General features: G+C 50.1%; 47 protein-coding genes (1 of these 47 only partly in view). 27 read left to right on the forward strand and 20 right to left on the reverse strand.

Annotation, left to right across the window (positions count from 1 at the left end; all coding sequences use genetic code 11):
• The 4 genes from QNJ26_14225 to QNJ26_14240 form a co-directional block, all read right to left on the reverse strand.
• A protein-coding gene (locus tag QNJ26_14225) for a dihydrofolate reductase (protein MDJ0986694.1) crosses the window boundary here: on the reverse strand, positions 1–493 show its 5' portion. Its footprint begins 23 nt before the window's first position; 493 of the gene's 516 nt are visible here — the first part of the coding sequence; its start codon is at positions 491–493; the stop codon falls past the left edge of the window.
• A 267-nt stretch (positions 494–760) separates the two neighbouring features.
• Positions 761–1,507, reverse strand: a complete 747-nt coding sequence (locus QNJ26_14230; GenBank protein MDJ0986695.1) for an SDR family oxidoreductase — start codon at positions 1,505–1,507, stop codon at positions 761–763.
• Between the two features lie 12 nt (positions 1,508–1,519).
• On the reverse strand, positions 1,520–1,990 hold the full coding sequence (locus QNJ26_14235; protein MDJ0986696.1) for a GNAT family N-acetyltransferase: 471 nt from the start codon (positions 1,988–1,990) through the stop codon (positions 1,520–1,522).
• A 50-nt stretch (positions 1,991–2,040) separates the two neighbouring features.
• Positions 2,041–3,195, reverse strand: a complete 1,155-nt coding sequence (locus QNJ26_14240; protein MDJ0986697.1) for an iron-containing alcohol dehydrogenase — start codon at positions 3,193–3,195, stop codon at positions 2,041–2,043.
• Between the two features lie 290 nt (positions 3,196–3,485).
• Between QNJ26_14240 and QNJ26_14245 the strand changes: the two genes are divergently transcribed.
• The 13 genes from QNJ26_14245 to gspE all read left to right on the forward strand — a co-directional run bounded on the left by QNJ26_14245 (position 3,486) and on the right by gspE (position 17,697).
• Positions 3,486–4,418 (forward strand): cation diffusion facilitator family transporter, encoded by a 933-nt coding sequence (locus QNJ26_14245; protein MDJ0986698.1) that lies wholly within the window; start codon positions 3,486–3,488, stop codon positions 4,416–4,418.
• A 232-nt stretch (positions 4,419–4,650) separates the two neighbouring features.
• Positions 4,651–5,877: a type II secretion system inner membrane protein GspF gene (gene gspF / locus QNJ26_14250; protein MDJ0986699.1), complete on the forward strand. Its 1,227-nt coding sequence runs from the start codon at positions 4,651–4,653 to the stop codon at positions 5,875–5,877.
• A gap of 43 nt (positions 5,878–5,920) precedes the next feature.
• Complete coding sequence (gene gspG, locus QNJ26_14255) at positions 5,921–6,370, forward strand: type II secretion system major pseudopilin GspG (GenBank protein MDJ0986700.1); 450 nt, start codon at positions 5,921–5,923, stop codon at positions 6,368–6,370.
• Positions 6,371–6,577: 207 nt separating this feature from the next.
• Positions 6,578–7,135: a prepilin-type N-terminal cleavage/methylation domain-containing protein gene (locus QNJ26_14260; GenBank protein ID MDJ0986701.1), complete on the forward strand. Its 558-nt coding sequence runs from the start codon at positions 6,578–6,580 to the stop codon at positions 7,133–7,135.
• A 293-nt stretch (positions 7,136–7,428) separates the two neighbouring features.
• A complete protein-coding gene (locus tag QNJ26_14265; GenBank protein ID MDJ0986702.1) occupies positions 7,429–7,854 on the forward strand; it encodes a prepilin-type N-terminal cleavage/methylation domain-containing protein in 426 nt (141 codons plus the stop codon).
• Between the two features lie 25 nt (positions 7,855–7,879).
• Complete coding sequence (locus QNJ26_14270; protein MDJ0986703.1) at positions 7,880–8,659, forward strand: prepilin-type N-terminal cleavage/methylation domain-containing protein; 780 nt, start codon at positions 7,880–7,882, stop codon at positions 8,657–8,659.
• 3 nt (positions 8,660–8,662) lie between these two features.
• On the forward strand, positions 8,663–9,745 hold the full coding sequence (locus QNJ26_14275) for a general secretion pathway protein GspK (GenBank protein MDJ0986704.1): 1,083 nt from the start codon (positions 8,663–8,665) through the stop codon (positions 9,743–9,745).
• A gap of 142 nt (positions 9,746–9,887) precedes the next feature.
• On the forward strand, positions 9,888–11,339 hold the full coding sequence (gspL, locus tag QNJ26_14280; GenBank protein ID MDJ0986705.1) for a type II secretion system protein GspL: 1,452 nt from the start codon (positions 9,888–9,890) through the stop codon (positions 11,337–11,339).
• Between the two features lie 22 nt (positions 11,340–11,361).
• Positions 11,362–11,913 carry a type II secretion system protein GspM gene (gspM, locus tag QNJ26_14285; GenBank protein MDJ0986706.1) on the forward strand — a complete coding sequence of 184 codons (552 nt, stop codon included), beginning with the start codon at positions 11,362–11,364 and terminating at the stop codon, positions 11,911–11,913.
• Positions 11,914–12,054: 141 nt separating this feature from the next.
• Entirely contained in the window at positions 12,055–12,918 is an 864-nt protein-coding gene (gene gspN, locus QNJ26_14290; GenBank protein MDJ0986707.1) for a type II secretion system protein GspN, read from the forward strand.
• 4 nt (positions 12,919–12,922) lie between these two features.
• Positions 12,923–13,807, forward strand: a complete 885-nt coding sequence (gspC, locus tag QNJ26_14295; GenBank protein MDJ0986708.1) for a type II secretion system protein GspC — start codon at positions 12,923–12,925, stop codon at positions 13,805–13,807.
• A 16-nt stretch (positions 13,808–13,823) separates the two neighbouring features.
• On the forward strand, positions 13,824–15,788 hold the full coding sequence (gene gspD, locus QNJ26_14300) for a type II secretion system secretin GspD (GenBank protein MDJ0986709.1): 1,965 nt from the start codon (positions 13,824–13,826) through the stop codon (positions 15,786–15,788).
• A 148-nt stretch (positions 15,789–15,936) separates the two neighbouring features.
• Complete coding sequence (gspE, locus tag QNJ26_14305) at positions 15,937–17,697, forward strand: type II secretion system ATPase GspE (protein MDJ0986710.1); 1,761 nt, start codon at positions 15,937–15,939, stop codon at positions 17,695–17,697.
• Positions 17,698–18,148: 451 nt separating this feature from the next.
• Here gspE and QNJ26_14310 read toward each other — a convergent pair whose 3' ends face one another.
• From QNJ26_14310 to hrpA, 6 genes are all read right to left on the reverse strand, one after another.
• Positions 18,149–18,640 (reverse strand): DUF1566 domain-containing protein, encoded by a 492-nt coding sequence (locus QNJ26_14310; protein MDJ0986711.1) that lies wholly within the window; start codon positions 18,638–18,640, stop codon positions 18,149–18,151.
• A gap of 31 nt (positions 18,641–18,671) precedes the next feature.
• Entirely contained in the window at positions 18,672–19,166 is a 495-nt protein-coding gene (locus QNJ26_14315; GenBank protein MDJ0986712.1) for a universal stress protein, read from the reverse strand.
• 12 nt (positions 19,167–19,178) lie between these two features.
• Complete coding sequence (locus QNJ26_14320; protein ID MDJ0986713.1) at positions 19,179–21,254, reverse strand: TRAP transporter permease; 2,076 nt, start codon at positions 21,252–21,254, stop codon at positions 19,179–19,181.
• Between the two features lie 267 nt (positions 21,255–21,521).
• Positions 21,522–22,541 carry a TAXI family TRAP transporter solute-binding subunit gene (locus QNJ26_14325; protein ID MDJ0986714.1) on the reverse strand — a complete coding sequence of 340 codons (1,020 nt, stop codon included), beginning with the start codon at positions 22,539–22,541 and terminating at the stop codon, positions 21,522–21,524.
• A gap of 384 nt (positions 22,542–22,925) precedes the next feature.
• Entirely contained in the window at positions 22,926–23,783 is an 858-nt protein-coding gene (locus QNJ26_14330) for a glycosyltransferase (GenBank protein MDJ0986715.1), read from the reverse strand.
• A gap of 66 nt (positions 23,784–23,849) precedes the next feature.
• Positions 23,850–27,893 (reverse strand): ATP-dependent RNA helicase HrpA, encoded by a 4,044-nt coding sequence (gene hrpA / locus QNJ26_14335; GenBank protein MDJ0986716.1) that lies wholly within the window; start codon positions 27,891–27,893, stop codon positions 23,850–23,852.
• Positions 27,894–28,212: 319 nt separating this feature from the next.
• Here hrpA and QNJ26_14340 point away from each other — a divergent pair, with 319 nt between their 5' ends.
• Positions 28,213–29,562, forward strand: a complete 1,350-nt coding sequence (locus QNJ26_14340) for an outer membrane protein transport protein (GenBank protein ID MDJ0986717.1) — start codon at positions 28,213–28,215, stop codon at positions 29,560–29,562.
• Between the two features lie 347 nt (positions 29,563–29,909).
• On the opposite strand, the gene QNJ26_14345 is transcribed toward QNJ26_14340, so the two are convergent.
• Together QNJ26_14345 and QNJ26_14350 are read right to left on the reverse strand one after the other, a co-directional pair.
• The gene (locus tag QNJ26_14345) at positions 29,910–30,431 is read right to left on the reverse strand and encodes a hypothetical protein (protein ID MDJ0986718.1); all 522 of its coding nucleotides are present in this window, start codon (positions 30,429–30,431) and stop codon (positions 29,910–29,912) included.
• 60 nt (positions 30,432–30,491) lie between these two features.
• A complete protein-coding gene (locus tag QNJ26_14350; protein MDJ0986719.1) occupies positions 30,492–32,372 on the reverse strand; it encodes an aldehyde ferredoxin oxidoreductase N-terminal domain-containing protein in 1,881 nt (626 codons plus the stop codon).
• Positions 32,373–32,858: 486 nt separating this feature from the next.
• Here QNJ26_14350 and QNJ26_14355 point away from each other — a divergent pair, with 486 nt between their 5' ends.
• From QNJ26_14355 to QNJ26_14365, 3 genes are all read left to right on the forward strand, one after another.
• Complete coding sequence (locus tag QNJ26_14355) at positions 32,859–33,275, forward strand: secondary thiamine-phosphate synthase enzyme YjbQ (protein MDJ0986720.1); 417 nt, start codon at positions 32,859–32,861, stop codon at positions 33,273–33,275.
• 250 nt (positions 33,276–33,525) lie between these two features.
• Positions 33,526–34,503, forward strand: coding sequence for a quinone oxidoreductase (locus tag QNJ26_14360; GenBank protein ID MDJ0986721.1), 978 nt, complete (start codon positions 33,526–33,528; stop codon positions 34,501–34,503).
• Positions 34,504–34,738: 235 nt separating this feature from the next.
• A complete protein-coding gene (locus QNJ26_14365) occupies positions 34,739–36,061 on the forward strand; it encodes a (Fe-S)-binding protein (GenBank protein ID MDJ0986722.1) in 1,323 nt (440 codons plus the stop codon).
• A gap of 167 nt (positions 36,062–36,228) precedes the next feature.
• On the opposite strand, the gene fdhF is transcribed toward QNJ26_14365, so the two are convergent.
• The 4 genes from fdhF to thrS form a co-directional block, all read right to left on the reverse strand.
• Complete coding sequence (gene fdhF, locus QNJ26_14370) at positions 36,229–38,997, reverse strand: formate dehydrogenase subunit alpha (protein ID MDJ0986723.1); 2,769 nt, start codon at positions 38,995–38,997, stop codon at positions 36,229–36,231.
• 227 nt (positions 38,998–39,224) lie between these two features.
• On the reverse strand, positions 39,225–39,638 hold the full coding sequence (locus QNJ26_14375) for a VanZ family protein (GenBank protein MDJ0986724.1): 414 nt from the start codon (positions 39,636–39,638) through the stop codon (positions 39,225–39,227).
• A gap of 135 nt (positions 39,639–39,773) precedes the next feature.
• Positions 39,774–39,992, reverse strand: coding sequence for a hypothetical protein (locus QNJ26_14380; protein MDJ0986725.1), 219 nt, complete (start codon positions 39,990–39,992; stop codon positions 39,774–39,776).
• A 317-nt stretch (positions 39,993–40,309) separates the two neighbouring features.
• Entirely contained in the window at positions 40,310–42,226 is a 1,917-nt protein-coding gene (gene thrS / locus QNJ26_14385) for a threonine--tRNA ligase (protein ID MDJ0986726.1), read from the reverse strand.
• Positions 42,227–42,488: 262 nt separating this feature from the next.
• Between thrS and QNJ26_14390 the strand changes: the two genes are divergently transcribed.
• Complete coding sequence (locus QNJ26_14390; GenBank protein MDJ0986727.1) at positions 42,489–43,637, forward strand: HRDC domain-containing protein; 1,149 nt, start codon at positions 42,489–42,491, stop codon at positions 43,635–43,637.
• Positions 43,638–43,639: 2 nt separating this feature from the next.
• Positions 43,640–44,269 (forward strand): CocE/NonD family hydrolase, encoded by a 630-nt coding sequence (locus QNJ26_14395; GenBank protein MDJ0986728.1) that lies wholly within the window; start codon positions 43,640–43,642, stop codon positions 44,267–44,269.
• A 33-nt stretch (positions 44,270–44,302) separates the two neighbouring features.
• Here the strand turns inward: QNJ26_14395 and QNJ26_14400 are convergent, their stop codons facing one another.
• A complete protein-coding gene (locus QNJ26_14400) occupies positions 44,303–45,214 on the reverse strand; it encodes a nitroreductase family protein (GenBank protein MDJ0986729.1) in 912 nt (303 codons plus the stop codon).
• Between the two features lie 338 nt (positions 45,215–45,552).
• Between QNJ26_14400 and QNJ26_14405 the strand changes: the two genes are divergently transcribed.
• Entirely contained in the window at positions 45,553–46,233 is a 681-nt protein-coding gene (locus QNJ26_14405) for a cytidylate kinase-like family protein (GenBank protein ID MDJ0986730.1), read from the forward strand.
• A 39-nt stretch (positions 46,234–46,272) separates the two neighbouring features.
• Here the strand turns inward: QNJ26_14405 and QNJ26_14410 are convergent, their stop codons facing one another.
• The 3 genes from QNJ26_14410 to gcvT all read right to left on the reverse strand — a co-directional run bounded on the left by QNJ26_14410 (position 46,273) and on the right by gcvT (position 50,243).
• The gene (locus QNJ26_14410) at positions 46,273–46,962 is read right to left on the reverse strand and encodes a DNA alkylation repair protein (GenBank protein MDJ0986731.1); all 690 of its coding nucleotides are present in this window, start codon (positions 46,960–46,962) and stop codon (positions 46,273–46,275) included.
• 42 nt (positions 46,963–47,004) lie between these two features.
• Positions 47,005–47,244, reverse strand: coding sequence for a hypothetical protein (locus QNJ26_14415; protein MDJ0986732.1), 240 nt, complete (start codon positions 47,242–47,244; stop codon positions 47,005–47,007).
• A gap of 347 nt (positions 47,245–47,591) precedes the next feature.
• The gene (gene gcvT, locus QNJ26_14420) at positions 47,592–50,243 is read right to left on the reverse strand and encodes a glycine cleavage system aminomethyltransferase GcvT (GenBank protein MDJ0986733.1); all 2,652 of its coding nucleotides are present in this window, start codon (positions 50,241–50,243) and stop codon (positions 47,592–47,594) included.
• Between the two features lie 144 nt (positions 50,244–50,387).
• Between gcvT and QNJ26_14425 the strand changes: the two genes are divergently transcribed.
• The 7 genes from QNJ26_14425 (at position 50,388) to QNJ26_14455 (ending at position 57,435) form a co-directional block, all read left to right on the forward strand.
• Positions 50,388–52,097, forward strand: a complete 1,710-nt coding sequence (locus QNJ26_14425) for a SpoIIE family protein phosphatase (GenBank protein MDJ0986734.1) — start codon at positions 50,388–50,390, stop codon at positions 52,095–52,097.
• 278 nt (positions 52,098–52,375) lie between these two features.
• Positions 52,376–52,792 carry an OsmC family protein gene (locus QNJ26_14430; protein ID MDJ0986735.1) on the forward strand — a complete coding sequence of 139 codons (417 nt, stop codon included), beginning with the start codon at positions 52,376–52,378 and terminating at the stop codon, positions 52,790–52,792.
• 197 nt (positions 52,793–52,989) lie between these two features.
• Complete coding sequence (locus tag QNJ26_14435; GenBank protein ID MDJ0986736.1) at positions 52,990–53,538, forward strand: PilZ domain-containing protein; 549 nt, start codon at positions 52,990–52,992, stop codon at positions 53,536–53,538.
• 149 nt (positions 53,539–53,687) lie between these two features.
• Positions 53,688–54,209 (forward strand): DUF4124 domain-containing protein, encoded by a 522-nt coding sequence (locus tag QNJ26_14440; protein MDJ0986737.1) that lies wholly within the window; start codon positions 53,688–53,690, stop codon positions 54,207–54,209.
• A gap of 293 nt (positions 54,210–54,502) precedes the next feature.
• Positions 54,503–54,916, forward strand: coding sequence for a DUF2914 domain-containing protein (locus QNJ26_14445; GenBank protein ID MDJ0986738.1), 414 nt, complete (start codon positions 54,503–54,505; stop codon positions 54,914–54,916).
• Positions 54,917–55,297: 381 nt separating this feature from the next.
• The gene (locus QNJ26_14450; GenBank protein MDJ0986739.1) at positions 55,298–56,791 is read left to right on the forward strand and encodes a hypothetical protein; all 1,494 of its coding nucleotides are present in this window, start codon (positions 55,298–55,300) and stop codon (positions 56,789–56,791) included.
• Entirely contained in the window at positions 56,788–57,435 is a 648-nt protein-coding gene (locus QNJ26_14455; protein ID MDJ0986740.1) for a hypothetical protein, read from the forward strand. Before QNJ26_14450 ends, QNJ26_14455 begins: the two co-directional genes overlap by 4 nt.
• Positions 57,436–57,671: the final 236 nt, after the last annotated feature.

The raw sequence follows: 57,671 nt of genomic DNA on the forward strand, positions 1-57,671 counted from the left end.
CTGGGTTGATGCGCTCATAAATATAAAAATCGTAGGGTTCAATTCCGGGTGTTGCAATCGTTTTAGATTCAATGGTCTTAAATTCAGATGCGGGTATTTCCGGAAAAAAGGTATCGCCGTCGATATCTCTGGGGATAACGGTCAAATAAATGCGGTCGGCCATGGTAAAGGCAAGCTCGTACAACTGCCCGCCACCGCAAATAAACGCTTCATCTTCCCCCTGCGGGCAGCTGCTTAATGCCTGTGCAAGGTCATGCACGACGATACACCCAGCGGCAACATAATCCTGTTGGCGCGTAACGACGATATTGGTTCTTTGGGGAAGAGGCTGTTTGAGGGATTCGAAGGTTTTTCTTCCCATAATCACCGTATGACCCAGCGTGATCTTTTTAAACATCTTCTGCTCCCCGGGTATTTTCCAGGGAATATCGCCCTGCCGCCCTATCACACGGTTCTTGGCCATCGCCGCAATCAGCGAGATCCTCATGTGCATTGCCCCTCTTAATTTTGTATAAGCTCACCGCAGAGACGCAGAGGTCGCAGAGAAACAATCTTTTCATTTGGCGGTGAGAGGCCGGCAAATGAAAAACTTCTCAGCCGCTTCGCGGCAATATACTTGTTAAGTAAACGAATACCGTTCTAAAAACGCCCCTGGCACCACGCGCATGGCAGATTAATTTTGATTTGCCGGCCTCTCACCGGCAAATCAAAAAAACAATTATCTCTGCGCCCTCTGCGTCTCTGCGGTGAAAAAATTTGATCATACAAATCCGCCATTGACGTGAATACATTGTCCCGTAATCCAGCGGGCATTGTCGCTGGCCAGAAAGGCAACGGCATCGGCGATATCCTCCACCTGCCCAATGCGTCCCAGCGCGGCCATTTGCGCCATCTGCTGAATCTGCTCATCGGATTTGCCATCGCGAAAAAGTTCGGTGTCCACCGGCCCCGGAGCTACGGCGTTAACGGTGATTTTTCGTTCCCCTAATTCTTTGGCCAGCACCCGGGTAATTTGATCGACAGCCCCTTTGCTGGCGGCATAGATGCTATAGCCGGGCAACATCATGCGCGTCACGGCCGATGAAATGTTGATGATCCTGCCGCCCTCAGAAAGTCGGCGTGCTGCCTGTTGACATGCAAAAAATGTCCCTTTTACGTTGATGGCAAACAGCTGGTCATATTCTGCCTCATCGATGTCGGCGACATCTTTGCTGATGCGGATACCGGCATTATTGACTAAAATATCAAAACGGCCAAAGTGTTCAATGGCTTGATCGAAAAGCCGTTGAATATCTGCAGGTTTTGAAACATCCGCCTGTAGTGCAATGGCGTCACCGCCGGCAGTCTTGATTTCCGCCTTAACCTCTTCAGCGCCAGCCGCATTATTGACATAGTTGATTGCCACGGCCGCGCCATCGTGGCCTAATCGTAAGGCTAACGCCCGCCCGATCCCGCGCGAGGCGCCGGTCACTATCGCAATTTTACCTGACAATTTTGGGGAACTCATATAGATCTCCTTTTATGGATCCAATTTTAGTTCAAAATAAGATGGATTATAAAGGGGATTATAGCGATACGCTTTTATCGGTTGAAAACCCAGCGAACGATATAGCGCCTGTGCTGCCGTCATGGATTCGATGGTATCAAGGCGCATCCGTTTATAACCAGCAGCACGCGCCCAGTCAATGACGGCCTCTGCCAGCGCCCGCCCAATTTTTTGGCTGCGATAACCCGGAGCGACGTACAGCCGCTTCATTTCGCAAATCCCTTTGCCCAGGGACCGCAGAGCCACGCACCCTACAACTTCATCAGCCTTTTCAGCCAGAAGAATACAGCCTTTTGGCGGCGCATAATCCCCTGGAAGTGACGCCAGCTCACGGCTGAAACCTTGAAATTCAAGATCAAAACCCAAAGCGCCCGCATACTGCTGAAACAGATGGCGTGCCCATCGATAATGATCTTCCGTTTGCGCCGGGTTGATTCGGGTCATGGTTTTCTCGGGGTCTTCGTAATGCGCCCTTTCTGATGTTGAAACCCGTTTTAACCAATGAGGCGTTGAAACAGACTTAAATAATCATCCTTGGCCATGGGCCGCGGATTATCAATATTGCTGCCGTTTTTAAAAGAGTTCACTGCCAGCTCTTCGATGTCCCCTTTTTGAACACCCAGCGAGCTGAATTCAGGCAGCTGCACATCGGCGGCCAGTTGCTGGACGGCCCTGACGGCCTGACGGGCGCCATCATCCACATCTTCATAGGTCAGCCCCATGGCTCCGGCAATGCGGGCATATCTTTCTTTGCAATATTCCATGTTATATTCCATCACAGCCGGCAAAACCACCGCATTGCAAACCCCGTGGGCGGCGTCATATTTTCCGCCGAGCGCCTCAGCCACGCAATGGACGGCGGCAACATCGGAGTGGCTGAAGGCAATTCCGGCCAACACGCTGCCCAGAAGCATCCCCGCCCGGGCTTCCAGGTCGTCGCCTCTAATTACCGCGTTTCTGAGATGGGCTGTAATCAATTCAGTTGCATAAAGCGCGGCGGCATCCGCCAATGGCTCTGAGGCTTTGGCCGTAAATGCTTCGATCGCATGCGTTAAAGCATCCATACCGGTCGCTGCAGTTAGTTCGGGCGGCATGGTCAGCGTCATCTCAGGATCAACCAACGCCACCTGCGGCGCAATTCTGGCATCTTTAATGCTGAATTTGTATTTATCACTGCTATCGGTGATCACCGAACTGAAGGTCACCTCACTGCCGGTCCCGGCGGTTGTCGGAATGGCAATCAACGGCAGCACATCAGGACCTATTTTGCCAGGGCCTTCGTAATCGCGGACCGCCCCGCCCTGACGTGATACCACCGCAATGGCTTTGGCACAATCGATTGGGCTGCCGCCGCCGATGGCCACCAGCGCATCTGCGCCGAACTGGCGGGCCATTTCAGTGCCCTCCTGCACGTTGTAATCTTTTGGATTGGGTTCAACCCGGTCAAAAAGGGTCCATTTCAGCTGATGCGCTTCCAGTAAATCATATACCTGTTGAAGCAAACCGGAACGCACAACACCTTCATCACTGACCAAAACCAGACGCTTCCACTTTTCATCTTTAATCACATCAACCAGGCGTTTGGTGACGCCGACGCCGTAAACGATTTTAGTCGGCAACTCAAAGCTGAAAGAATTCAATAGGTTCATCGTCAAATATTCCTTTCCATACTTTTTTTATCTCAACCGATTTTAAAAACCTCCTGTGGTTAGTCGTCGGGTTCAAAGGTTCAGCGTTCAGAGGTTATGCGGCTAAATAACTGCAAAAGAAGAAGGGTTGCTTAGATTTGAAACCTTTGAACCATGAACCTTGAACCTTGAACCCTGAACCTGTTTTTTGATACCCAAGGCGGTATCATTTTATAAGCTAAAATGTTATATATAGCAATAAGATGAAGATTTTACGGATAAAGCGACAGGAGATTTAGTCTTTGGCAGAAATGCAAGAGGTCGAACCGGCCACAGAAACCGATAGCGATACCAGGGCACGAGTCATTCGTAAGGTTACCTGGGTAGGACTGTTCGTCAATTTAGGTCTTGCCGGCATTAAATTTGCTGCCGGTATATTGGGAAGAAGTCAGGCCCTGGTGGCGGATGCCATCCACAGTCTTACGGATTTGACAACCGATGCCGCTGTGATTGCGGGCTCGCATTACTGGGACCGCCCACCCGATGACGATCATCCATATGGCCACAAGCGACTGGAAACCCTGGTGACCGTATTTATCGGTGTCATGCTTGCGGTGGCAGGGATTGGTATCGGATGGAAGGCCATCTCCACCTTGCATCAAAAAAGCGTTATCCCCCCGGGCTGGATCGCCCTCCTGGCCGTATTGGTGTCCATTGTTTGCAAGGAGGTCATTTACCGCTGGACGGCCCGAACCGGCAATCGAATCAAAAGCGCGGCTCTGGCTGCCAATGCCTGGCACCATCGAACAGATGCGCTGAGTTCGCTGCCGGTTTTAATTGCCGTTGCGGGTGCTAAAATTTTCCCAACCTGGTCGTTTCTTGATCGCGTGGGCGCGGCGGTGGTCTCTATTTTTATTCTGCATGCTGCTGCAAAAATCATCTGGCCGGCGCTGGCCGAACTGATTGATGCCGGTGCGCCGGCTGATACGCGCAAAAAAATACGTCAGGTTGCCCATGAAAATGACAATGTTTTGCAGGTGCATAACATCAGAACCCGCTATATCAGCACCAGTATTCAGGTGGATCTGCATATTGTCATCGAAGGCTCACTGACCGTTCGGCAGGGTCATGATATTGCCGATGACGTCAGGAATCGAATCGTAAAAGGCATACCGGATATATTGGATGTCACTGTTCATGTGGACCCACCGGAAAAAGCGCTTCAGGAAATGGACTTGCATTGATAAGCCAGGCAAAAACAGACCTGCAGTATTATATTTTAAAGAGCTACATCTTGCATGAAAATTATTGAAAAGGTAAAATTGCCTTAATTGCCAGCAAGATTATCAAATTGTGTGGATCAGAAAAAACCGATCGGTTATAATAGACAGAACGCAAACATCATTCTGGACATCGGAAATCTTATAGCTGCTGCTGTTTCCATGGCCGACTTGCAAATTACGGAGTAACTGTAAAATGCCCGTTTTTGAATACACCGCCCTGGATGCCAAAGGCAAAATGACATCCGGCATCATCGATGCGGACGGTGCCCGTGCTGCTCGACAAAAGTTAAGGGCCAACGGCATCTTTCCGGTTGATGTCAAAGAAGCCCAGGAAAAACCGGAAAAAAAGACCGAACGGGTGACCGATCTATCGCGCTACCTGCGGCGGGTTAAGCCGTCTGAAATTGCGATTATGACGCGACAGCTGTCCACCTTGATCACAGCCGGTTTTCCGTTGGTCTCCGCCATTGACGCCCTTGTGCCCCAGACCAAATCCCACCAACTCAAAACCGTCTTGGCACAGGTCAAGGATGCCATTGTCGAGGGACAGAGTTTTGCGCAGGCCTTGTCGCAATATCCTAAGATCTTTTCAGAGCTTTTTGTGAATATGGTGCGTGCCGGGGAGACGTCTGGCACGCTGGAAATTGTACTCGAGCGATTGGCTGATATTACTGAAAAGCAGCAGGATTTGACCAATCGGATTCAGACCGCCCTGGCATACCCGATATTTATGTGCGTGATCGGAACGATCGTTTTGTTTGTACTCTTAACTTACATTGTTCCTAGCATCACCTCTATATTTTTGGATATGGGCCAGACATTGCCAACACCGACCCGCATATTAATCTTCTTAAGTGGTTTTTTTAAATCATTTTGGTGGGTTATCCTGATCGCCATCTTTGGCGCAGCCATTGCTTTGCACCGCGCAAAAAAGACGGAAAAAGGGCGTTATGCCTACGATAAAACCGTGCTGGCAATGCCCGGATTTGGTGTTTTGGCAAAAAAACTGGCTGTGGCCCGTTTTACGCGCACCCTGGGCTCATTGCTTGAAAACGGTGTCTCCATGTTAATCGCGTTGGACATTGTCAAAAATATTGCCGGCAATGTGCTGCTTTCCAATGCCATTCAAAATGCGGCGCAGGAAGTCGGTAAGGGCCAAGCTTTGTGGGCGGCTTTGAATGAAGCTCAAGTTTTTCCACAATTGTCAATTCAAATGATTCAGGTGGGCGAACAAAGCGGCGAATTGGAAGGGATGCTCAATAAAATCGCTGATGTTTTTGAAAAAGAAGTCGAAAATACGATCATGCGCCTGACATCTTATCTGGAGCCAGTCATGATTCTGGTAATGGGCTGTATTGTCGGATTTATTGTGCTGTCGATTTGTTTGCCTATTTTTGAAATGAACACGCTCATCAAATAATGGTGCGGACATCATACAACTTGCAAGAGAAGGGAAATGGGATATGAGGACCATATCTAGCAATGACAACCGGGGGTTTACGTTAATTGAATTAATGGTTGTTGTCATCATATTGGGCATCCTGGCGCTTTATGTAGGCCCCAAAATAATGGGAGAACCCGATAAAGCCAAGCGTGTTAAGGCCCAATTGGATATTGCCACCTTTGAGACGGCTTTAAAAATGTACAAGCTCGATAATGGCATTTACCCGTCAACCGATCAGGGGCTTCAGGCGCTGGTCGAAAAGCCAGAAACCGGCACAATTCCCCCGAAATGGCGCGAAGGCGGATATCTTGAGAAACGCAAGGTGCCCAAAGATCCCTGGGGAAACGAATTCGTGTATATTGCACCGGGTGTAAACGGCGACTATGATTTGATCTCCTATGGCAAAGACGGCGTCCCTGGCGGCGAGGGGGAGGATAATAGGGACGTTAATAACTGGGAACTCGAGTAGTTTGCTGTCAGAAACGGCCCTTTTGCGCAATCTCTGTGTCAATCAGGGAATTGCATTGTGCGGCGTACTAAAGGTACGCCTCCGCCCAATTCCCTGATTTTCGTGACCTTGCACAAAATGGCTCGACTCTGACAGCAAACTCAAATTCTTCTACATCAAAAGATTTCTAATTTAAAAAACGAAAACATTAAATTTAATATAAGCGAAATGCGCTCAATAGCTTTGAGAAAGGAATTGAATCAACGCAACGGACCACGGACGACCTGCAACGGACAGTTGAGTGGGTTTACATTAATGGAACTGATTGTGGTCATGGCGCTGCTGGGCATCATGCTCGTGTTTAGCGTCCCCCGCCTGCATAAAACCTTCTTTTTGGACGAAAGCAAGGCCAGTTCCCGATGGATCATCGGTAAAATCCAGGCATCAAAGGAAGCGGCGGTCCGAAACCAGATGCAATATACGCTGCATTTCGATCTGGATACCGACCATTACTGGGAAACCGATGAATCAATGCCGGCCACGGATCAAGAAGAGGCCGCCATTCATACCCAGCCGCTTCCGGACGGCCTTAAAATTGCAGATATCGAATTTCCCATACGCGGAAAAGTCAGCTCCGGTCGGACTGATATTAGCTTTTACAAAAACGGCACCTCGGATAAGGCCCTGATTCACGTGCAAGACGGCGATAATTTCGTGACGTATCTTATCGAGCCTTTTCTTTCAGAGGTGACGCGCTATGAGACTTACGCCGGTTTTGACAATTAGACGACATATATTACCTGAATTTTGCACGAGTCACCTATTAACCAGTACCTTCATATCCCCCTTCATATTTAAGGAAAGCGGCGCGGCAATACCCGCGAACGGGCTATCACGTCATTTAAATTTATCATCCGTCCGCTAAGGGCGGACAGGTCGACGCCTTTCATCTGTATGATTCAAATTCAAACTGTTTAAGAATGGCAAAAAATGTTCCCTTTTTTTAAAAAAAAGGTTGGATGTTGGTGTCAAATTTTGTATAATATAAATTTAAACCCTGTATAAAAAAGTGCACATTAATGGCGACCTATAAAAGGCACCCGTTCAAAAAATCTTGCGGCATTCAACGCCGGGCATGCGGTTTCACGCTGTTCGAGGTCTTGGTGGCCATGGCCGTCCTGTCCATCGTGCTGGTGAGCGTCTATCGTATGCATTCCCAGACCTTAACGATGAACACCGCGGCCCGCTTTTATACCCAAGCGCCGTTGCTGGCACAAAAGAAAATGGCCGAAGTGACCACATCTTCGGCAGGCATTTTCTCATCTGATTCAGGCGATTTCGGTGAAAATTATCCCGGCTACAGCTGGCAGGTGACCACCACTGATGTGGCTTCTGAATTACTCGCAGAAGTCGCCAATGATTTAAAACGCATCGACATTAAGGTGTCTTACGCCAACAATCAATTCTCCTTTGATTTAACAACTTATCGGTTTCAAAGGGATTAGACAAATTACGCTTTACAGAGGGCAGATGTCAGAGGACAGAAGACAGAATCGCGGATCACCCGGGCATCCAATATATGCCAGAAGCCGGCCTGCGATAAGACCGGCCAAGTCAAAGCCGGCAACCGGCAGACAGCACCGCGCTGCCGGCTTTACCCTGATGGAAATTTTGATCTCCATCGCCATACTGGCCCTTGTTGTGACCACTGCCCTGGCTTCGTTTAATGCTGTTTTTTCAACCACGGATGCGCTCGACGACAGCTCTAAAATTTATGAAATGGCCCATACCTGCATGAAACGTTTGGTGCTGGACCTGACATCGATACACATCAGCCAGCGGCCTTTATACAAACCGCCGGAATTTGATCAACCACCGGATCCATACCGACTGGTGGCGGCCGCCGAAGAGACCGGTGGCACGGGATTTGCACAAAATTTAAGGTTCACCAGTCGAGCCCACCTGCCCTTTGAAAAAAGTTCCAGAGATGGAATTGTTGAGATCGTTTATTACGTTCAGGCCAATAAGGACGATCATCTGGAGCTAAAACGTGCGGATAATCCCTATCCGTTTCCCGAATTTGAAAAAAAAGGAAGCGATCCGATACTGTGCAAGTACGTCAAATCCTTGTCGTTTAAGTTTTTCGACAAAGATGAAATTGAGTTTGATACCTGGGATTCGGACGCCGATGAATTTGGTTATGCGACACCGACGGCCATAGCAATCAAACTTGAATTGGCCCACAAGGCCGAAACGCACACTTTTGAGACCATGGTATCCTTGCCGTTGGTGCGTCAGCGGGCGGAATAACACATGCTGAACCTAACCAAAACGATCAACAACAACCGGGGCATTGCCCTTTTGCTGGTCATATCCGTGACAACCATTCTGATTGCGGCGGCGCTGGAATACAATCGCCGGTCGCGTTTCATGGTACTGTCATCTGTCGTCGCAAGGGATCGACTGACCCTTTCACAGATGGCGTCTTCGGGTATCCATGCGGCCATGGCACTGTTGGCCAAGGATCGCGCCGAATCGAATATGGATTCATTGCGGGAAGATTGGGCCAATCCGGATAAAATAAAAGAGCTGCTCGATGACATACCATTTGATGAAGGTGAGCTGACGGTTACCATCAGCGATGAAATGGGACGCATTCAAATCAACGCGCTGGTCACATCTCCCGATAGTCGCAATTTTGATGACGGCCAGCGCCAAATGCTCGAACGCTATTTAAATTTTTTAAAAGATGAAACAGAAGAAACACCGGAAGACAGCCAGCCGCCGGCGATTATCAATTCACTCAAGGACTGGCTGGATTCAGGAGACGATGATGCGATTACCGGGCTCAGCGGTGCTGAATCAGCCTATTATCAGGATTTGAGCCCATCTTATAACAGTCGCAACGCACCCATAGCTGATATTTATGATCTTTTACTGGTTAAAGGCGTTACACCGGAAATGTTTTACGGCAATGCCGAAAAACCCGGCATGATAGATGCCTTAACGGTTTTTGGCATGAAACCAGGGGCCGGTACCGGATTTACCTTTTCCGGAAAGATCAATATCAATACGGCTGACCTTCCGGTGCTGGTGGCCTTAATGCCGTCCGAAAACCCTGAACTGGCCGCAGCTTTCTATACGTTGCGCGAAGAAATGGCCACCGATAAAAGTGCCCCGGATTTTTCCAACCCAGCCTGGTATCAGAATATTGCCGCGCTGAGCGGGCTGAACCTGGATTCAAAGCTGCTGACCACCGCAAGTGATATATTTCGGATCGTATCAGAGGCAAAAGTCAACGATTCCAAATTGATCGCTACGGCTGTGGTTGAACGGCAGAAAAATGAAAATAGCGGCAAATGGACCTGTCAGATCCTTAGCTGGGACACGCAATAGGCATACCGTAAAAATATTTCGAATAAAGTCCTATATTTTTCAAATTTTAGAAAAATGTAATTCACGGCCCCAGACATTGAGTTTAGGCCAATAAATTGATAAACTATGATATCAGCACCAGTCGGTAAACATTAGAGGAACGATGAGCAGAAAAGTTCTCGGCATCGATATTCGAAATCAGTCACTCAGCGCTGTGCTTTTAAACAGCAGCTTGCGCGAGCACCATGTGGATGATTTCATTCATTTGCCATTTTCAGGCCCGGATGACCCCGAAAGAAGTCTGTCGGCCGCCCTGGAAACGTTGAATGAAAGAATGGACTTAAGCGGCAGTGATTATGTCGTTTCCGTCCCAGCTCACCGGTTTATTTTCCGCAACATGCAGGTTCCTTTTCATAATGTAAAAAAGATCCGAATGGTTCTGCCGTTTGAGCTTGAGCCCAGTCTCCCTTTTGCGGTCGATGAGCTGGCCATCGATTTTCATCTGTTAAACGGCGCCCAGTCGGGTGATCAAACCGAACTGATTGCGGCGGCAATAGAAAAAGACCAGTTGACGCCTTACATTGAAGCCCTGGCATCGGTGAACATCGATCCGGAAAAACTAACGCTCAGCGGCTTACCCATCGCTTTGTGTCTGGCTCACCAGGCCGATCCGGGGGAAGATCTCATTTATATTGAACTTGATGACGCCCATGCCACGCTGTTTGTTCTGGCGGGTGGCCGTCTGCAACTGATACGATCGTTTCCGATACCGGCTAAAGGCCCGTCAAAAACGTCAATGCTGTGCATCCAGACCCAGCAGACAATAGCGGCTTTCCAGGAATCATCCGGGATGGACCTTGAGCCCATCGAAGCAGTTATAAGTGGCACCGGTGATGTCAAAACCGACCTGGCGGCCACCATTTCAGAAATATTGAAAATACCGGTGAAGGTCGCGTCTATCTCAGAAAGGATGGACATTCCGGTAAAAACGAAAACCGAAAGCCCTTGGGTGGCGGGTCATATGGATAACGCCCTGGCGCTGGCATTGATGGAAGTTGAGGGCTATGGCGGTTTGAATTTCCATAAGGGCCAATTTGCCGCCCAAAAATTCTTGGCCAAGCAAAAGAGCGCCCTGATCAAAACCGGCATATTGGCGGCAGCCGTTCTGGTATTGATGTTTTTTAGCCTGATCATGAAAACCTATACGTTAAACAATAGCATTGACGCCATCACAGGCCAGATGACCCAGATTTTTAAAGAGACATTTCCAGATGTGAAAACGGTCCGCTACCCTTTTCAGGAAATGCAGGCCAAGATGCGCGAGGCCAAAGGTAATACGGCCCTGCAGGGTGAAAGCGGACCGCATGTCCGCAGTATCGACATCATCAACAACATCAGTGAAAAGATCCCCGAAAGTATAACGGTCAATCTGAACCGGATGGTCATTCAGCCCGACAATGTGTTAATCTCGGGCACCACTGACGCTTATGACTCGGTGGACACCATAAAAAGCAGCCTGGAAGAAATTCAGCAATTTGAAAAGGTCAGTATCAGCTCGGCCAATATAGATCGCTCAGGCAAAGAAGTGCAGTTTATGTTAAAAGTGGAGCTATAACATCACGCAAGCAGATTTTCGCATGGAATTTATTAAAAAATACCTGAACCTGAAAAAGCTCAATCGCCGCGAAAAATACATTGTCTATGGTGTGGGCTGCCTTTTGGGTCTGCTGATTATCGTGCAGTTTGTTATCCGGCCCTTTTTTGCCAGCAAATCTCAGCTGGAGCGAGCCCTGCGAACCAAAAAAGCTGAGCTCGCCCAAATGCGCGATATGCAGGCTGAGTATGAAACCCTGCGGGGCAAAATGCAAAAGTCCCACATGCGCGCCAGCAAAAGACCAAAAGGGTTCACGCTGAATTCGTTTCTGGTCCAGCAGGCGGGTCAGGTGGGCATAAAGGACCGCATCAGCTCGATGAAACCATCTAAAACCGTTCAGAAAAACAGTAACTTCAAAATTTCACGGGTGGAGATGAAATTGGATGCCATCACCCTCGAGCAACTGACTGCTTATCTGTATGGTGTTGAAACATCAGAAAATATGGTCATGGTCAAAAAACTGTCGATTTCGAAAAAAGATAAAAAACAGGGCCTCATAAACGTCATTATGCAGGTTGAGACCATTGAAACCTAAAATAATTTCTAATGGTCATAAAATGCCATCAGAAATTATTAGTTATTCGTTATTTGTTATTGGTTAGTTGTTAGAAGGGATTAAATTATTTTTTCTATAATCTATGAGCGAACTAAACAATTAACACATAACACTTATTGGATGAAATTTTATAAAACGCGATTTGCCTGGGCTGCATATATTTTGTGCGCTGCCCTGTTATTCTTATATGTGCTTTTTCCGTCCGATTTGGCAAAAGAATACCTGGCGGATTATATCCGTCAAACCCATCCCAAGGTGACCCTGGAAATTGGCCGCCTCAAGCTGGGATTTCCGCCGGGCTTAACGCTTTATGACGTTAGTGTGTATCATTCGGGAAGGGCCATTGCCGATGTCGATAAATTGAAAATTTCGCCAGACCTCCTATCCTTATTTTTGGAAACCACCCGTATCGGGTTCAAGGGCAAGGGCTACGGCGGCAATTTCAAAGGCAATGTGGACATCATCAACCAAACGGATAATCGTGAGATTATCATCGATGCTGACCTGGCCGGAATACAGGTCAACCAGCTGGAGGCATTGAGCGATTTAACGCGCCACAAAATCTATGGCAACCTGGACGGTACGCTGACATTTACGGCCAAAGTGCCCGATCAGGCGCTGGTCGGAGACCTGACCCTGACGGATGGAAAAATTGAAATGGCACCGCCGCTATTGGCACAGCGCGTATTGACTTTTGACAGCATTGATGCCGAGCTGTCGTTCAACGGCCGCTCACTGACGATTGAACACTGTGAGCTGCACGGCGATCAGCTTGATGGTGCGCTGGCGGGTTCGATAAAGTTCAGCCCGCATTCGTCAGGCAAAATTTTGGATTTATCCGGCACTGTCAGGCCGCATGAGGCCTTGCTGGCCCAGATGGGCAAGCAGATCCCGCAATTGCTGGCCGACAAAACGTTGCAGACTCAGGGCGTTCCCTTTAAGATCAAAGGGCCCATGGATTCGCCCACATATTCTTTTTATTGAGCCGATGATACTGACGACCAAAAAAATCTTTTTAATGATCAATGTGCTGCTGATTACCGCAGGCCTGTATTTTGGTATCAGCGCCTTTTACACGATCGGTACGGCCTGGCTCGGGGATCCGGTTGAAAAACCGCTGCCGCGTTCGGTTAAAAAACCCGTCGCTAAGCCCAAAGTGGAAACCAAATCCATGTCGGCATATGGCGCCATTGCGCAACGAAACCTGTTTAACACCAGTCCGGAATCCGCTGCCCCGGTTAAGGCCATTAATGTCGATGACCTGAAAGAAACCGATCTGAAGCTGAAACTATGGGGTACCGTAGCCGGCAAAGAGTATGCTGTTATTGAAGATGCCAAGACCAGGGAACAGAGCCTGTATCGTGTTGGCGATAGCATCCAGAATGCTACCGTCAAGATGATCTTGCGTCAAAAAGTGGTTTTGAGTGTAAATGGGCGTGATGAAATTTTGGGAATGGAAGAACCCGGCACCGCCTCCCGAAGAGGCGGCGGCCCCAGCCCGCGAGTAGCCAGGCAAGGATCCTCGCCGCCTAAAATGCCCGTTTCATCTTATCCGCGTCAACTGACGTTGAAAAGCGACCAGATTGAAAGCGCCCTGGAAAATCTGGACCAGCTCATGGAGCAGGCCCGTATCCGGCCCCACATCGAAGAAGGCCAGCCGGCGGGGATATCGATCACCGGGATAAAACCCAATACGGTTTTCAGAAAAATGCGTCTGCGCAACGGCGACATCATTACCGGCGTCAATGGGGCTCCCGTTGAATCGGTTGAAGATGCCATGAAAGTTTTTGGTGACCTGTCATCGGCGTCGGAAGTGCAGCTGGAAATAAAACGGCGCGGCCGCAAACGGACACTGAACTATAAAATCGAATAAACTAAACGGTAAAAAAATGAAGATTGTGAAACCCTGTTTGATCCGCACGATCGCAGCATTGGCGATCATCACAATTGTGCCCCCTTTATGGATCGCAACCAGCAGCGCTCAGGAAGCCAGACCGGTATCAGAGCAAGCGGAAGCGTCAGAGCAGTTTGTCTCCATTGATTTCAACAATGTAGATATCAATGTTTTTATAAAGTTCATGAGCGAGCTGACAGGGACCAATTTTGTGGTTGATCAGCGTGTCAAAGGCAAAGTGACGATCATATCGCCCTCAAAGATATCGATTAAAGAAGCTTACCAGGTATTTTTATCGGTCCTGGAGGTTCATGGCTATACCACCGTCAAATCCGGCGAGGTCATTAAAATTATCCCCTCACCGGATGCCCGTTCAAAAAGCATTGAAACCCGCCTGCGTGAAGAGGCAACCGATCCCGCGGATCGGGTCGTTACCCAATTGATACCGCTAAAATATGCCGATCCGGTTGAAATCAAACGCTTATTTACGCCCATGGTATCAAAAAGCAGCGTCATTTTGGCCTATCAACCCACCCAGATGATGATCATCACCGACGTGCTTTCCAATATCCAACGCCTGCTCAAAATTCTTAAAAAAATCGATGTGCCCGGCATTGGTCAGCAAATTTCGGTGATCCCCGTCGAATACGCGGATGCCTCCAAGATGGTCGGCCTGCTCAGCACGGTCTTCAAACCGACCCGTAAACGCACAAAAGGCACGAAGGATGTGGTGGTTACCATGGTCGCTGATGAGCGCACCAATGTCATTGTCCTGCTGGCCAACGAAGTGGACACGATGCGCATCAAACAGCTAATTGCCATGATTGACAAGGAAACCCCCCGCGGCAAAGGCAAGATCCACGTTTATTACTGTGAAAACGCCAACGCGGAGGATCTGGCCAAGGTGCTGCAGGAGGTACCCACCCAGCAAGCAGGAGCTGCCAAAGGCAAAGCGGCCGCCCCGGTGGTTGCCGGCAAAGTCAGAATTTCCGCCGACAAGGCCACCAATAGCCTCATCATCATGGCAGATCAGGAAGATTTTTTGGTGTTAGAAGAGGTGATCAAAAAACTGGATATTCCGCGCTCGATGGTTTTCATTGAATCGCTGATCATGGAAGTGGACCTGGACACCAGTCTGAATATCGGAATTGACTGGCAGACGTTCGGCGAGGTTCGGGATGCAAACGTGGGTGCCACCTTTAGTGACCAAATCCAGCCCAGTACCGATGACACCGGAAACCTGGTCAATCCTTTTTCAGGAAGCACCGGCTTAGCGGTCGGCTTGATCAGCGGCACCACCGAAATTGCCGGCATTACGGTCTCCAATATTTCGGCTATCATAAAAGCCGTTAAAACCGACGATGAATTTCGCATTTTATCCACACCCCAGATTTTGACCACCGACAATGAAGAGGCCCGCATTACGGTGGGTGAAAACCGACCGTATCAGACGCGTTCGACCACCGATCCCTCGGGCGGAACATTTGAATCTTTTGAATATCGGGATGTGGGCAAAATTTTAAAAATCACACCCAGCGTGACCGAAGGCCGTCTGGTGCGCATGAAGATTTCACTGGAGGTAACCAACATCGATCTGACCTCCACTCTGGCCACCTCGTCGACCCTGCCGGTCACCCAGAAGCGAACGGTCGATACCACCGTTATCGTCAAAGACAGCCAGACGGTGGTCATCGGCGGTCTGATCGATAATTCCAGCACCCGCAATGACACAAAAGTCCCGGTGCTGGGCGACATTCCCGTGCTCGGGTGGATGTTCCGCAAACGAACCGAAACCAGCGAAAAAACCAATCTTTATATTTTCCTGACACCGCGGGTCATTAAAAGCCCGCTGGAGGCCCAGGAAATTTTGCAACATAAAGAGGGAGAGATGGGCTCTGTCAAAGAAGGCGGCATAAAACTGTATGAACCAAAAGAGTCGTCACCCAAGGTCATCGAATAGAGTGTCAACGTATTCGAAAATTGGCGCAATGGAGTACTGATTGCAAGCTCTATCTTTATACAACACGCCAATACTCCTTGATGACAATACCTGAAAGTTATAAAGAAAACGAAAGCTGATCTTATATGCCAAGTCGTTCACTATTATTATGATTTCACGATTAACCGACATACTCAAAAACAAATTCGGGCTCGATGAAGAAAACCTGGATGAAGCTCAGCGTCTGCGGACCGAATCCGGAGAACATCTGGGCCAGATTCTCATCGATCAAAAAAATTTATCAGAGGATCAGCTACTGGAAGCGTTGAGCATCCAATACGGGATGCCATTTTGGTCGCGATTGCCGTTTGAGAGCACCGATTCGGATTTTACCGACAAGGTCTCGATCCAATTTTTAAAAAAATACCACCTGGTCCCTCTGGAATACACCGAAGCCATCTCTGCTAAAGATTGCGGTCTTAAGCTTCAGGACGAAACCCAAAAAGAGGATACGCAATTTCAGCCGGGCTGCGTTATTGCCATCAACGACCCGCTCAATTTTCAACCGTTGGATGACCTTGTTAAAACCATCGGCATATCTGATTATCGTGTGGTTTTATCGACCCGCGATGCAATCGTTTCAGCCATCAACCTACAGTATGACTTACGCCGTGACTCTGCTGAACAATTGGTGCAGGATATGGAGGAAAACGGCACCAATATTATCAGCGAAATTGAGGAAACGGCTGATTTGCTTGATGACACCAGTGATGCACCGATCATTAAACTGGTCAATCACATTATTTCCCAGTCCATCAAGGCAAGGGCCAGCGATATTCACTTTGAGCCTTACCAGAACAGTTTTACGGTTCGCTATCGGGTCGATGGTATCCTGTATGATTTGCTGACGCCACCCAAATGGATTCAACCGGCCTTAATCTCGCGAGTTAAGGTCATGGCCAAAATGAATATTGCCGAAAAACGACTGCCTCAAGACGGGCGCTTTGAAGTCAAAATCGGCGACCAGGACATTGACGTCAGGGTGTCCACCATCCCGACTGCTTTTGGCGAACGCCTGGTTTTGCGCCTGCTAAACAAATCCGGTTCCCTGCTCGAGTTGGAAGACCTGGGCCTTGAGCCCGGCCGGCTGAAATTGCTCAAAAAGCTGGTGACATCCCCCAATGGCATCATTCTCAACACCGGCCCCACCGGCAGCGGTAAAACCACAACCCTGTATGCGATTTTATCGTCTATTAACGAGCCCAACATCAATATCATCACCATCGAAGATCCCATTGAGTATCAGATCAAAGGCATCAGTCAGATACAGGTTAATCCCAAAATCGAGCTGACGTTTGCCCGGGGTCTCAGATCGATTGTGCGACAGGACCCGGATGTCATCCTGGTCGGGGAGGTCCGGGATAAAGAAACCGCCGAGATCGCAGTCCAATCCGCCCTGACCGGCCATCTGGTATTTTCAACCCTGCATACCAACGACTCCGCCAGTGCCATTACTCGCCTGGTGGACATGGGAGTTGAGCCCTTTTTAATCTCATCGTCCATATTGGCGGTGGTGGCCCAGCGCCTGGTGCGGGTGCTTTGTAAAGACTGTCGCCAGTCCTACGAGCCCAACCCGATTTATTTAAAGAGCATCGGTTTTTCGCCGGAGCTTTTCAGTGAGCATACGGTCTATAAAGCCGCCGGGTGCGAAAATTGTTTCAGTACTGGCTACCGGGGAAGACTGGGCATATTTGAAATCATGGTACTAACCGAGCGCTTAAAGAGCCTTATTCTAAAAACCTTTGATTCAAATCGCATCAAAAGTGAGGCCGTGCGGCAAAAAATGAGGACTTTGCGTCAGGATGGTATGGCGAAGGTGTTGAAAGGGTTGACCACGGTTGAGGAAGTTCTGCGTGTCACCCAGAAATGATAAATGGCTTCTGGCTGCTTGTTTCTGGCTGCTTGCGTTTATTCGGTTTCGGGAACTAGTTAAGGACAGGTTTCAGGTGTCAGGAGACAGAGGGCAGAGGACAGATAATTTGCCTGATCCTCAAATTTTCCGTCTGTCATTTGTCGTCTGACCTCTACTTGCCGCGCCATAGCTTCCTGACTTCCAGAGCTTTAGCGACGGAGGTTAGCGACGGCGAGTTGTGCGGCCTTGCCCAACAAAAAAATCCCTCATTTTTGATCTGGAAACTTACTATTCATAAAACACGGGCACAGAGTAAAAGGATGATCACTCTGTGCCCCTTTTTTAAACGTTAATAAATTAAAGTTGAGTGGGCGGGGATAAACCCCGCCCCTACATCAGAACTCTGTTTGCCGCGGCGTAGCTTGAAAAAGCGAAGACGGGTCCTCTGTCTTCTGATATCTGACTTCTGCTATTTCAAACTCCTGACCGGCAGCGCGCGGTAGCCCCGCTTGTGCGCTTTGCGAACCGTGTAGTGATAGACGTTGTCAAAATTAAAAATCCGAGCGGTGGGTGCAATCGGATCGGTTTCAGAGGTCCAGACCCAGCCGCAGCTTAATTGTATCTCGGGCACCATCTGTACCCATTGGCCGCAATCGGTCTCATGCCCTTTAGAGTTCATATCGTCTACCAGAAGACTCTGCAATTCCGCCAGTGTCGGCAATCGCCAGTTGTCGTATCTTTTTGGAATCGTATCGGGGAAGGTAAAGCGCACCCATTTATCGGCCTGGATCCAGTTGATGTCGCCCTGATTGTCTGTTTTTGACCACATCAGGTTCATTTTGCGGTCGGTAACGGTTCCATCACCATTATCAACAAAACGATCACCAGCCATCACCGGGGCCCAACCGATCAAGATCCCGGTGACCAGGATAGCGAGCGTCACACAAAGGTACCTGAACATCATGCCCTCCTTTCAGGGTGGCAGGCCCCAGTTAGGATAAACGGATATGTTTTTTCAGGCGTTCGGCCATTTCATTGTCCCGATAGGAAAGGATCGGAACCGGGGAGCGGCGAAAAACTTTTTCGGCTACAGATCCAATCAGGGCATATTCAATGTCGCTGCGGCTTTTAATACCCATGATCAATAAATCGATATTTTCCTTAACTGCTATTCTGAGCAACTCCTCGCTCGGATTGCCGATTTTGAGAATCAGGCGAATCTTATTGGTTGAATGACCGATCTTTTTTAAAATAGCAGCAAATTCCTGCTGACGCTCTCCCTTAATGCTGTCAACGTAATTATCGCCGTCGACCTCATACCCCATATCCGCAATAGTCCCCACGGCCTCGACATCACGCGCATTGATGATATTGGCACAGATCAGCTCGGCACGCATGCTGTCGGCCATATCGGTTGCATATGTCAGCAGACCTTCAGTATACCGATTCATGCCAACTGCTGCCATAATTTTTTTTGCAGCACCCATAACTATTTCCTTTCATGCGGCTGCCGGTTCGGCAGCTATTTTAGGTGTGCGCGGCCGCTGCATCAGATATAGCACGCCGTAAACCGCCAAACCGATCAGATACGTCCAATAGCGCTGCTCATGCGGCAGTCCGATCAAGCGCGCAATTAAATCCGGGCGCATCAAATTTAAGGTAACGAATAAAAACAGCGGGATCTCATATATTCTGTTTTTGGCTACAAACCATCCCTGGGTTGCGGATGCAAAAGCGAAGTTACCGACGCAAGCCATCACAAAAATAAGCAGCCCTTGAGGCCAGCTATAGATATTGTGCAGGATCAAATCCGAGTTGAAAATGAACATGAACGGCAAAATCGCAGTGCGAATATCATACATAAATCCCTGCAAGCCGGTTGGTATTGGTGGTGACTTGGCAATGGCCGCCGCAGCATAGGCTGCCAGCCCCACCGGTGGTGTGTCATCGGCCAGGATACCAAAATAAAAGCAGAACAGATGCGCAGCCATCAAGGGTACGATGAATCCCTGCATACCGCCGATGGTCACGATGGCCGGGGCGGTCAGCGATGCCATGACAATATAAGTGGCAGTAGTGGGCAGACCCATCCCGATAACCAGACTGGCCACAGCGGTAATCACCAGCATCAGAAAGATATTGCCGCCCGAAAGGGTGTCGATGATCTGGGTGATCAGTTGCCCCAAACCCAGGGCTACCACCCCCACGATGATCCCGGCAGCAGCCGTTGCCAGGGCCACCGAAACCATGTTGCGCGCGCCGGAAGCCAGTGCTGAAAAAATGTCTTCGACACTCTTTTTAAACGCCGGCCCCAGAGGCTCTTTTTTCAGGTACGCTTTTACCGGATTTTGCAGGAACATCACGATGGCCATCACCCAGATGGCGTTGAATGCTGCCAGCTCCGGTGAGTGGCGCACGACAATCAACTCATAAAGTAAAAAACACAGCGGTATCAGGTAGTGTGCGCCGCTGAGCAGGGTCTTCAAAAAAGGCGGCAGCTCGGCCCGCGACATGCCCCTGAGCCCCAGTTTGGAGGCCTCAATGTGGGTAATAAAAAACAGGGCCGCATATGATGCAAAAGCTGGAATCGCAGCGGCTTTAATCACATCGATGTAAGGGACATTCACATATTCGGCGATGATAAAGGCCGCCGCACCCATAATCGGTGGCGCCAACTGGCCGTCGGTGCTGGCCGCCACCTCAACGGCAGCCGCTTTGGTGCCCGGGTAACCGACTTTTTTCATCAAGGGGATCGTAAACGTTCCGGTGGTGACAATGTTGGCGATACTGGAACCCGACACCAGACCGGTCAACCCGCTGCCCATGATGGCAGCTTTGGCCGGTCCGCCTTTAAATCCGCCCAGCAGCGCCAGCGCCAGCTTGATAAAATATTGACCCGCACCGGCCTTATCGAGCATGGCGCCGAAAAGAACAAACAGAAACACAATGGTGGCTGAAACATCCAGCGGAATACCGTAGATCCCCTCGGTGGACATGGTCATCTGGCCCATCAGACGGTTGAGCGATGTGCCCTTAAAAGCGATTAAATCGGGCATATAAGGCCCTAAGAAGGAATAAACGATAAAGATAGTGGCAATGACCGGAAGAGCCGGTCCAATGACACGACGCGTGGCTTCCAGCAAAAGCACCATCAGGGTAATACCGATGACGATGTCGCGTGTAATCGGGGAACCGTAACGCGTGACCAGCCCTGCGTAATCGATGACAATGTAAATGGCCGCAAAGGCGGCAATGATACCGATAGCATAATCTAAAATGGGAATTCGATTTTTAGCAGAGAAATACTTCAGACCAAAGTGGGTTTTCTTAAAAAGGGGATAATTCAGATAGACAATTAACAGGGCAAAACCCAGATGAATGGCCCGGATGAAGGTAGAATCCATGATCAGCCAGCTGGCAATGGACAGTTGAAATAAGCTCCAGCAAACCGCAACGGTGGGGATTACATACTTCTGGGGGCCTTTGGGTCTTCTTCCGATGCCTTCTTCTTCTTCGGCCATTCGCCGTGCGATTTCAATGCCCTCGTCCTTTTCTTGGATTTCGTGGTTACTCATAATAATCACCCAATCTATCAGGAAAGTTTGACGGCAAAAACCCGCTATCCGGATCAAAATCTCAGTTTGACGGGCACGCGGGAACGCAGATTCTAAAGACGATTATTACTGGATAGAGCTCAGCACAAAGGCTGCAGAGACAGGACGCGCCCGATCAGCGCGATAGAACCATATTGCTGATATACGTTTAAAGTTGATCAATAGGGAGACGGCGGCTGGCCACCGCCGTCTCCGCAGGCAGGTTACACGATGTATTATGGATATCGCTTACTTTAATCCGGCTTCTTTGTAATATTTTTCAGCACCCGCATGCAGCGGTGCGGAAAGGCCTTCCATCATGTTTTGCTTGCTTAAAATAGCATAGGCCGGATGAAGCTTTTTAAAAGAATCAAAGTTGTCAAAAACCTCTTTGGTAATGGCATATACCACTTTTTCCGGCACTTTAGCAGAAGTAACGAAAGTGGCTTTGACGCCAAAGGTTTCGACGTCAGCATCGTTCTGGGCTCCGGGATAAACACCGACTGGAATTTTGGCCTTGGCATAATAAGGATTGTCGGCAATTAGCTTGTCGATCCCCGCACCGGTGACCGGCACAAAACGAACCTTGCGGGCGCCGGCGGTAGCCTCTTTGATGGCGCCACTGGGATGCCCGACGGTGTAAAAGAAGGCATCGATACGACCGTCCTGCAGCAGACCGGGCGCTTCGGCGGCCTTGACGCTTTCTGCGGTGATATCGGTATTGTAATCGATCCCCGCTGCAGTCAGGGCGTCAATGGAATTCTGGCGTTGGCCTGAGCCGGGGTTGCCGATGTTGACGCGTTTGCCCCTCAGATCCTCAATCGACTCAATGCCGGCATCAACTGCAGCCACAAGGGTAATGGACTCCGGATGGATACTGAATATCGCCCGCAGATCATCCTGCTTGCCTTTATCTTTCCATTCGGCCAGACCATTGATGGCCTGAAACTGCCTGTCAGACTGGACGACACCGAATTCCAGGTCGCCGGCCATAACGGCATTGACATTAAACACCGAACCGCCGGTGGATTCCACTGTTGCACGGATGCCATATTCGTCTTTCTTTTTATTGACGATTTTGGCAATAGCACCGCCGGTGGGATAGTAAACACCGGTGATTCCGCCGGTCCCGATAGTGACAAAAGTTGTCTTTGCCGGCGCCTCGGCAGCGGCTTTTTCTTCAGTTTTGGCCTTTTCTTCGGGTGCACAGCCCATAACAAGGGCAAAACCAAAGATGACGGCTAAACTCAAAATAAGCACTTTTTTCATTTGAACCTCCTTATGGTTAACCGTTAAGGTTGATGATGAAAACTTGCTCGACGACATGCGAGTACGCGCTTTATGCTTAGCTAGCTCATAACATAAGCGGCTTGAAAATGATTTCAATGGGGATGTCACGTCGAAGACCTAACAAATCCAAATTATGAATGCAAGAAGTTTGTAACAAATTGATATTCAATGGGTTAATGAAACGACACGATGTGCCAACATGAAAGTTGCGCGTTTTACAACATCTCAATCGAAATAATCATAAATTTTTTATAGTTACGAGCCATTGTTTTTCGTTCCAAGGCATTTTTCTGATACATTGCCAACCCTCCTGGAAGGAAACAACAGCAGCCAAATCAGGAAATGCTGCCTGCCTTTTTTCTATCAACTGTCATCTGTCTTCTGCTGCCTATATCGATCCGCCAGTTGATAATAGGTTTCGGCTTCTTCTTCTCTTCCCCGTTTGCGACACCCACCGGCGTATACGGTACATTTTTCATATAAGGTATCAATGACGACCCGCTGCTGTTGGGGCGCCAGCAGGTCGCTTTCAAGCAATTTGACTAAAGAGCGGATCCGATATTTATCCAGCCCCGCAGCTCTGGAAAGCTGATCTTCATGCCCTCCCCGTTTAATAATCAAGGCTGTTTCAATCAGATGGACCGGGTATCGGCAGCTGATTCGCAGCCACAAATCATAGTCTTCGCAAGCCGGCAAGTCTTCATCAAAAACACCGACGGTATCGAAAAGAATTTTTTTAATCATGACCGCCGAAGGACTGACCAGACACAAGGCCAGGGAACGCTCGAATATCATCCCTGAAAATTTTAGGTGTCGCTTTTTGGGATTGACCCGCACACCGTTTCGGATCCAGCGCTCCTCGGTCTGGTTGATGACGGCATCCGGATGGTCAGAAAAAAATTTCACCTGGGTGGATAATTTTTGCGGCAGCCAGAGATCATCTGAATCTAAGAATGCAATCAGCCGACCGGCTGCCGCGGCAATGCCGCAATTTCTGGCCGCACTGACGCCTTTATTCGATTGGTGCAACACCGTAATGTTATCCCCGTATGCCGCCAGAATTTCGGCTGTACGATCTTCCGAACCGTCGTCAACCACCAACAGCTCATAATCACTGAAGTCTTGAGCGAGTACCGAATCAATTGCCTCCGCAACGATCCAGTCCCGGTTGTAAGTCGGTATAATGACGCTCACCAGAGGTTTATTTCGACGCTTTCCCATTATTAAAAATTCGTGGATTTCATCTAATTGCTTTTTTCTACAAGGTTTCAGGTGTCGGGTGTCAGTCTAGATCATCCGATTAATTTCAGAAAGCTTTTTTTCCAGGCGCTTTTTGGAGACCGGTATGGCTGTTTTTAGCTCCTGGGCAAAGATGGACACCTTAAATTCTTCAATCATCCAGAAAAATTCTTCCAGAGCCTTTCTCTTTTCAGCTGTTGCAAGGGGTGAAAGGGTTTTAAGCAATTTTTCCAGCCGATCGGCAATCGATTTAACCTCTTTATCCTTGGCCCGGTCTTTTTCAAAATCCAGCAACGCCCGCTGGGCCCGGATCTGCATCGCTTTAATGTAGCGTTCGATGTGCGCCAGCCGCTCGACGTCGTAAAGATTGATAAATGAATCGGGCACCAGTCGTTCGAGCGCTGCTAATAATTCCTGGCAAAAACGTTGGACAGCCGCATTGGCCAGATGACCCCGTTTTAACTTTTCAAACTCTTTGCGCGCAGCATGATAGGCCTTTAAGACTACCAAACAGGGATCAAGCAATTTCTGCCCGTGTGAAATAAGAATTGGTGATATGGTTTTGGCATGGGCGTTGAAAGCATTTTCGGTGCGGATATTTTTGCAGAATAAATCCGATATAACCCGATCTATCAGACGCTGCTCGATTTGCGCGGGACCTCCGAAATAATCGGCCGCTGCCTTGACCTCCCCCGGCAGTTTGAGCCCTTTCTTCACAAATTTCAAATCTTTTGCAAAATGAATTTTATACAAGCCGGCAACTCCGTAACTATGCACCCTCTGTGCTTTGTCCTGCTGTAAAAACAAGGTTAGGCACACCGATTTGACAGGATCGTCTCCGGCTTCCAGGGCCGGATAGGCGACCCATCTGGATCGCGCATTTTGGGGGCTGTTGATAAACTCGGGCAAGTCACCAAAATCCCAACGGGTGATCCCTGTTCGCTGCCAATTGCGACGATAGGTTTCAAACGCATCGGCAGCGATGCCTTCTCTTGCAGATTGGGCAAGAACAGCGGTATCCCTGCCCGAATGCAGCACCTGGCCGTCAGGACCCATTATGGAAATGCGCATTTTAAGATGATCCGGCAGGGTTTCAATCGGCCAGGCGGCCGCCGGAATATCAACTCCGAAACGCTGCAGGATAAATTCTCCGAGTGCTGAATATAATGATTGCAGCCCCCGGGGCATCTCCCGGTTGATGATTTCTACCGTTTCATTTACCGGAACCAGCTTTTTGCGATAGGCTTTGGGTAGGCCTTTGATGAGGGTTTCAATTTTATCTTTAATTAGCCCCGGCACCATCCAATCGAAGGTTTCCTTTGGAATGGCAGTTGCCAGGGAAAGCGGTACCTTGATCGTCAGGCCGTCATCTTGCTGGCCGGGCTTGAAGTGATAGGCATATTTGAACCGCTGCCCCTTAATTTTCGTGCTTAGTGGGAACTGCCCCAGTTCAGCAGCATCCGGATCATAATTCATTAGGTCCTGTTTTTCCAGACGCAAAAATCGATCACTGCCTTTCTTTTTTATCAGATTCTTCAGCATTTTCACGCTATAGATACACGGTAATTTAGCGGCGTAAAAATCAAAAAGGGCCGCTTCGCTGATCAGCAGGTCACGCCGCCGCAATCGATCTTCGAGCCGCGTGATATCATCAATCAGGCGCTGGTTGTGGGTCATAAAAGACAGCGGTTTTTTCAGATCTCCGTTTATAATCGCCGATTGTAAGAAAATATCGGCCGCTTCATCCGGGTTTATGGGGCCATAGGCCACCGATCGCTGGGCAACTATCAATCCAAAAAGACTGACCTGTTCATCGGCCATAACCGCATTCTGGCTTTTTTGCCAGCGGGGATTCAGGTAGGTGCGCCGGCACAAATTCCCTGCGAGCGATTCCAGCCAATCACTGTCGATGTTGGCCACTGTGCGGGCAAACAGCCGTGAGGTTTCAACCATTTCAGCGGCCACGATCCAGCGGCCGGCGTTGTCAAACAACCCCGATCCTGGGAAAATCATTACCTCACAATTCTGAGCGGCCCGGAAAAAATTCTTTTCTTTTCTCTCGGCGATATTGGAAAGAAAACCGCTGAGAATCGATTGGTGGATCGATTGATACAAAGGCTGCTCACGGTCCAAATTCAGATTTTGCGCAGAGCTTTTTTTGCTGCGGCGCCGCTTGGCGATGCCGAATTCTTCCAAAATGGCGCGAATCTGATGATGAATATCACGCCATTCGCGCATGCGGTTGTAGGATAAAAAGTTCTGCCGGCAAAAGCGTTTTAGCTGATTATTGCTTTTGCGGGTTTGCCAAAGATGGTCATAATGAATCCAGATATTCAGCAAAGTGGTAAAATCAGATAAGGGATCATCAAACTGCGCGTGGGCTTGATCGGCCTCGGCGGTTTTTTCAAGGGGGCGTTCCCGCGGGTCCTGGATGCTCATTGCTGCAGCGATGACAGCGATTTGATCGATACATCTCCGATCTTTGGCCTCGAGCAGCATCCTTGAAAGCCTGGGGTCCAGCGGGATCCTGGCCATCAGGTGCCCCTTCTCGGTCAGCTTAACACCGCCAGCTGAAGGCCTGTTGGCGGTTTGTATTTCTGCCCAGTCAGGTCGCGCCTTGCGCCTTGCACCTTGCGCCGTGCGCCGTGCCGTTATTGCCCCCAGCTCATAGAGCAAATCATAGCCATCTTTAATACTCTTTGAATCCGGCCGGTCGATAAAGGGAAAATCAGCGATGTCGCCCAGCCGCAGGGCAATCATGCGCAAAATGACTTCGGCCAGATTGGCCCGCAAGATCTCCGGCCGGGTATACAGGGGCCGGCCGATATAATCTTTTTCGGCAAACAGACGCATGCAGATGCCATTTTGGACCCGGCCGCAACGCCCTTTGCGCTGGTCGGCGCTGCTGCGCGAAATCGGCACCACCGGCAAAGAGGTGGTGCGTGAGCGCGGCGAATAACTGGAGATGCGGGCCAGACCGGAATCCACCACATATTTGATGCCCGGGATAGTGATGGAGGTTTCCGCCACGTTGGTGGCCACGATGATCTTGCGTTGGGACGAGTGTGCAAAAACCCTGGCCTGCTCGGCGGCTGTCAGTCGTGCATACAGCGGCAATATGCGCGTTTTTTTGAACTTTGAGCCTTCAAGCAATTCACAGGTCTCCCGGATATCCTGCTCGGTGGGCATAAACACCAGGATATCACCGCGGCTGCTTTCAGCTGCAAGCTGTCTGACAGCCTGCGCGGCAAGATCAACATGGGTGACCTCGTTTTTTTCCGCCTTTTTGGATTCCGCTGCCTGATAGCGCACGTCCACCGGATACGTGCGACCCGACACTTCGATGACCGGGGCACCCCCGAAGGCCTTGGAAAATTTTTTTGTGTCAATGGTGGCCGACGTAATGATGAGCTTAAGATCGTCCCGCCGAGCGAGCAGCGTCTGCAAAATGCCCAGGATAAAATCGATGTTCAGGCTGCGCTCATGGGCCTCATCGACAATAATCGTATCGTAGGCGTTCAGATAGCGATCGGTTTGCGTTTCGGCCAGCAGGATGCCGTCGGTCATGATCTTTAAATAAGCCTTGGGCGAAGTGCGATCCTTAAAGCGAATTTTGTAGCCGACCGCATCGCCCAGATCCTGGCCGAGTTCCTCGGCAATCCGCCGTGCTACGGTCATGGCGGCAATCCGGCGCGGCTGGGTATGCCCGATGATGCCGGCGATACCCCGTCCGGCGGCCAAACAGTATTTGGGCAATTGGGTGGTTTTACCGGAGCCGGTTTCACCGGATACGATAATGACCGGATGCTGTTTGATGGCCTTTATGATTTCCGTCTTTTTGGTGGTTATCGGCAGGCTATCGATATCGCTGAATGACGGCGCATTTTTGATGCGCAGATTGCGTTTGCGTTGGGATTTTTGCAGGCGGCTCTCCAGGCGCTCGAGCCTGTTGCGCATTTTCTCCGCCGGCAGCGCTTTGGCTTTTTTACCGCGCAAGCGCTTGAGCTCCCGGATGGCAAAACTGCGGTCGGCGATCATCACCTCCGGCAACAGCGATTTGATGTGCTTTATTTTTTTTTTAAAATGCTTCAATTCAGCCGCCATGGAATTCGGATTGAAAATAATCCCCTAATAGCCTATGAATTAATAACGAATATTTCTTAGCCACGAATTAACATGAATTATTGCCAAAATTAAATACAAAATTTAACCAGAGTTCAAAAACTACAACTCAACAGGTCAAACATCAAGGACGTCTTGGGATTAAGAATGTGTCAAGCCTCAGGACCAAAAATACGGTAAGGGTGGTAAATGTTACTCGCGTCCTCACGCATTTGGGGCACTTGGAAAGTGTTCGAATCAGCCTATAAAAAACCCAATCAATGCGCTTAAGATGAAAGGAGCGTATGATATGGCACTGTCCAGGCTGTTTTTCTCAATCACAGTTGCAGCATTGAGTCTTTTATCTTTTTGTTCAAACAATTTAATGGCCGGTGGTTTTCTTCTGTTTGAACAAGGCGTAAAGGGGCTTGGCAATGCTTATGCCGGAGGATCTGCTATTGCAGAGGATGCATCTACTGTTTTTTTCAATCCGGCAGGGATAACCCGTCTGTCCGGCACTCAATTTGAAGTTGCCGCCTATTACATCAAAACTCAAGCTAAATTTGATAACAAAGGATCAACGGTTTCACCGGCTTTGCCTGTCGTTGGCGGCGCGCCGCTAACTGGAGGTGATGGCGGTGATGCCGGCGGTGGGGCAGTTATTCCCAATTTCTATTTTACCCAGCGCATCACGGATAAATTTCATGCCGGAATCGGCATTAATGTGCCATTTGGATTGGAGACGGAGTACAGCAAGAGCTGGGTCGGGCGCTATCATGCCGTTAAGTCAAATGTATTAACCATTGATATCAATCCCACAGTTGCTTACAGAGTCAATAGATGGTTATCGCTTGGAGGGGGCATAAGCGCCCAATATATTGATGCCGAACTTACCAATGCTGTAGATTTTGGAACAATTGGCTTCATCGGCGGGGGACCTACACTGCCGCAAACACTCGATGGATTTGCCGAGCTGGAAGCGGATGACTGGGGATGGCGCTGGAATCTTGGTGTTCTCATCGAACCGACTGAAAACCTGCGGTTCGGCCTATCTTATCGCTCCGATATTGATTATAACTTAGAGGGTGATGCGGACTTTAATATACCTGCGGGAGCCGAAGCCATCGCAGCCGGTGCGGGACTTGTCGATACCAGTGCTGAAGCCGATATTGAATTTCCCGGTCACGCCTCTCTGAGCGCTTACTGGAGATTGCACCCCAAATTTGCCATTATGGCAGATATTTTTTGGACCAATTGGAGCACATTGGACGATATTCCCGTAGAACTGGGCACGGGAACAGATATTTCAACAACATTGGACTGGGAGGATACCTTTCGTTATGCCTTTGGCACTAACTACTACATTAACAATAATTGGACATTACGGGGTGGTGTGGCATATGATGAGACACCCGTGCCAAGTGCGAGGCGCAGGAGTCCTCGCGCACCGGGTGAAGACAGAATCTGGACTGCTATTGGATTGAGCTACAGATTTTCAGATCGTTTTAGTTTTGATTTGGCTTACGCGCATTTGTTCGTTGATGATCCCAAAATCCGTAAAACCGGTCTTGACACCGAAGATATCGCACGGGGCGCTCTAAGGGGTGATTACGATGCCAGCTCGGATGTAATCGGTTTTCAGATTGGCATTAAATTCTAATAGCCAAGTACATCAAGCCAGATGTTTAAAAAATGAACTTTTTTCGGAGTATTTTGATGCGAACCGGCATGTGGTCGAAGAGCACCATTACGATGGATTTAGTTAATTGCCATGGCGTTTTGATACAATATTGATGTCACAAAGTCTTTAAAAGCTGTGACCATTTGCGGAAAACGAAACTTATGGATCCTGAATGCGAATTAGATATGTCAACCTTTCGGCGGGATTCGAAATTGCAGATACATCAGGTTTTTTGCTGATAAGAGAATTGTTGTCTATAGCCATTATTTGTAATTATATTTAAATACGGCTATTGAATAAAATGCCCAATCACTTAACTGGGCTTTTCATGGCATAGACCTTATAGCACTTTCTAAAAAGGTCGCCGTGGATTCAATCTCACTGAGTGAATCCTTAATAATTTTTTGGGCTATCTCAGCGGAATTCAAGGCCGCTTTGTTTTCCAATAATCTATAAGTATTTTGCAGGTTTTTCTGCAATGAATTTATCTCCATCTTAGAATATTGAAGCGTCTGAAAAATGTGCTGACAATATGGTTTAATATTGTCATCGTTTATAAATGGCTTTGTAACTAGAAGAAAGAACTCATATTTATAAATGGTTTCGACGCTGTTTATATCGCCGGCTAATTCTAATATTATGCTTGCTTGCGTATAGTTTTTTGCAGAATTTTCAACTTCAACTGTTGGTATCAAATCATTACGAATAGAATTTAATTCTTCGGAATATTTCCAGATATTTTTGGCCAGACTTCTAAATGCTTCATCTATTTTTACGTCTTGTGCAAATGAAATATTAAAGCCAAAAACCATCCATATGAAAGTAACTGAAAAAATAAATTTTATCATTTCATTTGCCCTTTCGTTTCATTCACACCTCCCACTGGTTCGACGACGCAGACCTGCCTGCTAGAATTCCCGCAGGGATTCATGCACTCCTTTATGCATTTCGTACCAATAACTTAGGGAAGCTTCTCTTCTGTCTTTTTGGAAGGCATCGAGCCATTTCAGCAGTTCCGGATCGGTATTGCCTTCGACATCCCGTTCGCGTTTCAGAAAGGTATGGACGTAGTCCACATTGCGTTCCGACTCCCAGAAAACCGAGGAGTTGCGGCTGCTGATCCGACCGGCGGTAATCTCGATGCTGGTGAGAAATTCCGCCTTCATGTCGACCAGGGCCCCGACTACATCGGGCAACATTTCTTCGGCCCAACCGCGGTGGAAACGGCAAAACCCGAGATTGTCCAGAACCAGCTCCTTGGTCATTCTCTCGGCATTCTTGCGCCCTAGCTCCCGGGGAGGAATGAATTCGTTCCCGTAGTACATGTAGTATTTTCCCATGATTGTCATGGGGGAGAGGACTCCGGGAGTCCAGTATTGATTGGGGACCATCCAACCTTTACGGGCATAGGCCGTGTAAAGGAAGCCGTCCAGCACTTTCTGGCCATGGGTTCGGGCCAGACGGCGGGCCAGTTTTCTGGCTCCCTGACTGAGATCCAGTAAGCCGCGTTGGTCAATGATTGCATCCAGAAGCCCGATCCCGATCTCGGCATTGTGCAGGGAGGCCCCGACAACATCAAAGTCCTTGGCTCTGAAGATGGGGACCCCCTTTACCCCCAGCTCTTGGGGCTTGAGGTATTCCTTATCCAGACATTCCATCAGCCAAGCGATTATTCCGCCGCTGGAAATGCCGTCAAACCCCAGCATATCGGCGTGATGGTTGAGCTGTTCAGCGGCCCGTTGATCAAAGATCCCGGAAAGGGGGCCCATGGTTTGATAGGGCTCGTAGTCCTTCTTGAATTCGCCTTTCATCTTCTTACATACAGCGACGCAGGGCTCGCCGCAATGCTTCTGCTGTTTGGTAGCGATGGTTTCTTCGTTGAACTGCTTTAGATAATGGTCGAGGACAAAGTTCTTATGGATGGCCAGGCGTTCGGCTTCATCCATGTAGATGCTTTGGTAATTGAATGAGAGCATTCGGCCGGCGAGTTTCGCATAATTCACCCCGAAAGTACCACCGGTATTGAACTTCTTGTCATAGCGGTATTTGGTGGTTGCATCCAGGTCCTTGGCGGCCATTTTCTGATCATATTTGTCGATGAACCACTGGTCGGCAACTTTCCGGTCCCGGAAGTCTTCGTCGATGTGGGTCCCACCGTAGATGATGGCGGCGATGCCGTGCTCCTGGAAGAGCTTGGAGCCAAACCCGCCGCGACCAGCCCAAGTATCGATAAAGGTCAGCTTCCCTCTCCGGATGGGCACGGAAGCGACGGCCCCGAAGTCGGTTGCCCGGGAGGCTGGGCCGACGGATAGGATGCGGGGGTCTGTTAGGTAGTCTTCCCCAAATCGTTTGTAGGTGTAGTCCATCAAATTGTAGATGCCGCGGCGGCCTTCGCTCCAGATTTTCTCGATGTCTACCGGGACGATTTGGAGCTGGATTTCTTCGCCATGTACCCGGTTCAGATAGAGAATAGAAGGGGTAGGCGCTTTGCGGACAATGGAGAGGGTATTGATCCCGAGATTATTAAAAACCAGCGCTGCCCCGCCCATGGAGGAAATGTAAAAACCACCCCAGCAGGGTGAAAAACCGGTGAAGAACAAGCGGTTGGAGCCGGGAAAGATCGAACCCGCAAATGGGCCGGCTCCGATATTCATGCTCTGGAATTTTCCGGCCAAGTGCAGGCCAAGGTCCACCGCGCCGAAAAAATCTCCCAGCGGATAACGGTCAATACGGTAGAAGCCGGAAACGGCATCGACAAACAGGACTTTCTGGTTAATCGTTGTAGACATATACGGATCTCCTCATTCTTCTATTTCCGGGGCAATAGAACCTCAAGCACGGAAAACGAAAAGTAGCGTGAGCCGGCCCTCGTCAATCCACCGAGCGCTCTCCTGCAGGCCCTCGCGCGGTCAGCCAAACGGGAACTGAACTCGATACTCACGGGCTTGTCTTCCTCTCTTCAGCCAACATTAGATATTAACTAGCCGGCTAAATAACATACCAAAAAGGGCGCAATAACAGCACCGAGATTAAAGCGATACCTCAGATCTCTTCACGGTATCACATAAGCATCCAAACTGCATGTATATTGGGAATATCAAAAGAATGGCATAAGTTGCGATATCCTCTAAATTCTACCCTTCTAAAAACCTACCATTTCTATCAAACTCAAGTTCACACACTTCCAAATTCTTTGGATATGATGTACATAGCACGAATCTCACAATGAGTTAAATCATATCCGAATCTTCATCATCAACCGCAGGAGATCCATAATGAAAACTTTTCGCAAAGAGCTCTGGTTCGAGGTGCCCACCCGGCGGGCGTTTATCAACATCACCCCGCAGGTCGAGGCCTGCCTGCAGGAAAGCGGCATCACAGAGGGCCTGGTGCTGGTCAACGCCATGCACATTACCGCTTCGGTTTTTATCAACGACGATGAATCCGGGCTGCACCATGATTATGAGGTCTGGCTGGAAAAAATCGCACCGCATGAGCCGGTATCGCAATACCGCCACAATGTCGGCGAAGACAATGCCGATGCTCACATGAAACGCCAGGTCATGGGACGGGAGGTGGTGGTGGCTGTTACCGACGGCCGGCTTGACTTTGGCACCTGGGAGCGCATTTTTTACGGTGAGTTTGACGGCCGGCGGCGCAAACGGGCGCTGGTTAAAATTATTGGGGAATAGGTTTAGATTGAGCCCGTTTTCCGCTGTCCCGTTAGCCGGTCAAAAAAATAAAATCAGATAATTTCCCTTGTCTAACAGGCTCAATCCGCCGCAGGCGGACTCAACTGGCCAACCTGAAAGGTGAATTACCTGTTTTAGGATCGTTTGTGGTTTGAATACGGTCTGTTTAAGATTTAATATGTATTGTTAATCGCTTAATATATTTCACCCGCAAGAATCCATTTTAAAAATGAGGGAAGGAGAAACAGTCATGCCTAATGCCATCAGAATTTATGAAACCGGGGGGCCGGAGGTGCTGCGCTGGGAAGCCGATGATCCCGGCTCACCGTCAGCAGGAGAGGCTTTGGTGCGGCATGAGGCCGTGGGATTGAATTTTATCGATGTCTATCATCGCACCGGCATATATCCGCTGCCCGAGCTTCCGGCGGTTCCGGGAATGGAGGGCGCGGGAATCGTGGAGGCCATCGGCGAAGGTGTGACCGAAATTGCCGTCGGAGATCGCGTGGCCTATGCCGGCCTGCCGCCGGGCGCCTATTCCGAAGTGCGACGCATGCCGGCTGATCGGCTGGTTCAGCTGCCGGATGCCATAACCTGCGAACAGGGTGCGGCCATGATGCTGCAAGGCATGACTGCCCGTTACCTGCTGCGGGGCTGCTATGACGTCAAGGCCAGCACCACCCTGTTAATTCATGCGGCCGCCGGCGGGGTTGGATTAATTGTATGTCAATGGGCCCGTCATCTGGGGGCCACGGTCATCGGCACTGTCGGATCACAGGAAAAGGCCGAACTGGCCGGTGCCCATGGCTGCCAGCATCCGATTCTGTATAATCAGGAGGATTTTGCCGAACGCACCCGCGAGATCACCGCGGGCAAAGGGGTGGATGTGGTTTACGATTCAGTGGGCCAGGCCACCTTCATGAAGTCGCTGGATTGCCTGCGGCCCTTGGGCATGATGGTCAGCTTCGGCCAGGCCTCGGGGCTGGTGCCGCCGTTTGATCCCGGTTTGTTATCGGCTAAAGGGTCGTTATTTTTAACCCGTCCTACCCTGATGGCCTATACGGCCGAGCGTGAGGCCCTATTGGAACATGCACGTGACCTGTTTGACGTTATCGAAAACGGTGCGGTCAAAGTTGAGGTTCGACAGACCTATCCGTTGGCGGAGGCCGACCGGGCCCATCAGGATCTGGAAGCCCGTAAAACCACGGGCTCGACGGTTTTATTGCCTTAAGATATTAAAATATTTGGATTTATTTGAACGCCGGGAAGATTTCTTAATTCAGTTACAGCATGAAAAGATTGGGCAAAAAAAATCCCAGACGCATCAAATAACTAAATCAGATTCAGTGGTCCTGAACCCTTGACAGATAGGCTATTTTTTGAAATAAAAGGCGCTTGCACTTGAAATTTTGCAACCCAAATTGCACTGTATCAGATCTCAAATAATGCATGGAGGATTTTAAAGCATGGCTGAAGAGGCAATCAAGCTTGGTGGAAAGAAAAAAAGCAAGTTCATCGACCAGGTGAAAGAGCTTCTGCCCGAAGGCGGAAATCTCAACCTGTGTTTGACTTGCGGCGCCTGCTCTTCCGGATGCCCGGCCACGGGCATTGAAGACATGGATCCGCGTAAATTTCTGCGGATGGCAGCCCTGGGGATGGACGAAGAAATTTTAAGTTCCGAATGGGCCTGGTGCTGCACATTGTGCATGCGCTGCATCTATGTATGCCCCATGAAAATCGACATCCCGCAACTGGTGTTCAACGTCCGAAAGAGCAGGCCCAGAGAAGATCGGCCCAAAGGCATTCTGGGTTCCTGCGATATGGCATTGCGCAACGACACTTGCAGCGCCATGGGAGCCGGCGAAGAAGATTTTCAATTCGTGGTCGAAGATGTGCTCGAAGAGGTCCAGCAAACCCAGGAAGGCTTTGAAGATCTGAAGGCACCGGTCAACAAAAAAGGGGCCAAATATTTTTTAAACCAGAATTCCCGCGAGCCGGTCACCGAGCCCGATGAAATGGTGCCCCTGTGGAAAATCATGCACATTGCCGGTGCGGATTGGACTTACGGCACCAAGGGCTGGGCTGCTGAAAACTACTGCATGTTTATGGCCGACCTGGAAAACTGGGAAAAAATCGTCAGGACCAAGGCCAAAGCCGTCGATGATCTGGGCTGCAAGTACTGGCTCAATACCGAGTGAGGGCACGAACTGTTCGCAGTCCGGGTCGGACTGCAAAAATTCAACATCGAGCACAAGTTTGAAATCGAAAGCATCATTAGGTTGTACGCCCGCTGGATCCGCGATGGCAGGCTGAAGGTCAACTCCGAATGGAACAAAGAGCGCCAGATCAAATTTACCTGCCAGGACCCCTGCCAGCTGGTTCGCAAAACCCTTGGCGATCCGATAGCCGAAGATATGCGCTATGTGGTCAAGGCCGTGGTGGGCGAGGAAAATTTTGTCGATATGACCCCCAACCGCTCCAATAACTATTGCTGCGGTGGTGGCGGCGGCTTTCTGCAGAGCGGTCTGCCCGATCAGCGCCGGGCCTTTGGCAAACTGAAATTCGATCAGATCATGGCCACCGGCGCAACTTACTGTATTACCCCGTGCCACAACTGCCATGCCCAGATTCATGATATCAGCGAGCATTTTGAGGGCGGCTATCATTCGGTGCACCTGTGGACCCTGATCTGCCTGTCCATGGGTATTCTGGGGGAAAATGAGCGCGAATATCTGGGACCGGATCTGGCGGATGTGGATGTGCTGCCGTCCAAGGAGCTGGAGGAATAAGCGCAGCAGCTATTCTAATTTCAAAACAAACAAAAACCCGGCCTATCAAAGGCCGGGTTTTTTTATGTTATAACCTAGTTGGCGAAAGCTATCTCAAAAATAGTAGATCACGCTCAAGGGTCCGCCTCAGGCGGATTAGGTGCATTTTTGAGATGGCTTTAAGGCAGCTATGCGGCTTTGGAGACCTTAACCGCACACACCTTAAATTCCGGGATACCCGAAATCGGATCCAGTGCCCCGTTGGTCAACCGGTTGGCAGCTGCGGTAGCGAAATGAAAAGGAATGAAAACGGTCCCGTCAACAGCCTTGCGCGATATTTTAATGCGCGCCTGGATGGTGCCCCGACGAGAGGCTATGTTGACCAGGGTGCCGTCTTCGAATTCGAATTTGCGCGCATCCTGTGATGAAATTTCCACAAAGGCCTCCGGCGCAATCTGATTCAACCCTCCGGTTCGCATGGACATCGTGCCGGTATGGTACTGGTAGAGCAGCCGGCCGGTGGTCAGATACAAGGGGTATTCCGCATCGGTCTTTTCGGCCGGCTCGATGAAATCAATGGCATGGAAAAGACCCTTGCCGCGCGTAAATTGCGCACCGTGCAAGATGGGGGTGCCGGGGTGTTCGGCTGTCGGGCAGGGCCAGTGCAGCCCCTCATGCTCGATGCGCTCATAGCTGATGCCGGTATAAGACGGCGTCACCTTTGATATTTCTTCCATAATCTGCTGGCTGCTGTCATAATCCATGGTAAATCCCATCCGCTTGGAAATTTCACACAGAATTTTCCAATCGTCCCAGGCCTCTCCGGGTGGGTCAACGGCTTTGCGCACCCGCTGGACGCGACGCTCGCTATTGGCAAAGGTGCCGTCTTTTTCGGCATAACAGGCAGTCGGCAAAACGACATCGGCCAGCTGGGCGGTTTCGGTCAGAAAGATGTCCTGCACCACCAGAAGCTCGAGATTATCCAAACATTTTTCAGCATGGTTGACATCCGCATCGGAAACCACCGGATTTTCACCGATGACATACAGGGCTTTAAAGGTGCCGTCATGGGCGGCCGGCATCATGTGGGTGACCTTCATGCCGGGCTGGTCGGGCAGCGTGTCAACCCCCCAGGCCTCAGCCATGCGCTGGCGCGCTGCCTCATCAATGACTTTCTGGTAACCGGAATACACATCCGGCAGCCCGCCCATGTCACAGGCGCCCTGCACATTGTTTTGGCCGCGCAGTGGATTGACCCCGCCGCCGGCGATGCCCATATTGCCGCACAGCATGGCCAGATTGGCCAAAGATTTGACATTATCGGTCCCGGTGGTGTGCTGGGTGATACCCATACAGTATAAGATGCAGCCGCGCTCGGCGTTGGCAAACAGCCGGGCAGCCTCGATAATATCCTTCGCCGGGATACCGGTGATTTGCTCCACCATATCCGGGGTAAATTTTTCAACCATTTGCTGCATTTCATCAAAACCCTCGGTGCGGTTTTCGATGAATTGCTTATCGTGCAGCCCTTCCTTGATGATCACATGCATCAAACCGTTGATCCAGGCCACATCGGTTCCCAAATTCTGGCGCAGCCATTTGTCCGCATATCGCGTGATGCGGATGCGCCGCGGATCGACAACGATGAGTTTGGTCCCTTTTTGGGTGACGGCCCGCTTAACCCCGCTGGAGATCACCGGATGGTTTTCAGTGGTATTGGATCCGGTGATTAAAATGACATCCGCCTCTTCAATATCGGCGATGGTGTTGGTCATTGCCCCGCTTCCGAAAGCTGCGGCCAGACCGGCCACGGTGGAAGAATGTCAGAGCCGGGCGCAGTGGTCCACATTGTTGGTTTGTACCACTGCGCGGGCAAATTTTTGGGCGATATAATTTTCTTCATTGGTAATGCGTGCCGATGTTAAAAACCCGATGGTATCAGCGCCATGCTCGGCTTTGATCTTGCTCAGCTTATCGGCCACAAGATCCAGGGCCTCATCCCAGGAAGCTTCACGCAAGGCCCCGTTTTCTTTAATCAAAGGGGTTTTGAGACGATCGGGTGAATGGATAAAGTCAAACCCGAAACGCCCTTTGACGCAAAGACTGCCAAAATTGGGCTTGGCTTCCTCCACCCCGCTGATCTTGACCACCCGGTTGTCCTTGACATGCAGATTGAGCTGACAGCCTACCCCGCAATAGCTACAGGTGGTGCGCACCTTTTGGGTTTCCCAGGGGCGGGCCTCGTAGCGTGAATCTTTTTCAACCAGGGCGCCTACCGGGCACGCCTGGACACACTCACCACAAAAGACGCAATCCGAGTTGATGTACGGTCGATCGCCGGCCGCAATAATTTTACTGGCAGCGCCGCGGTAGCCAAAATGTATGGCCTGGTTTACCTGTACTTCGTTGCAGGCCTGAACGCAGCGTCCGCACTGAATGCAGCGCGAAAAATCGCGCAAGATGAACGGATTGGCCGTTTCCATTGGATAGGCCGTTTCGTTGGGCTCAAACTGCTCACCGGTAACCTGATAGCGAAAAGCCAGGTCCTGCAGGCGGCAGTCCCCCCAGACCGGGCACAGTTCCGTATCTTCTTCAGCTTTGATGACATTCAATTGAAATTCGGTCCAGTTGTTGGCGGTGCTGCCGCTAACGGCACAATTGTGGTTGCCGGAAGACAGCAGCAGCTGCAGGACCATCCGACGCGCTTCGATGACCTTGGGTGTTTCGGTCTGGACTTCCATATTGGGGGCCACCGGCGCGGCGCAGGCCGCTACAAGGCTGCGCGCCCCTTTTACCTCAACCACGCACATGCGACAGGCACCTGTGGGGGTCGCTCCTTTCAGATGACAAAGCGTCGGGATATCAATACTGTGTCGATGGGCCACATCCAGAATGGTATCGTCGGGTTCAAACGGTAATTCGTTGCCATTGATGAGAACGCTGTTTTCGGAAGGCATCCGGTTTCACTCCTTTGATCGGTTTATATGGCAGGAAATACATCATTTCGGATGATCGAAAGGATCGGCATGAAGCAATCCCTCAATATCCATTCAAGCATTTTGTTGTAGCGAAATTCACAGATCTTGTCAATCCGCATCGCTTTGCAAAATCGATTTTCGACACCGCTGACATGACAGGGGCAACTTGGGCCATCCGTCGCGGTTGGCCGGCTGCACCTTCGGTGTCATGGGTTGCCGGGCAATGGCGTTTTTTTTCGCATTTTCCACCTATCGTAAAAAAGGACGCCGCAAATGCTGCCGATTGTGTTGGCAACCACATCCATCATATCGGCATGCCGGAAGGGAACAAAATATTGATGAATTTCATCACTGATACCATAGAGGGTTGCTGAGAAAATACTTATCAATATCAGAAGGTTACGGCTATTTTTAAGCGGCAGGGTCTCATAGGCTCTATAGAACAGGATCGCCAGCACGGCATAAGCCCCAAAATGCAGCAGTTTGTCTAAAAACCGTACCTCCGGCATACGCTCAGGGCCGCGGAAGCTGGATTGAATGAATATGGCCACACAGGCGGCGATCAACGGCAGCCAGTAGAGGAGGAAAAGACGAACTTTTGATTGAAGCTTATCAGCCATAGGGCAGAATTCTTGAGTTGAATCCAAAAAAGCCTCACGCAAAGACGCCAAGTCGCAAAGTTTTTTTATATTTGATAAACAGGATATTTAGCGTCTTTGGACATTAGCGGCTTTGCGTGCAAATTTAAAGATAGCTCAAAAACGGGTGGTTGGGCGGCGTTTACCGAAGTGCACCTCACATGGCGAATTTTTGGTGACATGCTTTTTGAGCTTCTTGCACCACAGGGATTGAAAGGTATGGCAACTGCCATCCAGGGCATCGAGTTTGGCACTATCGGCCCATTTGCAGCGCAAATCGCACCATTGAATTCTTGATGTTTTCACCCCGGCATTATGTTTTTCGTTATCGCCCATATAAGTTTTAACTGCCTTTTTCTATGGATTTGTTTTTATGATTTCCTTTTTTATTAGACAGGATTAACAGGATTTTAAGGATATTTTTTTGGCTTTCCGGATGAAAGCCAAAAATTTCAATCGCCTTCGGCGAAAAAAAATACTCATCATAAATAAAAGTTAGTCGCGTATTTTTATTTTGAGGCGTCTAATTTAAGTAAGAATTTTTCCCGCCCGTAGGGCGGGATTGGGTTTCGCCACTTTCTTCCGGAAAGTGGCGAGAAAAAGGAAATCCGAACAATCCTGTAAATCCTGTCTAAAAATTAATCTGTTAGGCCCTATTCCTTAAAAAGGTCCAATGCCAGCTCCCGTTTGCGGATATGCGCCTGCACCGTATTTAGAAATTCATCGTGGGAAAGGCCGTATTTGACGTGGCCATCCAGGGTGCGTACCGACAGGGTGCCGGCATCTTTCTCCTTGGCCCCCACCGTCAAAATCAGCGGGATTTGATTTAGCTGGGCTTCGCGGACTTTTTTGTTCAGGCTTTCGGCCCGATCATCGATCTCCACCCGCAGCTCGGCTTTTTCAAGCTCGGCTTTGACCGCCTGGGCATGGGATATCAGGTCATCGTTGATCGGCAATATCGTGGCCTGAACCGGCGCTAGCCACAGCGGAAGCTTGCCCGCAAAATGCTCGATCAGGATGCCCAAAAAGCGTTCGATCGAGCCGAAAACCGTGCGGTGAATCATAATCGGTCGGTGGCGCTCGTTGTCCTTGCCGATAAAGGTCAGGTTAAAGCGCTCCGGCAAGGCCATATCCAGCTGGATGGTGCCGCATTGCCAGGTGCGGTTCAGGGCGTCTTTAATATGCAGATCGATTTTGGGTCCGTAAAACGCGCCGTCGCCCTCATTGAGCGTATAATCGTGGCCGTAAGCCTTGAGACCGGATTCTAAACCGGTGGTGGCCTCATCCCATTGGGCGTCGTTGCCGATGGATTTTTCCGGCCGCGTCGACAGCTCGAGATGGAACCCCAGCCCAAAAGTGGTGTACATTCGCTCGGACAGACACAGCACCCCCAGAATTTCATCTTTGATGTGCTCGGGCATCATGTACAGATGGGCATCATCTTGATGAAAGGCTCTCACTCGAAACAGACCCTGCAGCACCCCGCTGAGTTCATGCCGGTGGACCAGCCCCACCTCTGCGGCACGCAGCGGCAAATCCCTGTATGAGTGCGGTTTGCGACCATAAATGAGCATACCGCCGGGGCAATTCATCGGTTTGATGGCATAATCATTGTCATCAATGCTCGATGTATACATATTTTCGCGATAATTTTCCCAGTGGCCGCTTTTTTCCCACAGCGCGCGATTGAGCATAATCGGCGTTTTGGTTTCCACGTATCCGGCAGCACGGTGCTCGGCGCGCCAATAGTCCAACAGGGTGTTCCAGACCACCATTCCTTTGGGATGGAAAAATGGCATCCCCGGCGCTTCATCGTGAAAACTGAACAGATCCAGCGCCTGGCCGATTTTGCGATGGTTTCTTTTTTTGGCCTCTTCCAGAAAATTCAGGTGGGCCTTCAGCTTTTTTTTGGAAAAAAAAGCTGTTCCATAAATTCGCTGCAGCTGGGCCCGGGTCGGATCCGCCCGCCAGTAAGCGCCTGACACCTTGACCAGCTTGAGGGCTTTGACATGTCCGGTATGCGGCACATGGGGGCCGCGGCACAGGTCGGTAAATTCGCCCTGCTGGTAGATCGAGATGGTGCCGTCTTCCAAATCGGCTAACATTTCCTGCTTGTAAGGCTCATCTTTGTAAAATTCAATTGCTTCGGCTTTGGGGATCTCTTTGCGGTAGATCGGCATCTTGGCTTTGATGATTTTTTTGATTTCAGCTTCAATTTTGGGAAAATCATCTTCTGACACCGGCGGCATGTCGATGTCGTAATAAAACCCGTCCTCGATGGCCGGGCCAATGGTCAGTTTGGCATCCTTGTAAAGCCGCAATATCGCCTGGGCCATCACGTGAGCCGCCGAGTGCCGTAATATGTGCAGCGCTTCAGGATCTTTTTCGGTGATCAGACGCACGCGGGCATCGCCGCTGATTGCTGTATTCAAATCAACCAGCTCATCGTTTATTTCCATGGCCACGCAGCGACGGGCAAAGTCGGCGGAAATGCCTTCTGCCAGGTCTGTTCCGGTGGGAGAATTCTCAAAAGCCTTTCGGCTGCCGTCTGGAAGTGTTATATTTACCATAGTCATTTCACCACTGTAACAATTGAACGATTGATAAATTGGTTAAAAACGGTATAAAATGAAAGGATACCATTCTTAAGAAGCTAAGCAAAGCCTAAATTAAAACCCCAATTGATGTAAAAATCAACGGGGAGTTTTTTATTTTTGAGTATGGGTTTAATAGAAATATAAACCATACTTATGTTTTATCAATCATCACGCGCCCGAAACGGATAAGGGAACTAAACCGATAAGCGAAACGCTCAGAAGGGTCAAGTAAAAAATGCGAAGACGCCGCGCTCACCGCCACCTAAACATCGCCACTTATTCCGAACTCGAACGGTTTGCCAACCGGCTGGCGAAACAGCGCATTATCGGCGTTGATCTTGAGGCAGACTCCATGTATCATTTCCGCGAGAAGGTCTGTTTGATCCAGATTGCCACCTCGCACACCACGGCCGTCATTGACCCCCTGCAATTGGATAACCTGACTGTTTTGAAGCCTGTTTTTAAACGCCGCGATATTTTGAAAGTCTTTCATGGGGCCGATTATGACATTCGCTCCCTTTATCGTGATTTTAAAATCAACATCAACAATCTTTTTGACACCGAGCTGGCGTGCCGCTTTTTAGGATTTAAAGAGACCGGTTTGGAAGCTGTGCTTAAAAAGCGGTACAATGTGCGCCTGGACAAAAAATATCAACGTAAAGATTGGTCAAAACGCCCGCTGCCGCAAGAAATGATTGCCTACGCCGCCAAGGATGTGCGCTATCTGATCCCGCTGGCAAAAAGCCTGCAACAGGAGCTTAAAAACAAGGGGCGTCTGGGCTGGGTTGAAGAGGAATGCCACCATCTGAGCAGGGTCAGACCGGCTAATAACAATTCGCGCCCCCTGTTTGTGGCTTTTAAAGGTGCCGGCAAACTGGGTCCCAGGGGGCTGGCAGTCCTTGAAGAGCTGCTGCAAATGCGCAAAAAAATTGCACTGCGGCAGGACAAACCCCTTTTCAGAATTATTGGAAACAAATCCCTGCTGAAGCTGGCCGAGGCACGCCCGCAGAATCTAACCAAACTCAAAAAATCGGAAATTCTGGGATCAAAACAATTCGATCGATACGGCAGCAGCATTATGGCGGCCGTTACCAAAGCCCGGCAGATCCCAACCAAAAATTTACCGAAATACCCGCGCAAAACCGCTCCCATGGTTCCCGCGATAGTGGCCAAACGCGTTAAAGAGCTCCGTACCTGGCGGGACCGCATGGCAGAACAGCTGAAAGTGGATCCGGCCATCATCTGCACCAAGGCCCTGATCAGCGCCATCGCCGTGCAGAAACCCGTTAACAAGAGCAGTCTATCCAAAATAAAGGGGCTCAAAAACTGGCAGGTGACAGAATTTGGCCGTGATATCATCAATATTTTAAATACGGTCGGTTAGTTATGGCGACGGAAGAAAAATTGACCATACCCTCCGGAGGCTATGCGCTGGAAGGCCTGTGGCAGGCCGGCACCGGCGACAGGGGTGTTGTGATCACCCACCCCCATTCTCTGTATGGCGGTACGATGCACAATCCGGTCGTCGAAACCATTCAAAGTGCCTACCGCCAAAACGGTTATGCCACCCTGCGATTTAATTTCAGAGGCGTGGGGGGCAGTCAGGGAGACTTTAACAACGGGATTGGCGAGCAGGACGATGTTCGCGCTGCTATTGCAAGCATTCAAGAAAAGGGCGTCAGTGCAGTAGATCTGGCCGGCTACTCTTTCGGCGCCTGGGTCAATGCCCGACTGATTGCCAATGATCCCATTGCCATCGCGTCTATGCTGATGGTGGCGCCGCCGGTTGGATTCATTGAATTTGGCGATGTCAGCACACTAAGCTGTCTGAAAATGGTGGTCACCGGCAGCCGGGACGACATCGCACCTGCAGGCCAAATCCGCGACCTGTTGTCGATCTGGAATTCAGATGCCCGTTTTGAGATCATCGACGGCTGTGACCACTTTTACGCCGGCTATCTGGACAAGCTGAACTCCATCCTGACATCCTTCCTGCAAAACCAGCAGGTTCAATAACGCCCTACCATTGCCCAATACCGAATACCCAAACTAACTTTCAAAGTACCGCATCAGCACCTTTTTCCTGCCCGTCAAACCCTCATAGTCTTCATCTGGGTAGCCGATGGCGATAACGCTGCAGATCGTTTCCTCTGCCGGAATCTTTAGAAACTGCTGGATTCCGGCATCCTTGTTCATGGCTTCGACGGCAAAACCAATCAGGCATGTGCCCAGCCCCATGCTGTGGGCCGCCAGCAGCATGTTTTGGGTGGCCAGCAGGGCATCTTCTGTGGGGCAGCTGGCGCCGGGCTGCGTCGCCACAACAATAACTGCCGGAGCACCGTGAAACAAACGGTCGCGACCATAAAGCTCCCATTCCTGCAGAGCCTCTGCAACCGACTGGTAATAATCGCGGTAATAATTGTCCAAAGCGGGTTTGCCGATGAGTTTGAGCGCTTTGCAAACCAAACGGTTTTCGGCCAGTTGATTCAGTTTTTTGAAAAAGGCCCCAATGCGCTGCCCAAATGCGTCCACAGCGGCCCGATTGGGCAAAATCGTAAAAGTCCACTTTTGGCTGTTGGTGCCTGAAGGTGCTTGCGTGCCGATCTTGACCATATCTTCAAGCAGGGTGCGCTCCACGCCCTGGTCGGTATAGTTGCGGCACGAGCGCCGCGATGCCATCAATTGAACCAGATGGGCGGTATCAAAATCGCCCGGAGCCAGCCAGCGACTTTTGAGCTCAAAACTGTTAAACGCCAGGCTTTGAGCATCGATGGCATCCACCCGCACGGCAGCCACCGGGCATACCGCCATGCAGTGACCGCATTGTAATGAACGCTCACCGGTTACCCGGGCCTTGTCATCCTGCATGCTGATGGTATTGGAAGGGCATACTTTGACGCATAATTCACACCCGATGCATTTTTCCGCATCGATGACCGTCGTCACTTTTCTATCAATCATGGGGGTCTCCGAATTTTGATAATTGGCAGTTTAAGTTCATTTTTTAAAATTTAGGCCTGATGTTATATCATCGCGCCCAAGGCGGACAACCCTGATCGGGAAAGGCCTTAAAACAGCTCGTCACACCGTCCAAAAGAGCTATGCAGATGGTTTAGATGAATCCAGCTAGTTTCCCTGGCCATTAGAAACCAATAAAAATTGACACCGATTTTTCAGGGTCTTAATTTTAAAATAATAAGATGCTGTTTGCATCAGCGGTGCCGGGATGATGCAGACCCAATTTTGCGTCTCCCTGTTTACATAAACCATACCTTCAAATTTAAATATAAGGAGGTCCTATGAAAAGTATCCCTCAAATTATTGAAGAGCAGGTGCATCGCTGGCATCTGAGCCAGAAAAAGGAGGTCCCTGAAAAAGAGGGCGTGTCCATCGTTACGTTATCCAGAGAGCCCGGTAGCGGAGGGCGCATCATTGCCAGCCGCCTGGCCGAAAAACTGAAGATCGATATTTTCCATCAGGAAGTTATCCATCAAATCGCCAAAGACGCAGATGTCAGCGAAACGCTGCTGGAAACCCTGGATGAGCGCGGCTTGAATACTTTGGAACACTGGATTGCCTCTCTGGTGCACGATCGCCACCTGTGGCCGGACCGCTACATGCAGCATCTGATGAAAGTTATCGGCACCATCGGAAATCATGGCCGGGCGATCGTTGTGGGCAGGGGCGCCAACTTTATTTTGCCAAATGATAAAAGATTCGCCGTTCGCATCGTGGCCCCGCTGGCCTGGCGTACTGAAAATGTTGCCAAAGAGTTCGACCTGTCTCCAGAAGACGCAAAGCGACGGGTTTTGCGAACCGACTCGGACCGCAAGGCGTTTATTCGCAAGTATTTTAATGCCGATATTGCCGATCCCAACAATTATGATCTGACGATTAACACTGCCACATTGGACCTCAATGATGCCGTCAACGTAATATCGGCCGCCCTGGGCATGGTGGAGTGTGTCCTGGTGGAGTAGTTGGTCAATAAATCCAAGAAGTGCGCGCTGTGCAGCTGGCTAGCGAGCGGCTTTGCGAGACAGTCGCTGCTGGATCTTGTTGCTGCGCAGCTCCCGCAGTGCATCACTGGCCACCCAGCGGGCCGCGCGGGATTCCAGTTGCTGGATCTCCTCGGCTACAGCTACGGCTTTTCTGTTCAGTGATAGATTGCGCTTGCCGATCTGACGCAGGGCCCAGTTGACCGCTTTTTTAACAAAGTTGCGATCATCAATGGCCCCCTGCTTTATCCGTTTGAAAAAAGGGTCAAACTGCCGATCTGCTGCGCTTTTGTCATGCACTGCCGTGACAGCCATCAGCACAAAGCCGGCGCGTTTGACATATTCTTCGGGCCGCTGAGACCAGATCAGCGCCTTCCGGCGCGCAAAAGATGTTTTACTGAACAATCGATTGCAGCATTGATCACACAAATCCCAGGAATTAAAATCTTTGACCCAGCGCTCCAGCTGCGCTTCGGACACCTGTTGAGGATCGGCGACCATACAGGCCAGGATACGGGCTTCATGAATGGTGCTCGGCCACAATTGGCCGGCCAACTTATTATTGGTGCCGATTTTTCTGGCCAGCCCCAAAAGATTCGGGATCGAAATTCCCAGCGCCCGGTCGGATTTGATACCGAATTTTGCCATGCCGGCAACCGATTTCGTATCGCCCATCGATTTCAACTCAGCCATTACATCGTTCAGCTGCATAGCGCTCCGTGAAAGCCATCGATCGGACCAGGGACGCCGCCATCAAACAGCCGCTTCTAATTCGCCTCTTAAAAACTGTTTGAACCCTTTGAGTGTTCCCCGCCAGGCGGCATCCTCGCCAACCATAATGGCCACAACAACGTCCTTTTCAATACTGATTTCAACGACAATTTCCTCATCTCCGATTGTAAAAACCGCTTCGCCCCAGCGTTCGGCCGGCAGGCCGCTGGTTTCGCAATCATAATCCGTGCGCATTTCCCCAATCATTCGGATTTCCCCCATGATTGCCCTCCTTGGTGCTGTCAATAATTGCGCCGGTTGAGTCCGCCTCCGGCGGATTGAGCCCGTTACCGGTTGAGCCCGTTGCCCGTTGAGCCTGTAGAATAAAGAAATGCAAGTTTAGGTCTACAAAAGGTCATGTTTTTTTCTGAAAGGCGCTACGTTACCAAATCGATAGAAGTGTAGATCGTGGTCTGATATTTGGGATGATCGGCACCCTGACTTTTGGATTGAAATTAAGCGTTGCCCAAATCCCAAATATCAGGCCACCGGCTACTTGTTATTCGTAGCGCCTGGAAGAAAATGATATGACCGATTCATGCCATACCTGTTAATACCTGTATCGCCCTCTAAAACAAGCTGTGTAATTTCTGTTCTAACTCATCAAACTCGTCGCCCTTAAAGCAGTAGTGCATCTCTACAAAGCGCTGGCGAAAATCCGTCACTTCTTTTTTCACATCTTTGTTTTTCAGGATAACGTCTGCCATCAACTGGGCCAGCTGTTTGAAATCTTCGGCTGCCATGCCAAAGCGCGTCATTTCCTGCACGCCGGTGCGCAGTGAGCCGGATGCTGAAAAGCTTTCCTCGTCCGGTGCGGCCTGGTAGTTGAGAATGATGTTATTGTCTTCCAAGCGGCGGGCGATTTCAGGTCCACGGGCATAACCGACGTTGATGATGACCTGATGGGTTTCGGTATAGGAAATCGACGGATCGCCGGCAATATCCAGCCCGCATTCCTTTAAGGCCGAGGCAAATGCTTTGGCGTTGGTGACCACATTTTTCTGATATTCGTCTTTGAAGGCATTCATCTCATAGGCCGCCAGCAGCAGACCCAGTAAAGTGCCCAGGTGGTGGTTGCTGGTGCTGCCGGGAAAAGCCCTTCGCTGAATGGCTTCCCAGAAGGCATAATGCACGTCGTCTTCGGCATAATTTACGGCCGCAATGCCACGCTGGGAGCCATAAAAGGTTTTATGGGTCGATCCGGTGACAATGTCGGCCCCCTCCTCAAAAGGCTGCTGGAAATAAGGGCCCACCAGTCCCAGCACATGCGCCATGTCATACATCAACATACATTCCAGCTCGAGCTCATCAATAATGGCGCGCATTTCCTGCACCGGCTCTTTATGAATGATCATGCTTTTACCCAGGATCATCAGCTCCGGTCGATGTTCAAAGATCAATTCCCGGGCGGCTTCAACATCAATTTTATAAGGGTTGTCTTCAAGAACCGGAAAGTTGACCACCGCCGGCTTTTCCCATTTGGGATCGCGCATCACGAAATCCCGCAGGGCGCCCATCGGCTGGGCGCTCAAATGGCCGCCTTTGATAATATGATTGTTCATCACCTTGCGAATACGGCGCTGTTCTTTTTTGCGATCGGCGCGGTTGACATAATCCACCAGGGCACTGAACACTGCCATATTGGCCATTTGCCCGGAAATCACCCGGGTTTCCACTTCGCGGCACCCTAAAAAGCGCTGAAACTCGCAGGTAAGCAAATATTCCGTCTCAGCGATAAAATCGGTGCCCTGGTAGTAGAACACATTGGCCTCCTTGAACGCTTTGACCTGTTTGTGTTCGCCATACCGGCCGGCCGGGTCCGTGATCGAAAGTATGTGCGTCTGTGGGGAGGCGGTTTGTTCGGAAGGGATCAAGTTGATGCACTGCTGCTGGCGCCAGGTATGGTTGTCGATGGCTTTGCCGATCAGCGTTTTGGCATTTTGCGCCATCTCTTCGGCCGCACACACCGCTTCACGGTCGGTGCGCAATTGATCATGATGGATCGGCCAGCAATGGGGCGGCGCTTCGGCCCGCAGGTGATAGGGAACAATGACCGCACGGGCGCGTTTGCCCCGGATGTCGATCTCGACTTCATCGCCTTCCACCAGATTGCTGTCCAGCAGCGCCAGGCCGATGGCGCGCCGGCCTTTTTCTTCGGATTGACGCGTGGACAACCCGACACCATCGCTCTGCCACAGCGGCACCATCGTCCCGCTGGTCACATAACCCACATGCCGTTCGCCGCGAAATACCTTGGCTTCGGCCCGGGCAACGCCCTTGTCCATCAGCGCGATGGGCTGGATGATGCGCGGCAGATCGGCAATCAGCGAAAAGTCGCGATCAACGATCCGTTTAAAGGCTTCATATTGCTTGGTCAGCGCCGCCCGTCCAATGAAATCACCTTTGAGCGGTGACAGGCTGACGCTGAAACGAGCCAGCATGCTGGCAAAGGCCGGTATTTCATTGCCCTCGGGGTCAAGCCCCAGCTCGTGCCCATAGAGCGGCAGAATGGCCTCCAGGCGCAGGGTATCCCTGGCGCCCAGGCCGATGGGTTGCGCGCCTTTAACAAGCAGCGCCTGCCAGATGGCGGCCACATCGTTGCGCGCGATGAAAAGCTCAAAACATATCGGCTCGCCGGTGTAGCCGGTGCGCGATATTAGTACCTGGCTGCCGTTGATTTGCGCGGTGCTCAAACAGTTGCGCAGCGGTTCGGGCAGGCGTCCGCCGGAGATTAAACCCAGCATGATGTCTTTGGCAGTGGGCCCTTGCAGGCTGAGCATAGCCATCTCCGCGGTCCGATCGATCAATTCCACATCGCCGAATGCCGGGCGGATTTTTTCCAGATGGGCAAAATCCTTTTCACGGTTGGCGGCATTGACCACTAAAATGAATTCATCGGGCACAAAGCGGTACAGATAGGCATCATCGATAACACCGCCGTTTTCATTGGGGATCATCGTGTAATGTCCCTCTTCTTCCTCCAGGGCGGCGGCGTTGTTGCTGAGCACGTGCTGCAAAAAAGCAACTGCATCCTTGCCCCGCACCGTAAAGCGGCCCATATGCGAAATATCGAAAAGACCGGCGGCCTTGCGGGTGGTCAGGTGCTCCTGGATGATACCGGATTCATAATGCAGCGGCATTTCCCAGCCGCCAAACTCAACCATGTTGGCGCCCAGTTTGACATGTTGATCGTTTAACGCGGTTTTGTTTAGTGTTCCCATGGCGGATGATCCTTTTTTGGCAGAAGTTCAAAATTCTGTTGCGCTATTGTAGCAGAAAATAATAGATAAAAGCATTCTGAGTGTCAAACGGATATCGCGGAAACCGACTTATATCTTCACCCCCGAATTTTCACAGGTGACGGCATGAACACAAAAACCAGCGGGACACCGGAAACTCTGCACGCCATGTTTCAAACAGGCGGGCGCAGTGTGAGCTGGTGGCAGATAGCGGCCAATCTGATCGGCGCCATCATCGTCACGTCTTATTTTGTTTTTTTTGACCGCGTGTTTGCAGCCATGCGGGTTCAAAATACGTTTGTCGTCGTGGGCATCATGTTCCCGGTCCTGGCTGTCATTGCCTTCTTCTTTTTCAATTTCTGGATGAAAGATTTAGAGCGTTTTTTACAGTTAACTGCCCAGAACAAACAAATTGAGCCCCATCTGAGAAAAAAGGCCCAGCGCAAAATCCTTGAAATGCCGTTTTTTTCAGCACTGGTAAGTTTTTTTAACTGGTTTCTGGCGGCCATCACCATGACAATCTTCAGTATCATAGCTGATTCCAGCAACACCGCACCATTAATGGTTGATCTGATTGATGGGCTGAGGGTTTTTATCGGCTGCATTATCGGCGGTATCATCACCGCCGCGATTATATTTTTCATCACCGAAACCAAATGCCGCCAGATCTGGCCCTATTTTTTTCCTGCAGGAGGGCTGGCCAGCACACCCGGCGTATTTCGTCTGAGACTGCGTGCCCGCATGCTGATTATCTTTGTACTGGCCAGCATATTGCCGCTGATCCTGATGGCGGTTTTATCGTACAATAAAGCCAGCATGATGCTGGAGATGGACCCGGGCCAGGTCATTCAGAGCCTGCTGTACCTAACGGCCTTTTTGCTGGCCGTCACCCTGGCTGTGGCCGTCATCCTGTCACGCTCGTTTTCAACCGGCATCATTGATCCGATCAGACAGATGCAAGCCGCCATGGCGAAGGTTGAAAAAGGCGATCTGTCGGCAAACGTAACGGTTAACAGCAACGATGAACTGGGCGCACTGGGAGAAAACTTCAATCAGATGACCGAAGGCCTAAAAGATCGCTATCGTCTGCGCCAGTCGTTGGATCTGGCCAAGGAAGTGCAGCAAAACCTGCTGCCTGCAGCAGATCCGCTTTTCCCCGGTTTGGATATCGCCGGCAGAAGCATCTATTGCGATGAGACCGGCGGCGATTATTTTGATTTTTTTGACAGCGCCGACAAAAACGCTCAAAAATACGGCGTGGTCATCGGCGATGTATCCGATCACGGCATCCCATCTGCCCTTCTGATGGCCTCGGCCCGCGCATTTTTACGGCAGCGCACGACGCTGGCCGGCAACATTGCCGACATCGTCGGTGACGTCAATCGCCAGTTAACCCAGGACGTGGAAGACACCGGACGTTTCATCACCCTGTTTTATCTTCAAATCGATACGGACAACCGCCGGTTGAGCTGGGTGCGGGCCGGACACGAGCCGGCATTGCTGTTCGATCCCGCCAGCGGTCGCTTTGACGAGCTGAGCGGTGAAGGTATCGCTCTTGGCGTTGACGCCGATTGGCGATTTTCAGAGAATCAGCGAGAAAATTTAACCGACGGGCAGATTATTTTATTGAGCACCGACGGGATCTGGGAGGCCCGCGATCCCCAGGATCAGATGTTTGGCCGGCAGGCCGTTTGCGATATCATCCGTCAGCATGCGCATGCCACCTCCGCCCAGATTCAGGATGCCATTCTGGCCGAATTAGATCGTTTTCAGCAGGGCGTCACAGCCGCTGACGACACCACCCTGGTGGTCATAAAAGTTGCCGGCAACAGTTGAGTTGAAACCGCTCCGAGGACGAGGACGAGTAAAATAAGCTATTTAGGATTTCGTCCTCGTGCTCGTCCTCGTAATCGTAATCGAAAACTCAACCCACCAAACTCGCAACTCGTAACCCGAAACTCGAAACTCGAAACTTAAAATTTGAAACGCGTAACACGTAACCCGCAATTGGATACTTGATACTTGATACTTGATACTTGAAATTTAAAAGACGCTACCCGCAGCCCGAAAATCGTAAATCAAAACACAAAATACTAAAAGCAGGAGAAACAACAATGGCAACAGCAACAGTTCGTTGGTTAAATGACAGAAACTTTGTGGGGGTGGATTCAACCGGCCATTCGGTGGTATTGTCCGGCCAAAAAAACGGGATCGGGGTCAGTCCCTCCCAGATGCTGCTGGTGGCCCTGGCGGCCTGTTCATCGGTGGATGTGGTTGAAATCTTAGAAAAAAAACGCAAAAAGCTCACGCTGCTCGAAGTCACCGCCAATGGCGAACAGGACCCGGATCCCCCCTGGACCTATCGCAGAATTCATGTCACCTACCGGCTCGGCGGTAAGGATCTGACCGCTAAAGCCGTTGAGCAGGCCATTCAGCTCTCGGAGGAAAAATACTGTTCAGTGGCCGCCACCGTGCGCGGTGTGGCCAAAATCACCACCGAATATGAAATTGTTAGCGAAGAACCTGCCTGACCTCTCCATTGTATATCGGTTTTATCCGCATAGACACATTGGACGTTAAAAGCCGCCGCAGTGAGCGGCATTTCTTTCGGTCGGTTGACCATAGAGTCTAACCGTCTAAAATCTAAAATAAATATTGACACTTAACCGCTTAACCAATAAAATTTTAGGTGATCGAATCCCATTAAACTTCACCAAGGAGCATTCGCATGCTGGATTTGGATCCGCAATTAGGCAAATATAGCATCACCGCCCGCTTATTTAAACTGGTCAATGACATGCCGAGGGATAAAAAATTAATTCTGTTAAAGCAGCTCATCGGTGACGATGTCACCTCCCAGCTGTGCAAACTGATCGTGGAAATGTCTGAAGATCAGCAAATCATTTTGCTCGAGCAACTAGAAGCCATGCCAACGATGGAGATGCCTGAAACAACGGTCAGTTTGGAAGGAAATGAATCTTCGATGCGGGAAAACCCCCGCAAGCCGTGCTTGATAAACGCCAAATACCGTATTCAAAATAAAGATTACAAAAGCTATATCCTGGATATCAGTGTCGGCGGGGTGTTTATAGAAACGGCGGAAACATTTACTATCGGTCAAAAAATCGGTCTGAATTTTATGCTGCCCAATATCACCAAGCCGTTTAAACTGATCGGAACGATATCATGGGGAAGCCCCCGCGGATTCGGTGTAAAATTTGATAGTGTGCCCGCGCCCCAAGGAGAGATTTTAAAATCATATATCGAGCAGGATTAATTCGGTTGGCCGCAGCCCGGCTCGATTGACAGCGAATTTTTTAAGCGTTATATTGGCACTGAGGAAAAACCGCAACCCGCCGATAAGCAAAAGCTTTCAAGCAAATACCCCGTATTCTGCTTGCCGATGGCTTTAATGAGAGGTGAATTATGAGACACATCCTCACCATATTGTTTGTGATGGGAGTCTTGCTGTGGGGTCCGGCGTCATTCGCAGATATTTATACCTGGACAGATGAAAACGGCGTCAAGCATTTCGGTAATCAGCCTCCTGAGAATGCCACCAACGCAGAGGTCATATTTGAAGAAGAGCCGCACAATGCAGCCGCCGATCAAAAGCGCACTGACGCGCAAAACCAAGAGCTTACCGAATTGCTCAGGGATCTTGAGAGAGAAGAGCAGCGGGAAGCCGCCGAAGCCAGAAGAAAGGCTGCAGAAGCTGAAAAAAACAAGCAGCCCACCCAGCAAGACCGTGTAGAAGCAGAAAAACAGCGCCTGGAAACAAAAATCGCTGAACTAGAAGAAAAACCACTGGATTATTTTGGTTCCTTTAAAAACAAGCGGGTGCGCCTGGGGTATTATCGCTATCGTCTAGAAACCCTGTTGAGCAATCCGGATAAATATTTTAACGACCCATCCAGCTTTGAGGGCAACGTTAAATACGAACGCTAATCTCTTAAATCCTGACAATCGATCGAAGATCTGCCTATGGGCGTAAGTTGCATATCCATGGCCCTGCTGTGGGTGTGTCCCGTCGCCTTGCAACCCACTGATTATCTGATCCCCTGAGGTGGTGCAGCCCTTTGCGGTGGCCGCCGCCAGCCTGTGAAAAACCCCTAAAGTTTATCATCATTTATACCGATATGAGGTGTCGTAGCATTTATTGCACCGCATCCGGTGTCTCAATGGGTTCACCACCTATTGAGAATAATTTCAATTACTTTGGATTTAAGGAGGAGAGTTTGATGAAAACCAAAGTTTCTTTTTCCAGTGTTGTCATTTGGCTAATGTGTGTGTCTTTTTTGATTCCGGCAGCCAGCGCCCAGCAAACGGAAAAACTTGACGTTGTGGCCGCTGCCATCTGTGAAAGAGTTGAAGATCGTGAAGCCGTTAACGTCGGATCCCAATTTACCAATTCGACACCGCGGCTGTACTGCTTTACCAAAGTTGTCGGTGCCGCAACACCCACCGAGGTCGTGCATGTCTGGAGTTATGGCGATGTCGAGCGCGCCCGAGTGCCTCTGGCCGTAAACGGAGACTCATGGCGCACTTACAGCTCAAAAGCCATTCAGGCGCATGAGATTGGCTCATGGCGTGTGGATGTGCTGGACATGTCTGGCAACCTGCTGGAAACACTCAATTTTGAAATCACCCAGTAAGCAAACCAAATGCGCATAACTGGCGCATTTTAGCGGAAAGCCACGCCCCCGGGCGTGGCTTTCGCTTAGCTTGCAAGTGCGACATTTGCCGGCAATGCCGGGATAAAAAATGGCTTTATACCCAAATTGAGGGCTGCGAAAAATTGATATTGAGTGTGTTTTTTGATAGACTGATAACAATTATATCAAATCTGAAACTGCCGTCCGATAACCACGTAAGCATTATACCCGATCAGGTTGCCCTCGAAATATGCCGTAGTTATAGAGTGGTTGTTAAGAAAACGCTTTGATATTGCAGCGTTTTCTTACAGCCACGAATACCGCATGCTGAACTGCAGATCATATCCGAAAAAAGCGGTATAGACCAAAATGGAGGGTTTTATGACATTCGCCAATATGTTGAACATTACCAGCAGCCCAGCGCTATCAATACTCATTTGGATCGTATTGTTTCTGCTGGCACTGTATTTTGCCCGGCGGCCGTTTCACAGGGCGGTCATGTCGTTTAGCAAAATCATTCGCAATGCCTTGCGGCTGAGCGCAGCCTCAGTGCTGTCGGCGGAAAAGCGCCTGGTGTTGCGCAATCGGGAAGTTCTGATGGCCGCTGGCCTGGAAAATTCCGAAAGGGTCGTCGAGCGGGAATTTGATCGCATTGCCGCCGCAGTAGCCCGCGATCTTGACGGTTATCCCAATGTTCACCGTCAGTTATCGGAAGTCATCGTCAAGTTGGATGAAGACTATACCAACAGCGCCGATGTGCCGCCGTCGCTGCCCAACTGGATGCCGATTATCGAGTCCATTGCTAAAATCGAGCACAGCGGTGACTCGATGGTGGCCAATATGCTGGCTGAAATCAACCGCTCGCTCACCGAACAGAACAAGAAAGCTGTCGAGGACTATCGTAATTCCACAGCCGCGCGCCACGGCATTTTAAATAAAATGATGCCCTTCTGGCGTAAGGTGCAACGGTCCCTGGACGGCATCTCCAATTCCATCGCCAACATCAAAAAGCGCGCCAAAACAGTTGACCGCAGTATGAACGAATACGAAAAAATTCGCGCCGGCTCCGATAAAGCGGCACGGGCCCTGTCCACCTCGGCGCTGACACAATTTGCCATCGCCGGACTGGTGCTGCTGATTGCCATTGGCGGGGCGATTATCAATTTTAACCTGATTGCGCTGCCCATGTCTGAAATGGTCGGCGGCGCCAGCTACATCGGCCCTTTTAAAACCTCGGATGTGGCCGGTCTGGTAATCATTCTGGTGGAATTGACCATGGGGTTGTTTCTGATGGAATCGCTGCGCATCACCCGGCTGTTTCCGATCATCGGCGCAATGGATGATAAAATGCGCCACCGCATGATCATCATCACCTTTACCCTGCTGGCCATTTTGGCCGGTGTGGAATCAGCCCTGGCCTTTATGCGGGACCGTATTGCGCACGATATGGAAGTATTGCGCCAAACCCTGGCCGGTGCAGAACAATTGGGGCTGGCGCCCAGTATCATCCCCACCGTCGGGCAAATGGTCCTGGGTTTTATTCTGCCTTTTGCGCTGGCCTTCGTCGCCATCCCGCTGGAAATGTTTGTGGCATCAGCGCGCACCGTGCTGGGCGCAGGGGCCGCCTGGCTGCTCAGAATATTTGCCTTTTTCCTGCGCCTGCTGGGCAACATCGGGTTTTACGCCGGCAGGTTCATCGTCAATTTATATGATTTGGCGATTTTTCCTGCCATCTGGCTGGAAGGTATTATACTGGCATCCAGAGGCAAAAAAGTGGCTCTGCCGGAAGGAGAAATCCCCGATAATTCAAAGCTGGTCGAGAAAGCCGTCGACAGCTACGAGGAAACGATTCAAATAAAGGAACATCAGGAATGAAAAAATTATTCGCTCTCGCCGTTGTCATTTGCATGCTGATTGCAGGCTGCACTGATACCAAAAGCCGCTCCACCGGTGTCTATATGCTGTTGGACACCTCCGGCACCTATGCCGTGGAGCTGCAAAAAGCTCAGAAAATACTCAACTACCTGCTGGGGGTTCTGTCACCCGGCGATACCCTGGCGGTGGCCCGCATTGATACCGGCAGCTTCAGTGAAAAAGATATTGTCGCCAAAGTCACCTTTGACGAACGCCCGTCGGTGGCCAACAACCAGAAACGGGCCTTTATGCAGAACGTTGAAAACTTTGTCAAAACCGTCAAAGGCAGCCCGTATACCGATATCTCAGGCGGTATCCTGCAGGCGATTGAATACCTGAACGAAGCCGAATCCGGCAAAAAATACATCCTGATTTTTTCAGATCTGAAAGAGGAACTGGCCAAAGGGTACAAGCGCGATATTCCCTTTCAGTTGCCGGATTACAACGTCATCGCTTTAAATGTCACCAAGCTGCGCGGCGATAATATGGATCCCAAGGAATATCTGGCGCGCGTCGAGGATTGGCGCGGCAAGGTTGAAAAGGGCGGCGGCGATTGGGGCATGATCAACGATCTGGAGCGTCTGGATAATATTTTCGCCAATTAAGCCGGACACGAAAAATGAAAAAATGCGGTTATCTGGGAAACTCCAATAGGATGCATCTGATATGATTTGCACCACGAAGAACACGAAGATCTCAAAGGGAAAACACATTAGTTTACTTTTATCCTTTCGTGTCCTTCGTGCCCTTCGTGGTTTTGTGTGCCTAACTTGAGCTTTCTGCATAACCATATTAAAAAATAATCTGTTATAGGTTGGTTGGGGTCACTTTCGGTGACCCC

The sequence above is a fragment of the Desulfobacterales bacterium genome (assembly GCA_030066985.1).
Lineage (GTDB): Bacteria > Desulfobacterota > Desulfobacteria > Desulfobacterales > JAHEIW01 > JAHEIW01.

Coding starts and splice junctions, on each gene's coding strand:
- QNJ26_14230 (MDJ0986695.1), bottom strand. CDS start 1,507: ATGAGTTCCCCAAAATTGTCAGGTAAAATTGCGATAGTGACCGGCGCC.
- QNJ26_14235 (MDJ0986696.1), bottom strand. CDS start 1,990: ATGACCCGAATCAACCCGGCGCAAACGGAAGATCATTATCGATGGGCA.
- QNJ26_14240 (MDJ0986697.1), bottom strand. CDS start 3,195: ATGAACCTATTGAATTCTTTCAGCTTTGAGTTGCCGACTAAAATCGTT.
- QNJ26_14245 (MDJ0986698.1), top strand. CDS start 3,486: ATGCAAGAGGTCGAACCGGCCACAGAAACCGATAGCGATACCAGGGCA.
- gspF (MDJ0986699.1), top strand. CDS start 4,651: ATGCCCGTTTTTGAATACACCGCCCTGGATGCCAAAGGCAAAATGACA.
- gspG (MDJ0986700.1), top strand. CDS start 5,921: ATGAGGACCATATCTAGCAATGACAACCGGGGGTTTACGTTAATTGAA.
- QNJ26_14260 (MDJ0986701.1), top strand. CDS start 6,578: ATGCGCTCAATAGCTTTGAGAAAGGAATTGAATCAACGCAACGGACCA.
- QNJ26_14265 (MDJ0986702.1), top strand. CDS start 7,429: ATGGCGACCTATAAAAGGCACCCGTTCAAAAAATCTTGCGGCATTCAA.
- QNJ26_14270 (MDJ0986703.1), top strand. CDS start 7,880: ATGTCAGAGGACAGAAGACAGAATCGCGGATCACCCGGGCATCCAATA.
- QNJ26_14275 (MDJ0986704.1), top strand. CDS start 8,663: ATGCTGAACCTAACCAAAACGATCAACAACAACCGGGGCATTGCCCTT.
- gspL (MDJ0986705.1), top strand. CDS start 9,888: ATGAGCAGAAAAGTTCTCGGCATCGATATTCGAAATCAGTCACTCAGC.
- gspM (MDJ0986706.1), top strand. CDS start 11,362: ATGGAATTTATTAAAAAATACCTGAACCTGAAAAAGCTCAATCGCCGC.
- gspN (MDJ0986707.1), top strand. CDS start 12,055: ATGAAATTTTATAAAACGCGATTTGCCTGGGCTGCATATATTTTGTGC.
- gspC (MDJ0986708.1), top strand. CDS start 12,923: ATGATACTGACGACCAAAAAAATCTTTTTAATGATCAATGTGCTGCTG.
- gspD (MDJ0986709.1), top strand. CDS start 13,824: ATGAAGATTGTGAAACCCTGTTTGATCCGCACGATCGCAGCATTGGCG.
- gspE (MDJ0986710.1), top strand. CDS start 15,937: ATGATTTCACGATTAACCGACATACTCAAAAACAAATTCGGGCTCGAT.
- QNJ26_14310 (MDJ0986711.1), bottom strand. CDS start 18,640: ATGTTCAGGTACCTTTGTGTGACGCTCGCTATCCTGGTCACCGGGATC.
- QNJ26_14315 (MDJ0986712.1), bottom strand. CDS start 19,166: ATGGGTGCTGCAAAAAAAATTATGGCAGCAGTTGGCATGAATCGGTAT.
- QNJ26_14320 (MDJ0986713.1), bottom strand. CDS start 21,254: ATGAGTAACCACGAAATCCAAGAAAAGGACGAGGGCATTGAAATCGCA.
- QNJ26_14325 (MDJ0986714.1), bottom strand. CDS start 22,541: ATGAAAAAAGTGCTTATTTTGAGTTTAGCCGTCATCTTTGGTTTTGCC.
- QNJ26_14330 (MDJ0986715.1), bottom strand. CDS start 23,783: ATGGGAAAGCGTCGAAATAAACCTCTGGTGAGCGTCATTATACCGACT.
- QNJ26_14340 (MDJ0986717.1), top strand. CDS start 28,213: ATGGCACTGTCCAGGCTGTTTTTCTCAATCACAGTTGCAGCATTGAGT.
- QNJ26_14345 (MDJ0986718.1), bottom strand. CDS start 30,431: ATGATAAAATTTATTTTTTCAGTTACTTTCATATGGATGGTTTTTGGC.
- QNJ26_14350 (MDJ0986719.1), bottom strand. CDS start 32,372: ATGTCTACAACGATTAACCAGAAAGTCCTGTTTGTCGATGCCGTTTCC.
- QNJ26_14355 (MDJ0986720.1), top strand. CDS start 32,859: ATGAAAACTTTTCGCAAAGAGCTCTGGTTCGAGGTGCCCACCCGGCGG.
- QNJ26_14360 (MDJ0986721.1), top strand. CDS start 33,526: ATGCCTAATGCCATCAGAATTTATGAAACCGGGGGGCCGGAGGTGCTG.
- QNJ26_14375 (MDJ0986724.1), bottom strand. CDS start 39,638: ATGGCTGATAAGCTTCAATCAAAAGTTCGTCTTTTCCTCCTCTACTGG.
- QNJ26_14380 (MDJ0986725.1), bottom strand. CDS start 39,992: ATGGGCGATAACGAAAAACATAATGCCGGGGTGAAAACATCAAGAATT.
- thrS (MDJ0986726.1), bottom strand. CDS start 42,226: ATGGTAAATATAACACTTCCAGACGGCAGCCGAAAGGCTTTTGAGAAT.
- QNJ26_14390 (MDJ0986727.1), top strand. CDS start 42,489: ATGCGAAGACGCCGCGCTCACCGCCACCTAAACATCGCCACTTATTCC.
- QNJ26_14395 (MDJ0986728.1), top strand. CDS start 43,640: ATGGCGACGGAAGAAAAATTGACCATACCCTCCGGAGGCTATGCGCTG.
- QNJ26_14400 (MDJ0986729.1), bottom strand. CDS start 45,214: ATGATTGATAGAAAAGTGACGACGGTCATCGATGCGGAAAAATGCATC.
- QNJ26_14405 (MDJ0986730.1), top strand. CDS start 45,553: ATGAAAAGTATCCCTCAAATTATTGAAGAGCAGGTGCATCGCTGGCAT.
- QNJ26_14410 (MDJ0986731.1), bottom strand. CDS start 46,962: ATGCAGCTGAACGATGTAATGGCTGAGTTGAAATCGATGGGCGATACG.
- QNJ26_14415 (MDJ0986732.1), bottom strand. CDS start 47,244: ATGGGGGAAATCCGAATGATTGGGGAAATGCGCACGGATTATGATTGC.
- gcvT (MDJ0986733.1), bottom strand. CDS start 50,243: ATGGGAACACTAAACAAAACCGCGTTAAACGATCAACATGTCAAACTG.
- QNJ26_14425 (MDJ0986734.1), top strand. CDS start 50,388: ATGAACACAAAAACCAGCGGGACACCGGAAACTCTGCACGCCATGTTT.
- QNJ26_14430 (MDJ0986735.1), top strand. CDS start 52,376: ATGGCAACAGCAACAGTTCGTTGGTTAAATGACAGAAACTTTGTGGGG.
- QNJ26_14435 (MDJ0986736.1), top strand. CDS start 52,990: ATGCTGGATTTGGATCCGCAATTAGGCAAATATAGCATCACCGCCCGC.
- QNJ26_14440 (MDJ0986737.1), top strand. CDS start 53,688: ATGAGACACATCCTCACCATATTGTTTGTGATGGGAGTCTTGCTGTGG.
- QNJ26_14445 (MDJ0986738.1), top strand. CDS start 54,503: ATGAAAACCAAAGTTTCTTTTTCCAGTGTTGTCATTTGGCTAATGTGT.
- QNJ26_14450 (MDJ0986739.1), top strand. CDS start 55,298: ATGACATTCGCCAATATGTTGAACATTACCAGCAGCCCAGCGCTATCA.
- QNJ26_14455 (MDJ0986740.1), top strand. CDS start 56,788: ATGAAAAAATTATTCGCTCTCGCCGTTGTCATTTGCATGCTGATTGCA.